Below are 44,151 nucleotides of genomic sequence, written 5' to 3' on the forward strand. Positions count from 1 at the left end.
TCGACACGATCTGTAATTGAGAGTTTTTTTCTTAGATAATGAGGTAAAAAGGATTCGATAACAGTTTCATTAGACTTAGCTTGAATTACTAAATTCTCAATTAAGTGCTGTAACTCTCTTGTATTTCCTGGCCAGTCATACGAGAGTAAAGTTTTAAAAAGTGTAGGTGAGAGTACAATGTTTTGTTTTAAATACTTTTTTTGATAAGTTGATAGGAAGTGATTGATGAAAAATAATATATCTTCAGCTCTTTCTCTTAATGGGGGAATATAAATACTTGAATGTGCGATTCGATAGAACAAATCCAATCGCATTCTACCTTCAGAAGCAAGCAGTTCTGGATCCTCATTAGATGCACTAATAACACTACAAGTAATAGGAATTAATTTATTACTACCTACTCTTCTTACTGCCCTTTCTTGTAAAATACGCATAAGTTTAGGTTGAAGAGTTATCGGCAATGAATTTATTTCATCTAAAAACAAAGTTCCATTCTTTGCATATTCAAATAATCCTTCTTGTTCAACCGCACCAGTAAAGGCTCCCTTAACTGAACCAAATAGAGTACTCTCTAGCAAATTTTCAGGAATTGCCGCACAGTTTACAGCTACAAATGGATTGTTCGCACGTGGACTGAAATTGTGCATACTTTGAGCAAATAACTCTTTTCCTGTTCCAGTTTCACCGACAATTAGAGCATCAGTATTGTAAAGTGAAATGTTTTGTGCCTCTTCAATTGCCTTCTTTAAAACATGACTCTCGCCCTTAATATTTTCAAATGTATATAGAGTTCCATTTGTATTTCCTATCACCTGAAAATCCTTTGAAACGAGACTACGTTTTAATTCAATTGTTTCTAGAAGTTTGTTTTTTAAACTGGTTTCAGTATGGCTTATCGAAAATACTGCAATTGTTTGTCCGTCTTTTTGTATTGGAAAAGAACTATAGCCCACGTATTGTGGTCCATTATTTGTTTTAGAATGAGCTTTGTATTTTGCGTAAATGGGCTTACCCGTTTTGAAGATATGCGCATGTTCAGATTGTCTTCTATTGTACTTATAAACATCCCAAAGTTTGTTGTTTAAAACTACATTTTTTTTCATTTGTTCCATTTGTTCCTGAGCTTTATTGTAGTAGATGATACACCCATCACGATCACTAATTATTACTCCTTCATTAAGGTTTTCTAAGACTTCTTCTAAACAAAAAAGGCGATTAGTTTGATTATTTGAAAGGTCACCAATATCTTCGAATGTTAGAAATATAAAATTATACTCAAATGAGTAAGAGTCTAACTTTATTTTATAATGACGTCCATCAATTGAAATGATTGTATTATTCTCCAACTCGCTTTTATCTATCTGAAATACTTCACAAATAGAAATATTTTTTCGCAAATGTAATGAAATATTCGGATGGGTTTTCCACCATAGAATTTCAAACTGTTCGTTCATCACAATGACATTCGTACAAAGGTTATCCACTAGTCTTTTTAATTCTTCGATCAATGAAAAAGTCCCCCTTTGAAACTATTATGCTCATATATGCAAAATTTATCTGCTACATAGAATTGTAACATAAAACATTGATATTTCAGAAAAATAAGAATTTTATAGATTTATAGTTTTTTTTTGCAAAATTTATCTGCAGTTTTTAAAGAGAAATGTAATGAAAAAATTTAATTTAACTCTTATGAAAATAATTAAATTCGTTGAAAGTCCCATATCTTATTATTTAACCATTAGTGATTTGGTTTTATAAAAAAGAGTTGGCACACCTTTTGCTTATATTATTTGTATAACCTAAAAGGGGGCATTTATTTATGAAAACACCAGAAATTTTATACTCAGTAAAAGCACAAAGAGGAAATGTACTTCGTTGTAAAGGGTGGAGACAAGAAGTAATTTTAAGAATGCTTGAAAACAATATGGAAAATGCAGAAAAACCTGAGGAGTTAGTAATCTATGGAGGGATTGGGAAAGCAGCTCGAAATTGGGAATCGTACCATGCGATTGTTGATTCTCTTAAAAACTTGGAAGATGATGAAACTTTAGTCGTTCAATCAGGTATGCCGGTTGCTATTTTCAAAACACACAAATATGCTCCAACTGTTGTTATGGCAACTACAAATATCATGAAAGCTGATTGGCCAACGTTTTATGATTTACAAGATAAAAACCTGACGATGTATGCTAATTACACTGCAGCACCTTGGGAATATATCGGAACACAAGGTGTAATTCAAGGCACATTTGAAACACTTTCTGCAATTGCTCGTTTACACTACAACGATTCATTAGTAGGGAAAATTTTACTGACTGCAGGTGCAGGGGGCATGGGCGGAAATCAAACACGTGCTATGACGATGCACGGGGGTGTCGCGATTTTATGCGATTCAAATATTGAAATTATTAATCGCCGTATTGAAAAAGGATTTATAGATGTAGTTGTTGAATCGTTCGATAAAGCCGTCTCACTAGCAAAGGAGAAAGCAGAAAAGGGAGAAGCAATAGGTATTGCAGTAGTTGGAAACGCTGCAGATATTTTTGAAGAAGCTTTAGAGAAGAATTTCTTGCCAGACATTACTACTTCTATGACTCCTGCGCATGATCCATTTGCATATTTACCTGCGAATTATACAGTAGAAGAGGCTGAGGCATTACGTAAATCAGATCGCGATAAATACCTAGTAGAAGCTCGTAAAACTATGGTTCGTGAACTTAATGCACTTATAAAGTTCTTAGATTTGGGCGTAAATTCATTTGAATATGGCACGAGCATTCGTAAAGAATGTATTGATGCGGGAATGGATGCAAAAGAAGCAAAACGTTTACCTGGATTTGTTGCAGAATACATCCGTCCATTATTCTGTGAAGGACGTGGGCCATTCCGATGGATTTGTATGTCAGGTGAAGCTGAAGATTTACGTAAAATTGATGATATGATTTTAGAAAAATTTAGTGATGATTTATTAGTCACACGTTGGATTAAGTTAGCAAAAGAACATATTCCAATTGAAGCATTACCAGCTCGTATTTGTTATATGGGATTTGGCCAACGCAAAAAATTTGCACTAGAAGTAAATGACATGATCCGTAAAGGGGAATTGAGCGGACCAGTTGCATTTTCTCGCGACAATTTAGACTCTGGATCAATTGTAAATCCAACATTTGAGTCTGAAAATATGAAAGATGGTGGAGATTTAATTTCGGACTGGCCAGTATTAAATGGCTTATTGAATGCAGTTGGAATGTGTGACTTAATCGCCCTACAGGCTAATTATTCTATGGGTGAAGCTGTTCATACTGGAGTAACAATGATTGCTGATGGTACTGAAGAAGCGGATATGCGCCTTGAAGTTGCTATGACAGTCGATTCGGGTATTGGAGTAATACGCCATGCACAAGCAGGTTATGAAACTGCTAAAGAAGTAGCAAATGGGAAAGGTAAATTAACAAATGAAAGTATTCAAGTTCCATTATGGTGGGAGCCAACAGCTACATTTGGACCAAAAGATGTAAAAAAAACTAGTGTGCTGAAGTAATAAATTTTTGTGGGTCTAATCAAAAATGTTAGGCCCTTTTTAAATGAATTGAGGTGGAAAAATGCAAAAAATAGGGCAAATAGGAAATGACCAAGTTGAAAACAGGAAGTATTCAGCGACAACTATTTTAAAGTTCTTCTTATGCAGTATATTAGGCATATTTATGTTTTTCTTACCGCTTACGATTAATGGAAAAAACTCTATCCCACTAGATCACTTAGTTGGGTGGATTCGAACAACTTTTAGTTCCATTATTGTTTACTACATTTTAGTAATAGTAATTCTGGGTGCTCTTTATCCATTTTATAAAAAAACATGGAATTCTTCATGGATTGAAGCTTCTATTTCTTTCTTAAAAGTATTTGGTGCGATTGCAGCAGTTCTAGTTGTTTTTAATATTGGGCCAGCTTGGTTGATGGCTGAGGATATGGGACCATATTGGTACAACGCACTACTTACTCCAATAGGTGTTCTTGTCCCGATAGGCGCTGTTTTTTTAGCACTTCTAGTAGGATATGGTCTATTAGAATTCATTGGTATTCTAATGCAGCCTATTATGCGACCATTTTGGAAAACCCCTGGACGATCTGCTGTAGATGCTGTTGCTTCATTCGTTGGTAGTTATTCCATAGGTTTATTAATAACAAACCGTATCTTTAAGGAAGGAAAATATACGGCAAAGGAAGCAGCAATTATAGCTACAGGATTTTCAACGGTATCCGCAACTTTTATGATTGTTGTAGCTAATACACTGGATTTGATGTCTATATGGAATTTGTATTTTTGGACGACATTTTTTGTAACATTTCTTGTGACAGCAATTACAGTACGTATTTGGCCGATACGTAACATGAGTAATAACTATTATAAAAATAAGCCAGGTGATCCTGAACAAATTGTTACAAAAAATAGATTGAAGCATGCTTGGAATGAAGGTTTAACTACCGCAGAGCATGCAAAAAGTATTTGGAAAAACATAATAGAGAACGTAAAGGATGGAATAGTAATGGCAATGGGGATACTGCCAACTATTATGTCTATTGGATTAATAGGCTTGCTTCTAGTGAATAATACGCCAATTTTTGATTACCTAGCATATATCTTTTATCCACTAACTTATTTATTACAAATAGCAGAACCATTGTTAGCGGCAAAAGCTGCGGTTATTAATTTAATCGATATGTTTTTACCATCATTAGTTATTTTAGAAGCGCCATTAGAAACTAGGTTCATTATTGCAGTATTATCTATTTCGGCTATTTTGTTCTTTTCAGCGCTAATACCTTGTATTTTATCAACTGAGATTCCTATAAACGTTGGTCAAATGATAGTTATTTGGTTCATTAGAACAGTGTTGACGTTAATAATTGCAACGCCAATTGTATATTTGCTTTTGTAGAAAGGAGTAATTGATTTGACTAAGATTAGACCACAGTTAATTATTGAAAATCCTGCACAAGTAGTAAGCTGTGTAGGTGACAAAATGTCAGATATTTGTCCGTTAACTAATGTTGCAATTGTCATAAAAGATGAAGTAATTATTGAAATATGCTCCCAAAAAGAAGTAAATAATCGCTATGTTCGAGACAATCGCAATGTTATTGATGCCACTGGAAAAGTTGTAGCACCAGGCTTTGTTGATTCACATACACATTTGGTTTTTTATGGTAGCAGGGTGGAAGAATATGCAGCTAAACTTTTTGGTAATGTTGAAGAAAATGTAAAGAAATTAGAAATGAAAACCGGCCCTAATCGAACAATTGAACTGACTCGTGATCAACCTGCAAGTGAATTGTTAAACCAATCCAAAAAAAGAATGTATTCAATGCTCAAGCATGGTACAACAACAGTTGAAAGTAAAAGTGGATATGGTTTAACGATTGAAAGCGAGTTAAAGATTCTTGAAGTGGGCCGTAAATTGCAAGATGAGACACCAATAGATGTAATAAATACATTTTTAGGTGCACATGGTTTCCCAGAGGGCATGACAAAAGAACAATACTTAAAAGTTATTATTGAAGAAATGATTCCGCAAGTTGGAGAACAGAATCTAGCTGAATTTTGCGATGTATGGTGTGATGAAGGCTATTTTACTGCAGAAGAGTCTAGACAAATTTTAGAAGCGGGATTAGCAGCCGGAATGCTTCCTAAAATTCATGCTGATGCGTACTCCTATATCGGGGGTTCAGATTTAGCGGCTGATATGAAAATGGTATCAATTGATCACTTAAACTATACTCCAGATCATGTTATGAAAAGATTAGCAGATAGAAAAGTAGTGGGAGTCGTTATGCCTGCGCTTGATTTTGCAGTTGCTCACAAAAAGCCTTTTAATGCTAGACAGATGTTGGATTCTGGCATGATTGTAGCTCTTGCAACGGATATGTGTCCTGCATGTTATACAACGTCAATGCAATTTGTTATGCAATTGGCCTGCAGGCTTTATCAATTTTCAGTTGAAGAAGCGATTAAAGCTGCTACTTGGGGCGGAGCAAAGGCATTAAATTTAGAAGATCGAGGAACAATAGCTGTTGGCAACCTTGCAGATCTTCAAATATGGGATGTACCAAATTATAAGCATGTTGCCTATGAACTTGGTTCGAATTTAGTAGATACAGTGATTAAACGTGGGGAAGTAGTTTATGAGGAAAAAGCCAAAATTTTAGAGAATGTTGAATTATAGAGGAGGAATAAAAATGAAAGTGGAATTGCATTCGAAAGCTGCTTCACAAGTAAATGAACAACGCTTACTAAAATTATTTTTAGATCTTGCAAAAATCAATGGCCCTAGCACAAAAGAGAAACTTGTTGCTGATTATTTAGCAAATGAACTTCCTAAACTTGGATTTACAATTGAATTTGATGAAGCTCATAACAACTTTAACGGTGAAGTTGGGAACTTAGTAGCTTGGAAAGAAGGAACGGATTCTACTATTCCACCATTGTTCTTTTCAACGCATATGGATACCGTTTTACCAACGAAAAACCTTAAACCAATTATAAAAGATGGTGTCATTTATTCTGATGGCACAACTATTTTAGGAGCAGATGATCGCGCAGCACTCGCTTCTTATATCGAAGCTATCCGAGCTGTTATTGAGAGTGAGGTTCCTCATGGCCCTATTGAATTGTTGTTAACTGTAAATGAACAACCAGGTTTAGTAGGTGCTCGTTTTATGGATTATAGCAAGGTTAAAAGTAAAGTAGGTTATATTTTTGATAGTAGTGGGGATGTTGGTCAAACCATTTTAAAAGGACCTTTTAGTAGTCGCATTTATTTAAAGGTAAAAGGAAATGCGGCGCATATTGCTCTAAATGCCGAAGAAGGTAATAGTGCTTTTGTAATCGCAGCGGCTGGTTTACTAAAAATGAAGTTAGGTAAAGTAGATGAAGAGACCTTAGCAAATATTGGTCTGATAGAAGGCGGAGAATTAACATCTATTATTCCGGGTACTGTCACACTAGCTGGAGAAGTAAGAAGTTTTTCAAAAGAAAAGTTAAATGCGCAACTTCGACATATGGAACAGATGATGAAAGAAGCAGCAAAAGAACTGGGGGGAGTAGTAGAAATCACTCTAGAAAAGAAATACAGCGGTTTTGATATTCCTAAAGAACATATTCTCGTTCAAAATGTTACAGATGCATCTCGACAAATTAACATTCAGCCGTATTTAACGAATACGTTAGGAGGAGCAGATACAAATGTACTTAATGAAAATGGCTTAACATGTATTACTTTAGGTAACGGGTTTCAGAATATTCATTCATATAGAGAATGTATTAGTATAGAAAATCTAATTAATACAGGAAGATTAACAGCTTCATTAATAGAGCAATGGTATGAGAATAATAAATAATTTGTAGTGTTATTTTAGAATAAGAAAGCGATTTCTTAAATAAGGTGGGAGGGGAAATATGTTAGATAATCCGGTGTTGATATCTGTTATTATTCTAACGGTACTAAGCTTATTAAGGGTGCATGTTATCTTTGCGTTATTGATTGCTGCGATAGTAGCAGGTTTAGTTGTTGGTCTACCGCTTAATGAAACAATGACCATTTTTATAGATGGTATGGGAGCGCAATCTGGGACAGCATTAAGTTATATCTTATTAGGGATTTTTGCAGCGATGATTGCTCATTCTGGTATACCAGATGTCTTAATTAATAGATTATTAACTATTAAGAAACCTAGTAAGTACATTTTTATTTTTGGATTAGCTTTAACCGCCTGTTTGTCCGGAACATTAATACCTGTTCATATTGCTTTTATTCCCATATTAGTTCCGCCGCTTTTATACTTTTTCAATAAATTGAAAATTGATCGTCGAGCATTAGCCTCAGCTCTGACTTTTGGTTTGAAAATGCCTTATATGTGTATCCCAGTAGCATACGGTTTGATATTCCAGGGTATTATTGCAACGGAAATGACTAAGAACGGTATGGCAATAAATCAGACTAGTGTTCCATTAGCAATGATTATACCAGCTATTGGCATGTGGGTTGGTTTGTTTATAGCGATATTCATTACTTATCGAAAGCCACGAAATTATGCACAAACAAATGAAGATATTGAATTTTTAAAAGAAGCAAAAGATGAACATCCGAAACGGAAATTTGAGCTTAGAGATGGAATAACAATTTTTGCTGTAATTGTTGCATTAGCAATTCAATTAACGTTTAGTTCATTGGTGTTAGGGGCATTATCTGGAATTATTGTAATGTTTGTAGGTCGAATTGTAACGATAAAAGAGGGCGAAGATGTAGTGCAAGGTGGCGTCAAATTAATGGGGGTGATAGCCTTTATCATGCTTATAGCTTCTGGATATGCCACTATTTTAAAAGAAACGAATGCAATTAGCGAATTAGTAAATGCCGTAAATGGTGTGACAGGAGATAGTAAATTAATTACAGCAATTCTATTGTTATTTATTGGTTTACTTGTAACAATGGGAATAGGTACATCATTTGGAACTGTACCGATTCTTGCAGTTGTATTTGTTCCTTTATGTATCTCAATAGGCTTTAGTCCTTTAGCTACTGCTGCCATTATTGGTACGGCAGGTGCATTAGGAGATGCGGGGTCCCCAGCATCAGATAGTACTCTTGGACCAACATCAGGATTAAATGCAGATGGACAACATGATCATATATGGGATACATGCGTACCAACATTTATTCATTACAACATTCCGTTATTTATCTTCGGAATTATTGCAGCAATGGTTTTATAAAAATCAGAATATTCAATTTATGAGGTGGTTTTGAAATGGGAGAAACAACAGTAAAATTAAAAACGATTGAACTGGATGGTAATTCGCTTACTAGACATGATATTCAGCGAATTGTGGATGGTGAAGCGACCGTTTCTATTTCAGATAATAGTTGGAAAAGAGTTCGGGAAAGTCGGAAGCGTATTGAAAAAAGATTAGCTGAAGGTGAGACAATCTATGGTGTAAATACAGGGTTTGGAAAGTTAAGTGATGTGAAGATAGAGGATGAGGATATTGAGTTATTACAATTGAACTTACTGCGTGCTGATGCGGTAGGAGTAGGTCAGCTACTATCTAAAGAAATTGTTCGTGCAATGATGATATTACGTACAAATGCTCTAGCTAAGGGGTTCTCCGGAATTTGTGAAGATACTTTGCAACTATTAGTGGATTTGATTAATAATAAAATTCATCCTGTGGTGCCGTCACAAGGGTCAGTAGGAGCAAGTGGAGACCTAGCTCCCTTAGCGCATATTGCTCTCGTATTAATAGGTGAAGGCAAAGCCGAATTTGAAGGTGAGATTATTACTGGTGGAGAAGCTTTAGAAAAAGTAGGTTTGCAACCGGTGAGATTAAAAGCAAAAGAAGGATTGGCCTTAATAAATGGAACACAGGCAATGACAGGAATTGGTGTGATAACCTTAAATGAGGCAGAGCGAATCGGTTATGCAGCAGATATGGCCGCATGTTTAACAATGGAAGCTCTACAAGGAATTATCTCAGCATTTGATCCAGAATTACTAGCAGTTAGACCACATAAAGAACTTGAATTTGTAGCAAGTCGAATGCGCGGGTGGTTAGAAGGGAGTAAACGAGTTACTAAGCAAGGTGAGGTTCGAATGCAAGATGCCTATTCTATTCGTTGTATTCCACAAGTACACGGCGCATCTTGGCAGACATTTAATTATGTAGAAGAACGTCTATTAACAGAAATGAATGCAACTACCGATAACCCTATCGTGTTGGAAAATGGAGAAGTCATTTCTGGCGGACATTTCCATGGTCAACCAATTGCTCTAGCAATGGATTTTCTAAAAGTTAGTGTATCTGAATGGGCAAATATTTCAGAGCGGCGTACAGAACGGCTAGTTAACCCATCATTAAGTGGGTTATCGCCATTCTTGGCTACTGACCCAGGGTTAGAATGTGGCCTAATGGTATTACAATATGTTGCTGCTTCAATAGTTTCTGAAAACAAAGTACTAGCCCATCCAGCTAGTGTAGATTCTATTCCAACCTCTGGTAACCAAGAAGATCACGTGAGTATGGGAACAACAGCTGCAAGACAAGTACATCAAATTGTGCATAATGTAGCAAGGGTCATAGCAATAGAGCTAATTGCAGCCTCACAAGCAATTTATTTAGAGAAAATAGAGGATCAATTAGCTCCAGGAACAAGAGCTTACTTAGAGAAAGTGAGAGAAATTTGTCCACCACTTACTGCAGATAAAGCAATAAGTGAAGAAACAGAAGCACTTGCGAAATTTTTACTTCAAAGTAATGATTTACTTTAATTAATGAGTGATAGGATGAGATACTCTCATCCTATTCTTTTTAAAAAAAATAAAGAGAAAAGGGTGGAATCATGAGTAAGATACAAGAACAAAGTACAGCAATTCAACAAGTAATGAATGATGTTATTTCCTGGAGACAGTATTTACATGAAAACCCGGAATTATCTTTCAACGAATATGAAACATCAGCTTTTATATTTAAAACTTTATCAACTTTTCCAAATCTCGAACTTTCTAAACCTACTAAAACAAGTATCGTCGCGCGCCTAATAGGAAACGAACCTGGAAAAGTGATTGCATTTAGAGCTGATATGGATGCACTACCTATTCAAGAGGAAGTGGATCTTCCATATGCTTCAAAAGTTCCTGATGTAATGCATGCTTGTGGACATGATGCACATACGGCCATCCTACTCGGAGTAGCAAAAATACTATCAAAGCAACAGCATAAAATTAAAGGTGAGATTCGTTTCATTTTTCAGCATGCTGAGGAAGTGTTACCTGGTGGTGCGAGTGAGATGGTAGCAGCAAATGTAATGGATGGTGTTGATGGAATTTTGGGCTTACACGTTTTTAGCATGCTACCAACTGGGAAAATTGGATTTTGCCCAGGTTATTTTACAGCGAATTCTGATACATTTGAAATTGATGTTATCGGCAAAGGAGGTCATTCCTCACAGCCGGAAGATTCCATTAATCCGATTTTAATAGGTTCACAAATTGTAAATAGTTTACATCAGATTATCCCTCAAAAAATTGCTGCAAAAGAACAAGCAGTTTTAGCAGTAACAGAATTTAATGGAGGAGCAGCGAAGAATATTATTCCAGAAAGGATTGTAATCGGTGGTGGGGTTCGAACTTACTCTCGAAGCGTCCGAGAGGAAATAGCAAGACAGATTGAGGTGAATGTCAAAAATATCGTAGCGTCCCATGAAGCAGATTATAATTTGGAATTTACCTATGGATATGACTCTGTATATAATGATGAGCAAATTATTGCTACTATTGAAGAAGTAGTGAAGAAAGAAATGGGCGCAGAATATATACTTCATGTACCGCCTTTTATGGGGGGAGAGGATTTCTCTGCTTACTTATCAAAAGCACCAGGAGTATTTCTTGGAATTGGAGCTGGTTTTGAAGATGAAACTTTGAATTACCCACATCATCATCCAAAGTTTCAAATAAATGAAGATGCCTTAGAGATAGGTGTTAAAGTTTTTGTTCATACGGCTAAGAAATTAAATATGTAACTTTTAATATCCTAATCATAAAAGGAGGACATTAATGTTATCAGATCCAGTAATCGCTAGTATGTTTATATTGGGATTAATAGCTTTAGGTGAAGTAATATCAATTATCACAAAGGCAAGAGTACCAATGCTTTTTGTGGCTATGGTTGGGTATTTGGTTTTACTTTGGACAGGGATTTTTCCAAAAGATTTAATAATTAATTCTTCTTTTTTAACCGTAGGAGCAGTCTTGGGTACTGCACCAATATTAGTGCATATGGGCACATTAATACCGTTGAAAATGATAAAGTCACAGTGGCAAGCTGTAATTATCGCTATCATTGGAATGATTATTGCGAGTTCGTTAATTCTAGGGATAGTCACATTTATATTCGACTATGGAACAGCAGTCGCAGGAGTTGGACCATTAAATGGAGGCATAATGGCAGTATTAATAACATCGGAGGGGTTAAAAGAATTAGGGTTTGTTAGTCTTTTAACGATACCAGCATTAATATTGGCATTTCAATCATTAATAGGCATGCCGATTGCCTCGTTATTACTACGAAAACATGCTTTGAAAATACGTGGGAAAATTGAAAATGGAACTTTTGTATCGACCAATAGTGAAAAATTTGATGAAGAAAACGAAATGAAATTAGTCATTCCTAAAAAGTATCTTTCTAACTTAGTGTTATTATTTATGTTGTTTGTTGGTGGTGCATTAGCAGTTGCCCTTGCTAAAATGACAGGAATCCCTTACAGCTTATGGGCATTGTCTATAGGTATTATAGGTAGACTTGTTAAGATTTTCCCTGATCGAATTATGGAGCGTTCAAACAGTTTTACAGTTGGTATGGCAGGGATAATTGTAATGGTTATTGCTATGAGCAATGATATTACGTTTAGTATGTTTATAGATTACTTGCCAGCAGTAGCAACTATTTTAATAATTGGCGTGATAGGAATAATTGTTGGTGGATTTATAGGGGCAAAAATTTTTAAATGGGATCCTAACAAAGCTATTCCAGTCGCCTTAACATCGACATTCGGTTTTCCAGGGGATTATATTATCTGTGAAGAAGTAGGACGGAGTATTGGAAGAAACGAAGAAGAACAAGAACAAATATTCAATGAGGTATTAACACCAATGTTAGTTGGAGGATTCACCACAGTTACAATCGGCTCTGTAGTTATATCTTCTATACTAATTAACACCCTTTAAATTCCGAATATTCAATTAAATTTAATTATTTATTAAATTACAAATAGTAGACCAATGCCATACATCTGGCATTGATCTACTATTTTTTATTGTTTTATAATTAAATAGCAGGTTATATAAATTACAATCTTTTAGCGAATTCTAATATTAATAAATAAACAATGTAGTACTTTCTATTTAAGATGATAAATGATTTTTTATGATTAACACGATATTAATGAATATTTTAAAGAATTTCCTTACCTAATCTAATATAATTCCATGTAATCCAAAATAATTCCTCTTTTTTAAAACTTTTTTACATATATATTTAATGGTCAGAATTTTAAAATTATAAAAAGGGGAGTGGTTGAAATGGAGGACATTCGAGAAAATGATAGTCTTTTTTCAGTTACAATCACTTCTGAATCACCTTGCTCTACAATATACTCATCTTTTAACGTGAAAGCAACGGTCGTGACCAAATTTATAGTAGCTGTTGTGTCTATTTCCGTTATTTTATTTTTCTCAGCAATTATTCCTTTAACGATACGTCAACTAATTATTATTTGGTTCCAACGTGTTGTTTTAACACTAATTTTAGTAACACCTATTGCATTTTTACTATTTTAAAAGGAGCGTGTCATGATGGAAAACGTTATGCAGAATATTAAAGCACCAACTGGTAGTGAATTAACTTGTAAAGGCTGGACGCAAGAGGCGGCTATGCGTATGTTAATGAATAATTTAGATCCAGAGGTTGCTGAAAATCCTGATGAACTTGTTGTTTACGGGGGAATAGGGAAAGCTGCTCGTAATTGGGAGAGCTACGCACAAATTATTGAGTCATTGAAAAAGCTAGAAAATGATGAAACTTTACTTGTGCAATCAGGGAAACCTGTCGCAGTTTTCCGCACATATGAGCATTCACCACGTGTATTAATCGCAAATTCAAACTTAGTTCCTGCGTGGGCAAATTGGGAGCACTTTTATGAATTAGAAGATAAAGACTTAATGATGTATGGACAAATGACAGCTGGAAGTTGGATCTATATTGGCGCACAAGGTATTTTGCAAGGCACATATTTAAGCTTTGTGGAAGCGGGCAAAAAAGTATTTGGCACAGCAGATTTAAAAGGGAAATTAATCTTAACTGGTGGCATGGGTGGTATGAGTGGCGCTCAACCGCTAGCTGGTAAAATGGCTGGAGCAGTTATTTTAGTTGTTGAAGTCGATAAAAAACGTATTGAGCGTAAAATCAAGGAAGGGTATTGTGATTATTTAGCGGAAGATTTAGATGAAGCCTTGAAATTAGCTAAACAGCTTCAAGGCAAAAATGAACCTGCTTCAATAGGCCTTGTAGGTAACTGTGCGGATGTCTATCGTGAAATTTTTGACCGTGGGATTGTTCCGGATTTCGTAACGGATCAAACAAGTGCGCATGACCCATTAAATGGCTATATTCCGAACAATATGACACTTGATGAAGCACTTCAGTTACGCAAGAGTGATCCGAAAAAGTATGAGCAAAAGGCAAAGCAAGCGATGGCTGATCATGTGCAAGCCATGCTAGATTTCCAAACTGCAGGAGCAGAAGTATTTGATTACGGTAATAATATTCGCAAATACGCTCAAGAAATGGGTGTCGCAAATGCATTTGATTTCCCTGGTTTTGTTCCAGCATACATTCGTCCATTATTCTGCGTAGGAAAAGGACCATTCCGATGGGCTGCACTTTCAGGTGATCCAGAAGATATTTACAAAACAGATGCTCTTGCTAAAGAAATGTTTGCAGATGATGAAGGTCTTGTGAACTGGATTGATATGGCACAGAAAATGGTCAAATGGCAAGGTCTACCTGCACGTATTTGTTGGTTAGGATATGGAGACCGTCATCGTTTTGCTTTAAAAGTAAATGAAATGGTTGCATCTGGTGAGTTAAAAGCACCAATCGTATTCGGCCGTGATCATTTAGATTCAGGTTCAGTTGCATCACCAAACCGTGAAACTGAGGGTATGAAAGACGGTTCAGATGCAGTATCTGATTGGCCAATATTGAATGCTTTAGTCAATACTGCAGGAGGCGCGAGTTGGGTAAGTGTCCACCATGGTGGCGGAGTAGGAATGGGGTATTCACAACATGCAGGGCAAGTGCTTGTCGCAGACGGTACAGAAATGGCATCAGAAAAGATTAATAGAGTATTAATATCAGACCCTGGAATGGGCATTGTTCGTCATGCGGATGCAGGTTATGACATCGCTATCAAAACAGCACAAGAAAAGAATGTGCATATGCCAATGTTAAAAACAGAAGGGTGATCACATATGATTATACTGATTGAAAATGCAAATCAATTAATTACTTTACAGGGCACGAAGAAAAAAGCTCGCATAAAAGAAGAAATGAGCAATATACAAATCATTGAAAATGGTAGTGTATTAATAAGTGGAGATCGTATTATAGCAACAGGTACAAAAGCATCTATAAGAGCAGATTATCCAGAATTGGTATCACAAGCGAAAATAATTGATGCTACTGGTAAAGTGGTTATGCCAGGCTTAGTGGATGCACATACACATCTAGTCTTTGGTGGTACTCGAGAAAATGAATTCCAAATGCGTCTAAACGGTGCAACCTATATGGACATTATGAATGCCGGTGGTGGAATTCATGCTACGACGAAAAAAACACGAGAAGCAACATTTGAACATCTTTATGAAAAAACATATGAACATCTCAATAATTTTTTAAAACATGGTATCACAACTGTTGAGTCGAAAAGTGGCTATGGCTTAGATTGGACTACTGAGGAAAAGCAGCTCCAAGTCGCGAAAAAGCTTCAGGAAAATCATGTAGTAGATGTAGTGAGTACCTTCATGGGTGCTCATGCAGTTCCTGCTGAATATAAAAACAATCCAGATGCATTTGTAGACATTATTATCAATGACATGATTCCGAGAGTAGCGGAAGGCAATCTTGCCGAGTTTAATGATGTCTTTTGTGAAAAAGGTGTGTTCACTCCTGAGCAGTCACGCAGGATATTATTAGCTGGGAAAGAACATGGATTGATCCCTAAAATTCATGCAGATGAAATTGAGCCATATGAAGGCGCTGAGCTTGCTGCTGAAGTGGGAGCTATTTCAGCAGAGCATTTACTAGTGGCATCTGATAAAGGCATTCGTGATATGGCCGAAGCTGGTACGGTTGCGGTATTATTACCAGGGACTGCATTCTTTTTAAAAGCAGATTCCGCTAGAGGACGATTAATGATTGATGAAGGCGTTCCAGTAGCGATTTCAACTGATTTTAATCCAGGTTCTTCACCAACAATCTCTCTGCCATTTATCATGAATTTAGCATGTATGAATATGGGCATGACAATGGAGGAAGTATTAACAGCAACAACTATCAATGCAGCCTATGCGATTAATAGAGGGCATGAAATTGGCTCACTTGAAGCGAGCAAAAAAGCAGATGTACTCATCCTAGATGTTGAAAATTATCAGCAACTGCAGTACTTCTATGGTATGAATCATACACATACGGTCATTAAGAATGGTCGAGTTGTTGTTGAGAATGGCGTGTTATGTAGTGAATTACAAAACGTTACAGATTGAGCATAATATAATTATGGAAGAGCCTCTGATTGTTTACTTATCTAGGGTGAAATATTTATAATCAAACTATTAAAAGGTATTACATATTAATGATGTAGTACCTTTTTTATTGTATTTATATAGAAATATTTATGGTATTATATGTAATATTATAATCAAAATTTAGGTATAGGTGAATATATATGGTATACGTTCAGGTTTCTTCAAAAACATATAGGGATAATACAGGTAGGAGCATAAACTTTCCTACTCTTCTAGTTGAGTATAATGGAAAGACAATGTTTTTTGAGCAATTACACAGATATCAAATAAAGAATCATAGTAAAAGCAGAAGTTGGCATAAGAAGTTAGTACAAGCTGTAATGAATGCTAATCCAGATTATTGGGGGTGGTGCTAATGATGTATGTTTAAGGCAGGCACAAAAGGACGCGCCGCCTGTCGGCGCTTCGCCCTTGCCCTTGGGGACGGGAACGGCGTTACGGGCAGATGCAGCGAATTAATATTTTCGGAAGTAGGGAAGAAAAATGATTGAATTAAGAAAAATTACCCACGATAATTTTGAGGCAGTGTTGAAGTTAAGCATAACAGACGAGCAGAAAGGAAATGTGGATTCCAGCATATATTGTTTGGCTAAAGCCTATGTAAAGATACTCAACGACGAAAAACCTCCTATGATCTTCGCTATATGCAACAATGATGAAGTTATAGGATATGTCGATATTGGATTTTTCGAACTGGCGGAAAGTGCATTTTTATGTGAAAAATATGGAGATAAATCTACTTATGGACTTAATCGCTTTATGATTGATAAAAAGCATCAAGGCAAAGGATTTGGCAAACAAGCAATGATGAAAGTTATTGATTACATAAAGTCGTTTCCACAAGGAAAAGCCGATGCAGTTGCTACATCATATTGGATGGTAAACGAAGCCGCCCGGAAGTTGTTTGCGTCTGTCGGTTTCGTTGAAACAGGAGCGATATGGGACGGACAAACAGGGGGTAATTGGAATGCAGAAAGAAAAGATATAGAGTATGCAGAAGTAGGTGCCAGACTCGGATTATAAAGCTAACAATTTGAATAGTGCATCGTACAGTATAAGACCAACTATGCGAAGTCAAACGTCCGTTTGAGAATATTAAAGCCCATCTTTTAAGAGATGGGCTCATTCTGTCTGATTAATATGTTCTAACGGTTACAGGTATAAACTCTTTTATGTACTGTTCCATTTCAATCAATGAATCTGTAAATATCATCGCCTTTTGATCAGCTTCTGATAAAAAGTCACTTGTTACCAGACGTTAGTGTTGCAGCACTAATGTCTTTTTTTATGCACTCTTATTACTGCAAGTATATAACTACGCTAGATCATTTGGCAAGTTCAGGTGGCATTGTTGTAGCACTACATACTATATACATTACAAATTCAATAAACGTTCCCAAACGCAAGTTTGGTAATACACGAAAAAGCGACAAACGTTGTTAAATCAACATTTGTCGCTTTTTTAGTGGAACATTATTTATACATACTTTTATGCACGTTTCTACAAAGCTAGTCGCAGCAACAAGTTGAGCGTGTTTTGGTGCTGGCTGCGTTCATTATGATGTTGCATAGAATCGTGCATATTTTTAACGTTTCTTAACGTTCAAAATTTCCAAAATACAGGCTGTACCCCTATACAAATAAAAAGTTTGATTATAAAGTTTGATTATATATAATCAAACCCAAAACCTCTAAATATAAGGTCTAATTTTATTTTATTATATTATTTACCCTATATTAGATATTAATCAGAGGTTTTTTCTATGGTTTAATAGAGAAGTATATATTTTTAAAAAAATAATGAATCGGAAATGAGTCGACCGGCGTCTATAGGGTGGTTGCTTGAAAGGAGGGCGTGGATTGGCTAAACAATTGGAAGAAATTATTGAAGAGTATGGCGATTACTTACTACGTGTTGCTTACTTATATGTGAAAGATTTAACGATTGCTGAAGATATCGTGCAAGATGTTTTTATAGCATTTTATAAAAAGCAAAGTCAATTTAAAGGTAATGCATCTTTAAAAACATATTTAGTGAAAATAACAGTCAATCGCTGTCATGATTATTTACGAAGTTGGAAGCGAAAACGTCTGATTTTAATGGATAAAATGACTGGGAAGGGTGATAGTAGAACACCAGAATATCTCGTTTTAGAAGCAGCGGACCGAATGCGAGTGACAGAGGCTCTAATGCAGCTACCGATATTGTACCGAGAAGTTATCATTTTATATTATTATCAAGAAATAAATACGGTGAAAATAGCTGAAATATTAGATTGTCCAGAGGCAACGATTCGTACAAGATTGCAGCGGGCACGTAAGTTATTACATAAGCAATTAGCAGGTTATGAATGGGAGGGGTGGCAACATGAATCGTTTAAAGGATGATCTAGATCGTGAGCTTCAGCAACAAATTTTCTTAAAAAATGATGTGAAAAGAAGAATGCTTGAACAGGCGGAAAATCCAACTAAAAAATTGCACTCTAATTGGCGGTATCCCGTTGTACTCGTAGCTTGTACATCTGTTCTAATTCTTTTTGCAATACTACTATTCCAAGATGTTGGTGGATATGAAAAAGTCGTTACAGGCGCAGAAGCAGATTCAGGCTTACAGCTGGATTGGCTAATCGAATTACTGCCTTTTGTCATTTTTGGGGTTATTATTTTGAGTATGGTTAAATTCTTTCAACCATTTGAGTTACCAGTTTGTGAGAACTGTCATGAAGAGTGGAGTTGGCGAGTTTCGATTAAAAAGATGTTCATCCTCAATCGAGCAATGAGTTGTCCCAGTTGTGGGGAAAATCAATATCAGACAAGGAAATCAAGAATTCGTATGAGTCAATTAGTCTTGTTATCCAACGTAGTCTTATTGATCAATGCATTTTTTGATTTCTATTGGTGGGAAATTGTTTTAATGTATGTTGCTATTATCGCTACTGCTTTTATGTTACTGCCATATAATTTGAAGCTTCAAAACGATGAGGATATAAATTTATGGTGACTGTATTTGAATAGAAAAACAGCTAAGAAGATGATCACTTAGCTGTTTTGAATAATAGATAATAATTAGTTCAGTTGGGTTTGATTTAATTCACTTTGAATGTATTGTTTTTCTTTTGAAAGTTCTTCTCCACGTATAATATATTCTTGGCGCATATCTACGAACTTTTGTTGAATTTCCATAAATTCAGTTTGCATACGTTCAATTGCTTTATGCATGTCCATAATCATTGGCGAAATTTTTTCTTTTTCTTCATCTAATACGATATATTCATCGTTATTTAAGAAAACTTCGATTTTAAATTGTTCATTTTCAATAGAAAGATTGAAGAACATTTCAAATAGGAAATGTTTGAAGTGTTTTTGATAAGCCTTTTTAATAGGGCTACTTTCAGGTAGCTCTTGGAATAATTTTCCGATTGTTTCACCTTCAAAAATTTCATCGAAATCAATTAAGCCATGTTTTTTAAAAAAACGAGTTACTTCAATATTATATTTTGATTGGACAACACGTAGGTCGGCATCTAAGTATTTGATTTGATCTTCATTTTTTAACATACGTTTACGTAATTCACTATGTTTCATTGTATTGACCTCCATTCGTCATTTTTATATCATATCAAAGATTTGTGATTAGTGATAGAAAGTTGATTGCGAAGGGGGGGAGATGTTATTCGTTCATCATAAGAGTAAGAAAAAAAGGCACTCGATATCCCGAGTGCCTTTCTATATATATTAGACTTATTTTGCTCCGCTTAATTCTACTAAGATTTTAGCTTGTGATTTATCGTTTGTTAAAGCTTCAAAGCCTTTTTCTACGATATCATCCAATTGGATACGGTCTGTGATAATACCTTGTGGTTTTAATTGACCAGTACCCATTAAGTCTACTGTTTGTTGGAATGATGTTGGTGTGTAAGCAATACTTGAAGTGATTTTCACACCTGTATTTGTTAAATGGATTGGATTCCATTCAATAGGGCGAGCAAAGATAGAGACGATTACCATTGTACCACGAGCTTTAGTTGCATCAATTGCTTGTTTAAATGTAGGTGCAACACCAGCTACTTCAAATGATACATCGACACCATCTGGTACGATAGCGTGAATAGCTTCAACACCATTTACTTCACCAGAGTTAATAACATGAGTAGCACCAAGTTCTTTTGCTTTTGCTAGGCGAGTTTCAGATAAATCTAGCACGATAATTTTACTAGCACCCGCTGCTTTTGCTGCGATAGCAGTTAATAATCCAATTGGACCTGCACCGAAAATAGCTACTGTATCACCGAAGCGTAAATTACCCTCTTTAACAGCTTGTACTGCTACAGCAGTAGGTTCAACAAGAGCACCATCTTCAAGTGTCATTGTTTCTGGAAGTAAGTAAACATTGTTTTCAGGAGCGTTTGCAAATGTTGTAAATCCACCATCACCATGTAAACCGATAAAGCTAAAGCCATCGTAAGCATCTACATCTTCAGGTTTGTTACCATGAGTAATTGTTGGGTTAATCGCTACACGATCACCAACTTTAAATTTAGTTACATTAGGACCAACTTTTTCAATAACGCCAGCGAATTCATGACCCATAATTAGAGGAGCTATTTCACCAGTTAAACCGTCTTTTTCTTTTGTTGGAACAAATACAGGGCCTTCTTGATACTCATGCAAATCACTACCACAAATACCAGCCCATGCTACACGAACTGTTACCTCATTATCTTTAAGAGCTTTTAATTCTCTTTCCTCAATGCGAATATCTTTTTCTCCATACCATACTGCAGCTTTCATAATATATTGACCTCCAGTAGAATTGATGTCTTTGAGTTACACCCCCATTCTAGCACTCTAAAAAAATGGTACAACTAATAACCCTTGGAAAAAGCTAGAATGGACTAAAGTTAGAACAAATTGTACATAAAGAAGTCTATTGAAAATATATTGAATACTAAAAAACTCTTAGTTGCTTCGCATTAAATCGGGAATATAGTAACGCTACACCTTTACTGAAAACACGAACATATACTCACGAACTACTAATAATCTGTTCTTTTAAAAATATATTCAATTCTTTTTAAACTTATAAGCTTTTCCGGTTTCATTAAATTCAGAGTAATGGTGAGTTACACAAAGAGGTTCACCTTTTTAATAAATATTAAAAACTGAATAAATTTAAACTCACTAAAATAAAGGTTTTTTGGAATATTTGTCTAATTTATATTGGTTCGGTCAAAAAAATATGGGTAAGTGTTGTAATTTCGAAAGCGGGGTATGTAAATGGTGGATAAGAAGACAAGAGATCTTTATTTTTTTGTTTCACTTATGTTTGAAAAAAAGCGTTTGATCGTGACGGGTATATTGTTAATGATCATCGCAACTTTTATTGATTTATTATCTCCTTTAGTTATGAAGCAAATAATTGACTCAGCAATTCCTGAAAAGAATTTCAAAGCATTGTTTATTTTTATAGTGATTTTAACCATATTACCTATTCTTTCAACTATTTTAAGAACTGTAAGAATGATAATAAACGTTAAAATTGGTGGCAATGTAACCGAAAAGTTAAGAACAATGGCGTTTGAGAAGGCATTTACACTATCATCTATAAACTTAAACCAGTTGAAACTTGGAGATATAGTTGACCGCGTAACGCGCACTTCGGGTATGATAGGTGAAGTTTATATAGCAAATGAATTATTGAATGGTATTACAAGCCTATTCATGTTTATAGGAATGACTGTATTTATGCTAACAATTAGTTGGAAATTAACATTAATCGCATTTTTAGTTATTCCGCTTGTATTCATCATAACTTATATGTTAGGGAGAATATCTGAAACTAAAACAAAGCGTTATATGAAATATACAAATAATGAAATGACTTTTTTTACGGAACTAATCAGTGGCATAAAAAACGTCCAAATCTTCTCCCAACAACAAAGTGAAATGAAAAAAGTAAAGAGTTTGTTGAAAAAACATAGCGAACTGCATTTAAATACGAGTATTTATCGAAGATCATATTCAGATATATTCAATCAATTGGTAAAGTCCTTGGCATTAGGAATAGTATTTGCTGTAGGAGCTTGGGATATTAGCAATAATCAATTAACTATTGGATCACTTGTCGCTTTTACAGTATATGTACCTCAGCTATACACTTTAGTAAATGAAATGCAAACTGCTTATATAGGTACTACTAATGTTAGGCCAATTATAAAGCAATTAAATAACTTTTTAGATACTCATGAACCAATTATTGAAATCCCAAATGCAATTCCTCTAAAAAATGTCAGGGGTGAAATAGAGTTTCGAAATGTGTCGTTTACATATGAAAACAATCGCGCAGGTTTAGAAAATGTCTCTTTTAAAGTACAGCCTGGAGAAACCATAGGAATAGTTGGAGGTTCAGGAGGAGGTAAAACTACAATATTAGAATTATTAATGCGTTTTTATGACCCAACTAAAGGGGCAGTATGTATTGATGGGGTTGATATTTCAAAATACAATCTTATTGATTTTAGAAATGCTATAGGATTAGTAACACAAGATCCTTTTCTTTGGAACAGAACAATAAAAGAAAATCTAATTTATGGAGTTCCTCAAGCGACTGAAGAACAAATATTACACGCGATCAAAGTAGCTCAACTAGAAGAATTTATAGACAGTTTACCAGAAGGATTTGAAACAGTGGTTGGAGAGCGTGGTGTTCGTATCTCGGGAGGAGAAAAACAACGATTAGCTATTGCTAGAGCTATTTTAAAAGATTCACCCATAATCCTTTTAGATGAACCGACATCTGCATTAGATGCAAATACTGAGTTTTTATTACAATCTAAAATGGAAGAAGTATTTAAAGGTAAAACCATCATTTTAGTAGCACACAGACTAGCTACAATACGAAAAGCTTCTAAGATTTTAGTGTTAGATAATGGCGAAATAATTGAGTTTGGTACACCTTTAGAACTGTTAAATAATAAAGGAGCTTATTATGACTTATTATCAAAACAAGTTTCAACAAATTAACTCCTAAGGTAAAACTATAATTAAATTAATTCGATTTATGGAATCCCATATAGTACTTGTTCGATTAATAAAACAGTAACAATTGATTTTTTTAATATCTACTATTGATGTCTGTGAGCAATTTCTTCATTAAACTAATACGTAGTCATAATATATAAAATAATATTCCTTTTAATAAAAAGGAGAAATGGGGTTTAATGTGAAACCAGTTATCGGTATTTCTTCAAGCCTAAATGAACAATTACTTACACTTCCAACTGATAATATTCATGCTATTTCAAAATATGGTGGTTTACCTATTGTCCTTCCTAATTATAAGGAAACTGAAGCTGATTTAATTGTAGAAATGATTGATGGGTTACTGTTAACGGGTGGAGGAGATATTGATCCAATACTTTTTGGAGAAGAGCCGCATCAAAAGCTTGGATCTATAACGCCCGAGCGAGACGCATTTGAAGTTGCTATCGTCAAGGAAATGTTACTCCAGAATAAACCGGTTTTCGGAATTTGTAGGGGTGCTCAAATTCTAAATATAGCTGTAGGTGGTGACATGTTTCAGGACATTTATACTCAAACCGAAGAAAATCTTTTACAACATCAACAGCATGCACCTCGTTGGCATGCGTCCCATTTTGTACACGTAGAGGAAAATACGCTGTTAAAGTCAATTGCTCAAAAGGGGAAATTTAAAGTAAATAGTTTCCATCATCAAGCAAATAGAAAAATAGCCGGTGAATTTGTAGTATCAGCGGTAGCAAGTGATGGCGTTATTGAAGCTTTTGAAAGCAAAAATCATCACTTTGTCATGGGCGTACAATGGCATCCAGAGTGTTTGTTGTTAAATAATGATGAAATATCAGCAGAAATAATGAAGGCATTTATCAATGCTTGTAAAAAATAATATGTACAAAGCGACTGTATTTAAACAGTCGTTTTTGTTTGAAAAATATCTCATTTGGATAAGCTAAATGCTTGCGATTACAGTGTTGATCTTTTTATACAGATAAATACGCTAAAGTGAATTATTTTAGATTCATGAATCCTTTTTTTATGGGAAAACTATCGTAAGTCCAAAAAAGGAGGTATCTTAGCTTGAGTCAACGGCTTCGATTAATGCTTTTCTTAAGTACATTTTTCTTTGTTATTTCAACCAATGTTTCAGCTGCAGAAGAACCAACGAGAGAGCAAATTCTAGAACAACGCATGGAATTCTATATAAAATATTCAAATGACACATTGCCGTGGTATTACTTAGCTGCTGTTGACCAATTTGAACGAAATATTGAACAAGTACGTAATGACATACCTAAAAGAGAAGGCATACTTGCCATTCAGTTTGCAGATGACTTTTGGACAGGGATACTGAATCCTAAAAAGGATGATACAAACTTAAAGTCCATTGGTTTCTTTAATGGGAATGGTGTTGATGGAAACAATGATGGTATTGCAGATCGTCAAAATGATGATGATGTCATGTACACACTTGCTGAGTACTTAAGTGTACATGGAACTGATGAAAAAGGTTTTAAACATGCTTTAAAGGAATATTATAAGGTTGATGATACGGTAAACCAAATCATTACGAATGCAAAAATTTATGAGAAATTTAAAACGTTGAATTTAGATAAGCGAGCATTCCCACTTTCCATTAATCATGATTACAGTTATAGGAGTACTTGGGGAGCCTCGAGGGGTTGGGGCGGACGTAGGATGCATGAAGGAACTGATTTGTTTGCCTCATATGGTGTTCCAGTGAAATCTGCTACATATGGTCTCGTTGAGGTCATGGGCTGGAACGAGTTTGGAGGCTGGAGAATCGGCATACGCGATAATAATAATACTTATCATTATTATGCCCATTTATCCAGTTATGAAAAAGGGATAAAATTGGGAGACATCGTTGAGCCAGGAACAGTAGTTGGTTATGTAGGAAGTTCCGGATATGGTAAGAAAGGAACTTCAGGAAAATTCCCTCCGCATTTACACTACGGCATGTATAAATACAACGGAAGAAATGAATGGGCATTTGATCCGTTTCCTTCACTAAGACTTTGGGAGCAAGTAGAAAAAGGTACGAAAAAAATATAGAAAAAAAGAAAGTACTGAATTATGGAATAAGTAACTCCATAATCCGGTACTTTTTTATTTGTTAAATAAATTCTAGAACTAAAAGCTTTTAAAATTAAATGGAAAAAACAATCTATACATAATTTTGGAAATGAATTATAGTATTAAATAATCTCTATATTATGGGTTATTTTACAAATTGAAAGAAAGGTGATTTTCATGAGTCAAGATTGTTTTATCTGTAGTAATCATAAAGGTGAGTTTCTGACTGCTGGGACTACTATCTATGAAGATGATTTTATTTATGTAGGACATATTGATAAAGGATCTAGCCCAACGTATCTTGGTCATATTATGATTGATTTAAAAAGACATGCTCCAGAACTTGGGGATATGACTGCTGAAGAAGCGAAAGCATTTGGTTTAATGATGGCTAGAGTTAGTAGAGCTTTAACTGAAGTTGAAGGAGCAGAACATGTCTATTCAATGGTTTCTGGCAACTCAGTTTCACATCTACATATGCATATCGTTCCGCGTTATCCGAACACACCTAGAAAATATTGGAGTCCAATGGAGTTAAACGAATGGGCAGAAGCTCCAAAAGGTATAGGTAATGAAATAACTGAAGTTTGTTTACGTATTAAAGAATACTTAGAGGTAACGCCTTATGATTAACCAGGATAATTCAGAAATAAACTGGGTCGGTAGTCAAAAAAACTATGTTGACGAAGCAAGTATTGAAAAGATAAACGATATTGTAATTGGAAGATTCGGTGGAAATTCATCTGCAGGTCAATATAAAAACGAAGATGGTTGCTTAATTTGGATAAGTGATGATATGGACTGGGAATTTGTTATGATATTGGATGCCCATAATTCAGCTGAGAGCACAGAGCTAATTATAAAACAGTTCGAGCAAGAAAAGTTGCGAATTCAAAATGTCTTAAATTTAACTGTTAGTATCGCTTTGAAGAAGATGGATGCACTTATTTTAGACATATTTCAACAACCTAATTTCTTATCAGATTGTCGCAAAGTACGAGGGGAAACAGCCTGCCTCATTGTTATTCGAAAAGACAAATTTCTATGGTGGTTCTCTGTTGGTGATTGCATCGTACATTTGTTTAATGAAGAACTTCTTGAAATGGGAGAAAGTCAGTTAAATCAACGCAGTTTTTATGAATGGATAGGGCAAGTGAATACATTTGAATTGGATGTCCCATGTTACAGCTTGGGTAAAAAAGAAATGAGACGAGGCGTCAATCATCTATTTCTAACAACTGATGGATTAACCGATTGCCCGGGTGTAGATTTTCAAGATCCACTAATAATTAACAAGCAATTTGAAAATACATCAATTGAAGCAGGTGTATGGAAGTTATTAAAAGAAATAGAACAACACCAAGTTAGGGATAGTACAACTATTATTACTTGGAAAATTGATGTTCACAAGCAGGCTAGTTTACCAAGCAATATGAAAAGGTAGAACCAGTTATCATTAGAAATAATCTATAAACGTAAGAAGTTATATAATCTAAAGAGTTCAGTATAGGAAATCCCAAAATAGAGCTGTTTCTACTGCTTAGTAGAAACTACTCTATTTTTAATTGTCCATAAAATGAAATTAAAATCTAATCTTCATTTCTATATTCTATAATATCCCCGGGCTGGCAGTCCAAAGCTTTACAAATACCTTCTAAAGTTGAGAATCTGATTGCTTTTGCCTTACCATTTTTAAGAATAGAAAGATTTGCCATCGTTATTCCGACTCTCTCCGAAAGTTCAGTTACACTCATCTTCCTTTTTGCTAACAACACATCTATATTGATTATAATCGACATTAAATCACCTCAAACGGTCAAATCATTCTCTGATTTTATCTCTATTGCACTTTTAAGTAGTTCCTGAAGAACTGCCGTAAATAATGAAATAACAATTGTTGCAAAAATAATTACAAATCCTATAAGTGCGATTCCTGGGTGTAAAGCATTCTGTGAAACAAGGAAGATTATACCGATTACATACAAGGCAATTATTGTGAATGCACAAGTTTTAATATTTCCTAAAGAACTAACAGCTAGATGTGAAAAAGCATTTTCACATTCAATGTAGTCTAAAAGCTTTAACGCTTGATACAAAGCTAGAAAAAAAGGAATAGCAGTGATGTACAAACCTAATAGAACAGGGAATCTAAGATATGAAAATTCTGGATTCATCTCTGCTGCACTTCTTGCCAAGTCAGGTAACAAAAATAAGCACAGCGCAAGGATTGTTAACCCAATAGTACATATTGTTACCTTTAAACCAAGTTTTGTTGCTTTTTTCATAAAGCACCTCACTCTTTATTGTTATTTATATAATATGTAGTTATTTATCGATTATCAATGTTATTTTACTAAATATCAATAAAATAATAAAGTATTCCGAATCGTAAGAAAAATTAATTTTACTAATTAACCGCATAATTGTATCATTCTAAACGATACGTTAATCATGAAATTAGTTGTATATAATCAATATTTACAAATCGAGACTATATGCATATTTGCGTTACGAATAATTAGTTAATTTAGTGTAAAAAATATAAAAATATGTGATTATATTAACATATTACATTGCCAATTATTAGAATTAGTGATATATTTTTTAAGGATAATAGGCAACTGGAAAATTGAGATTGCAATAGATATGGGTCTAAAGTGATGTTGTTATGGTGACCAAGTTGCTAAAAAAATGCTAGATTAGTCTCTATTCTAGTTTTTTATTTTGCCTATTTCGTTAAGGGATAGGTTTTTTCGTTATTATAGAAATATAAAAATATAAGAGGAGGGAATTACTTATTATGCGTTATTTTAAAAACTTTTCTTTAAAGAACAAGTTACTATTAACAGTTTCGATTATTGTTTTAACTCTTTTCACTGTTATAACGATACAAAGTATTACGCAATTACATACTCAGTTAGAAAAAAATCTCGAACAGGAATTAAAAAGTGTAGGATTGTTGACATCAAAAAATCTTGCTCCTAATAAAGTGGAAAGCTTACTTACCATTAAGGGAAATGATGATCCACAGTTTAAAGAAATTCAAAGCAACTTGGATGATATAAAGGATAAACAAGGTGTTATGTATTGGAGCTATATATGGAAGATGGAGCCTGAAGGTGTTACTACTATCGGCTATACTGAAAATTTAGAAGAAGTGTATAATGCCGGTGAATTGTTTACTGATATTGCTCCAATTCATTTGAAAACTGCAAAGCTTGCAATTAAAAATGATCAACCTGAGGTAACGGAAATTTTCGAAGATTCGTTTGGTACATGGAGAACTGTTTTTAGTCCATTGAAAGACGGAAATGGAAAGACGATTGCAGTAATAGGTATCGATTATTCTGCGGATTATATTCAGACGATTATTACTAAAAGTGTAACAAAACAAATAATCACGGCAATCATCGGACTTGTCATTTTATTATTTGTATTATATTTCACTATTGATCGCCTACTTAAACCATTAAACAAAGCAGTTACTGTTGCAGATAAAGTAGCGAATGGTGACTTAAAAAATGTAGAACTTGAGACTACAAATGATGAAGTTGGGAAACTGTCTCAGTCTATAAAAACGATGGTTTCAAATTTACAGCACGTCATATTGAATATCAAAAATACGTCAAATCAAGTTGCATCATCTGCAACGCAACTAACTGCTAATGCAACAGAATCATACAAAAACTCTAGTAATGTTTCTAACGAGATGGAGAGAATGGCTCGAAATGCTGAAACGGCATTGATAATGACAGAAGAAACAGCCACAGCGATGGAAGAATCAGCTGAAGGGATACAACGAATTGCAGAATCGGCATATACCGTTTCGGAATCTTCTAACCTAACTTCAGATGCAGCTAAGCAAGGAAATGAAGTCATTCAACAAGTAATTGGTCAAATGAATTTAATTAATGAATCTGTTAATCAAATGGATGAAACAATTAAAGGTTTGAATAGTAACTCTACTAAAATCAGCGGAATAGTTAACTTTATAACTGATATAGCCGATCAAACAAACTTATTAGCATTAAACGCTGCTATTGAAGCGGCTAGAGCAGGTGAGCACGGTAAAGGATTTGCGGTAGTTGCTGGTGAGGTTAAGAAATTAGCGGAACAATCATCTCACTTTGCGGGAGAAATTTATAAGATTATTAATGAGATTCAAGTAGATTCGAATGCATCCGTAACAGTAATGGAAAAAGGAAAAGAAAATGTAAAAGTTGGATTGGATTATACGACGCAAGCAGGAGCAATATTTAAGGAAATACTCAATTCTGCAAAGCATGTAGCAGAACAAATTCAGGAAATATCTGCAGCATCGCAACAAATATCTGCTTCGTCGGAAGAAGTGGCAGCGACAGTCAATAATTTGAAAGTATCATCACAACAATCGGCTGAATTTTCTTTAAGTGTTTCCAAGTTAACGGATGAGCAACTATTAGCTATGCAGGAAGTACGGGAAGCATCTGCCTCATTAGGACAAACAGCTGAGGAATTGCAAGCACTTATTACTAAATTTGAATTAGAGGGTGACAAATAAATGATGGACTTAAAACTTACAGGTAAAAATGTTCTAGTTACAGGTTCAAGCATGGGTATAGGGCGAGCAATCGCACTAGCCTTTGCTGAACAAGGTGCAAATGTATTAATCAACTATGTCGGAGACGATCATATCGCAGAGACAGTTCGTTTGCAGGCAGAGGAAAACGGTGCAAAAGCATTAAAATACAATGCGGACGTATCAGATTCTAGCCAAGTAAGCGATATGTTTCAATACATGGATACTCAACTAGGTGAAATTGATATTCTTGTTAACAATGCAGGGATTGCGCAAAATGCTCCCATTACAGAGATGACAGATGAGCAATGGGACAAGATGATAAAAGTTCATCTCTACGGTAACTTTTACAATTGTCGTGAAGCAGCTAAGAGAATGAAGGTAAAAAATAAAGGTAAAATTATTAATATTTCTTCTGATTTAGGAAGTTTAGGCTGTGAAGAATATACACATTATTCAGCAGCAAAAGGCGGCATTAATGCTTTTACGAAATCATTGGCAAGAGAACTAGCGCCAAATATTACAGTCAATGCTGTAGCTCCTGGTGGAACACATACAGATATTCTACTAGCCTTCGGTGACAATTATATCGAAGAGGAATCAGCAAAATATCCGTTAAAGAGATTAGCGCAACCAGAAGAAATCGCCAAAAGTGTCTTATTTTTAGCTTCAGAAAATGCAGATTTTTATACGGGGCAAATACTGGGGCCAAATGGTGGCGGTGTCATGAACGGATAATGAACTAGTTGAGGAGTATTGGAATTGATGAATATTGTCGTATTTTGTTTATATTTAGTTTTTATTTATTATATTGGTTTTAAAGGCTACAAACGTGTCAAAACAGCAGAAGATTTAATTGTAGCAAGCTGGAGCATGCCATTATCTGTTGTAACAGGTAGTTTAATAGCTGCATTATTAGCAGCACCATTCTTCTTTGCAGCGGTTGGTTCAGGATATACAAGTGGTGGCTTTGAAGGATCTGCAACAATGGGTGGTTTAGGAACATGTATGATTTTAGGAGCTTTAATCTGGACTAAACCTCTTAGAAGATTAAGAGGATGGACATTAGCAGATTACTACGGGTTAAGATATGGTAGCAAAAAATTAGGTGCGTACACTGGTATAGTAATGGCCGTAGCATTTGGTGTTTTCAATGCAGGTGCCTTAACTGTAGGGGGTACTTATATTATTCAAACCCTTTTACAAATTGATTTCTTACCAGCAGCTTTATTGTTTGTTTCTTTAACAGCTCTATATTCTGTAATTGGTGGTTTATGGGCTGTAGCCTATACAGAAATCGTTCAGGGCGCATTAGCAATTGCAGGTATTTTAGGAATAACTGTATTTATCATATTCTACTACCCTGATATTACATTCAACCCTGAATGGTGGAATGTTAATGAATTGTTTAATAGAGGCGGAGTTGAATTTTGGACTCTCTATTTAGTATTGGCACTTGGTGATATCCCAGCGGTAGACTTAGGGCAACGAGTTGCAGCGGCAAAAAGTCCACGTGTAGCTCAGCTAAGTATGATTATTGCAGGTTCCGTTATTATTGCTATTAGCTGGATTCCGGGCATGTTAGGAGAAGCATTTAAAACAATTTATCCAAACAGTTCTAATCCTGAAACCCTGATGTTAGCATTTGCACAAGGTTATTTCCCTCCACTGTTATCAGCAATATTCTTAACAGCAATGGCAGCGATGGGGATGTCAACAGTAGCGGCATGTTACGTAGCAACATCAGGTATTATTACAAAGAACGTTTATTTAGATTTCATTAATAAAAATCCAGACCCAAAGAAATTATTAGTTTTCTCAAGAATTATGATTCTAGTAAGTGCGGTATTAGGTTTAGTACTAGCTATTAGTGCACAAAAAGTAATTGATTTAGCATATCTAGCTTGGGATATTGTGTTTGTAACGATATTCTGGCCAATTGTCTTAGGACCATTCTGGAAACGTGTGAGTACGCCTGCCGTATGGGCTAGTATTTCTATTGGTCTTATATATTATATTGTTACTTCACTTACTCATGTACCTGGACCAAAAATTGAATCGGATGGCTTTATTGGTTTATTGAATGAGCTATGGTTCATGCCTGGTTTCTCTGGGGTAGTGATTTCTGGTATTACCATTGTCGTCATCAGTCTCATAATCCCGCCTACACAACACGTTCTTGATATGCACAAAATCGAGAAAGATAAATCACTTGATGAAGTAGGGAGTAAAGAAGAATTATAAGGTTTTAATTCAACAAATAACTAAAGATCAGAGTCGATAGCAGGGCATGTATATGAGCATGTCCTGTCTATAATTAATTTGTTGAATTCAAATAAAGAAGTTTAATTTACAATAAAGTCGATTAAAAAATAATATAGTTGTTAAAGAAGATGGTGTGAAATTGGATTTTCATACTATCTTTTTGATTTCTCTGTATAATAAAAGAAAAAGTATTTCGATATTCGTAGTGTAAGAAGTACAGTTTAAAGAGGGTGTATTCCATGAAAAAAACAATATTAAAATCGATTATAGTTTTATCATATATATATTGTTTAGGGTATATTTTATTTGACTTTCCTAATGATACCTTTGTATTGCGTACTATTACTGGTGTAATGTCGTTTATTTTTTCTTATAGTCTATTGTTGAAAATTCTTGATAATAAAAAAGAGAAAAAACTAGCAAATAGTGAAAAATAATCGAGGATAACTATTTTTCTAGAAATAAGTAAAAAAAGACCTTTGTTAGCATCTAAACTGTAATGCTAATCACAGGTCTAATACATTTATTTTTAGCATTTCACCCAGCTAAGTCCAGTCGTACCTTCACCGGCATGTACGCCAACACATGCACTAAGTGGTAGGACTAGCACTTTAAGCTCGGGGAATTCTTGTAATAGTCCATCTCTCCAGGTTTGAGCATCCTTGTCATTGTTACAATTGATGACGGCGACTTCTTTGATATCTGCGTTCTTTATATCATTCCGAAGTAAATCAGTCACATACTTTTTCGCTCTCTTATCAGCTCGAACCTTTTCTTTCATAACCACTTTCCCGTTATCAAATGAAATAACCACTTTAATATTTAATAGATTACTTAAGAATGCTTTAGTACCAGATACACGACCGCTTTTATGCAGTTGATCTAAGCTAGATGGAATGAAAGATAGCTCAGCATTTTCTGTCATTTTTTCAATATGAGCAACAACTTCCTCTATGTCGTGCCCCTTATCAACCAGTGCAATTCCGTCTTTAATCATTTTACCCATTGGATATGAGCCAATCTTCGAATCAATTGAGTAAACTTGAAAATTTGCCAATTGTGCAGCAGTTTGTGAACTTTGGTAAGTTCCAGATAAATCGCTAGAAGTATGCACGGCCACCGCACAGTCATAGCCTTCAGCCTTTAATTTTTTGTAAAGCTCGACCATTTCGCCAATAGCTGGCTGCGATGTTTTTGGATGTACTTTAGCAGAACGGAGTTTGTCATAAAATTCATCATGTGTCATATCGACTGTTTCTCTGAAAGCGCCTTCAGAGAAAACTATATTTAATGGCAAAACATGAACATTATACTTTTTTATGAAAGTCTCGTTTAGCAGTGCAGCTGTATCAGTAACCCAAGCAATCTTCTTAGTCATTATAATATTTTCCCCTTTAGATGTAATGTAGTGGCGTGTACGTTCGCAAGAAAAGGTGGAACAAACCATCTATTAACGTTAATGTACAACAGGTTAGGAATAAGTTGATAGTGATAATTGTCATATAGAGTCGAAATTTCGGGAATTGAGACATAATTTGAACATAAATTGCTTGATGGGAAAATAATTTATTAATAAAAATTATATTCGTATATGGATAGGGTGTGACTAATAATGTGTCTTAGTGTAGCTTTGTGAATGAGATTGGTTATTTTGAAAAAATTTTGAGTGAAGATATCTTTTCTCTATAGATTTCTTAGAGTTTAGGTGATTTTTTTGTTGGATAATTATGTTAATGTAAATATTGAGATTATGAAGAAACATACTTACACTAACTAACGTAGCAATTTAGTTTAATAATATAGGATGTTTTGAGGAGGGGATGGTATGAAAGTTAGAAACTCAGTAAAGGCAATTATTTTGGATGGGGAAAAAATATTATTAACTAAAAATCAAGATGATGATGGTTATTTTTTCTTTGTCCTGGCGGGGGTCAAGATCACGGTGAAACATTTCATACCACTTTAAAAAGAGAGTGTAATGAAGAAATTGGATTCAATATTGATATCCAAGAGTTATTACATATCAGGGAGTATATAGGAAAAAACCATGAATATGCTGAAATTGATTTTGATGTTCATCAAGTAGAATATTATTTTTTGTGTCAAATAAATAGCACTGAAAAGCCAATAGAGCCAACAAATCCTGATAGCCATCAGGTAGGTATTGAGTGGGTTCGTATTGAGGATTTATTAAATTACAGGTTATACCCAAAGGAGTTGAAAAAATATATAATCGGATATTTATATGCTGAAAATTCCCCAGTTTATCTTGGTGATATAAATTAACTTTTTTACTAACAGAGGCTTTAGTAGAAGATCATTGAGCTGTTGGGATGGACGTTAGAGTAATTAAGTAACGGGGCAGTTCGTGTGTTTGGAATAGGATTATGATTTTTGTAATAAGTTAAATAAAAGAACACTTACATTTATAGGGGGATAAAATGGAGGAAACAAATAGTAAATCGATTGCATCACTCGCTTTGGGTATTTTATCCATATTTATACCTTTTGTTGGCTTAATCCTCGGCATTATTGGAATTATTTTGTCATCTAAAAGTATGAAAGAGATTGACCAAACAAGTGAAAAAGGAAAAGGGCTCGCTATTTCAGGTAAGATTTGTAGTATCGTAGGCATCTGTGTTCAGATTCTTTTAGTTTTACTTATCGTTTTATCAATTGCATCATTTTCTTTTTTTACTAATTCAGGAAGTAATTAAGAAATTATAATGTTTTTTTCTTCAAGTAACGAGGGCTTTATCTCAATATGGGGTGAAGCCTTTTTCTTATTCAAGTACTTGGTCAGGTTATTTGGACAATAGAGAAAAAGGAAGAGAGTGAAAAAATAAATAATATATACTAGTTATTATTGGGTAGTTAGTAAAATTTCAGATGAGCTATCCATCCAAAAGTTTATTCTAGAAAGGATGTTGAATATTCTATTTTTAAATTATATTAATTTGTTTTAAGAGTGAGTTTTATTACTGTAATTAAGTTTTATGGCTGTATTTTTTTAATGCAAAAAAGCCGAAAAATGTAAGCGGTAAATAAAGACTCACATATTTTCGGCTGATTAATATTATTCTTAATTAGGTAATTACCTCATGTGTTTATCGTTTAAATTTCAACTAAGTCAAGCTTGGATGTAACTTTCCAGCAAGATGTTTCGCAATAATGGGGTCGGTTCACCTACACTGTAAAGTTGCAAATAATGCATAGCTCGGGTGCAAGCAGTGTAGAATGCTCTGCGAAGACTCTCATCGCCGTATACTTGCTCTGATGCGTTATAAATGATAACAGCGTCGAATTCGATTCCTTTGGCCAAATACGACGGTATGACAACAACTCCTTGTTCATATTCAATCGAGCCGTTCTTCACGAGCTTAATATCATCGATGTGGGACAGGGCTTCGTATGCACTCTTACTTTCCTTAGCGGATTTACATATTATAGCAATACTGTTATAACGAAGACTTCTTAAATTTGCGACTTTAGATGCGATGCAGCGGTGCAGTTCAGCGTGATCGAGCAATTGTGTTAGCACGGGTCGATCGCCGTCGCGTTCGAAAGGAATAATTCGTTCACCGTTAGGTACTAGTCTCCGTGTAAATTCGATTATCGGTTTTGTGGATCGATAGCTGCGTGTCATGTTGATCACTTCCGTTTCATCCTGACCGTATAAGCTCATAAGTGTGTTAAAATCATCCATTTCGCTTGCATGGGCGAATATCGCCTGATTAAAGTCACCTAGCACAGTCATTCTTGCCGAAGGAAATAAACGCTTTAGAAACTCGAATTGAAACGGTGAATAATCCTGGGCCTCATCAACAAGTACGTGCTTTATCGAGCCGTTCGTCTGAAAGCCTTGAATCATCTCTTTCATAAATAAGAACGGAGTAGCATCTTCATAAGATAATTTGCCATCATCTAGCATTTCCGACGTCGCTTGACAAATCTCCACCCACTCCGCGGGTGTTTCCTCTTCTATCCACTTTTTGATCTGCAGGGGTTCAGCAAAAAGCTGCTTATATATCCCTTTAATGTCGATGAAACCAAATGTTCGAACTCGTTTACGTAACGGCTTTAAGTTCTGTTGAACAATCAATCGAGCAAGTACTTCAGGCTCAATCTCATAATCGGCAATAGATTCTCCTGTAAAGCCTCGTTTTTTTGCTAAGTAGGTATGGGCCTTGTGGTATTCCTCGTCACTAAGTAGCTCGATTTTTTCCTGTACCCATGGCTTAGTCAGTTCAGCCTTTTGAGTTGCGTTGATTTTCTTAACTAGCCAATCCTGTAACTTTTCAAGTCTATTATGGAAGCGGAGTGAAGTGTCGTTACTATAAAACCTTTCTGCTATTTGCCCCGCAGTAACAATCGGTTCTCCTCTGAAAATCATGTCCTTGAATTTCATTCCAGAGAACTCTAACGATTTCATATATAATTCGATCGCATTGAAAAAAAGAGGGGATGCTTTGAATCGAATGCTTGCAACCCTTGCCTTGTATGAAGGGGTATTCGTAGCAGTTAAAACATATTCCAATTGCTCGAAGGGATTTTCAACTTGAAATTCTTTACTTAGCCGATGGTATAAGTATTCCTGGAATGTAACCTGCTGCATATTCTCTTCTCCAAGTTCTGGCAGCACATTAGACACATAACTGTTAAACATCGAATTAGGTGAAAATAGAATTATTTGATCGGCATTCATACTATCTCGATTTTTGTAGAGCAAAAAAGCAATCCGTTGCAGGGCGGCCGATGTCTTGCCACTGCCAGCTGCACCGTGTACAATAAGCAGTTTCCCACAATCATGACGAATGATTCGATTTTGCTCCTGTTGAATCGTAGCTACTATATTGTGCATATGTTTATCTGTGCCTTTGCCCAGTACCTGTTGTAAAATCTCGTCTCCAATGGTAAGACTCGTATCGAACATGGATTGAAGAACACCGTCACGGATAAGATATTGCCCCTTTTTCTCCAAAATGCCTTTGATTTCACCCTCAAGTGTTGCATACTTAGCCGGTCCAGTCTGGTACTCATAGTAGATACTTGAGATAGGTGCCCTCCAGTCATAGATAAGAAATTCTTCGCCACTCGCATCTGTAAGTGTGGAAATTCCAATATAGATTTGTTCTTGAGCAGATTCTCCTTCTTCAATGAAATCGATTCGGCCGAAGTAGGGAACATCTTGCATACGTTGAAGTGTAGACAATTGCTTAGATACATGTCTATCGGTGCTTTGACTTACAGTTAGAGCTTGAGCCTCTTGTCTCAAGCCGATGATGGTCTCAAGATAATCGTCAAAAGTATCAAGATTCACCTTGACTTCATCAAAGAAGTGTTTGCGTATATTAACCAGTTCGTTTTGACGCCGAGAAGTTTCTTCCTCTAATTTGCAGATGCGCTCCGTTATTGTCTCTATTACACTGTCCACACGTTTTTGCTCCTGCTTAAATTCTGAATTCATAGCAACCACTCCTTAAAAAAATTGGGATTGACAAACGAAAAAGTATGTTGTATAATTTAAAATAGGGATATAATGCTCACAATCATTATTAGCATATATCTCTATAAATTTACCATAGGTTCTCATTTTTTTCAATGTATTTGACATGATTTCTTTGCGTGCCGATTCTAAATGGCTAATTGCCATAACATACACTAATTAAATGTAAGAAGCACACACCCTCTAGATAAGAGGGTGTTTTTTTGACCACAATTTTAATACAAAGTATATAAATCATAAATAATATCTAGTTCTTTTTGTTGTACTATTGATTCAATAACTTCTGTAATGTCGTGTGATAGTCTTACATTTAAATTTGGATTAATTGCAACCGTGATATCAATTAGTAACAGACTTCCGTTCTAATGGTCTTTTGTTCAACTTAGATATCAAAAAGTCATTTATTCAAATTGCTTTGAATAAATTAGATATCGTTAATACAATTAGAGGAGGAATATCAAGTTCCTACATTTGTAACGCAATCGTTGGAGGAGATACGATTTTGGTCACGGATAATGAAAGAACACGCTTTCTTTTTAAGTCTTGGATTTACAGCTGATCAGACAGAACTTATTCAAGAAGCACAGAATTTTATTACAGTTTTTGAACGGATTGAAGAACAAATTAGTAGTTATAATGAAAATACAGATCCGGAAGTAATTAGGCAGTTAAACATTCAAGTGTACCAATCTACCTCTTATATTTGGGCTTATAAGCGAAAGGTACTAGGATTAATTTTAAGTTGCAAAATAATATCTAACAACATTCCATTATTAGTAGACCATACTAGTCGTGAAGCATATTATTTTGCGAAGCGATTAAAAGAATTAAATGAAGGTATACTGATACCGTTACCTGAAGCCATAATTAAAGAAAATGTATTCTTCCTGAAAATTATGGCAGACCATTCAAAATTCATTGGCCACCTGCTAGACCCTTCTGAAAGAAAATTAGTGGACCAGGCACGTGAGTTCAGTCATGATTTCGATCAACTTCTTTTCCAGGCACAAGATTTAGATCATATGCGCCCTCAATCAGAAACAACACCGCTCTTAGATCAGTTTCTTGACCAAAATCGAGTATCTGTCGTGGCGTTACGTGATTTCAAGAAAACAGCAAGAGATTTAATAGAAGCGTGTAGAATAAAAAGCAATATTCCTGCTCTTCTTGCTGACCACGTATACCGTGAAGCAGATCATTTTCTACACATTATTGATGCATTCGATGCGCATCTTACAGCGCAAAAATCTTAACTACTCTGTATGAATAGAACTCTATGAGAGCCAGGAAGTTCAATATTAATTAAGAGGCATCCACTAATCGACTTACTGGAGTGCCTCTTTTAATTATGTCAATATATAGACAACTTAGGGAACACTGAAAAATGATAGGGCCAATACTGAAATGCGATGTTGACCCTTTAAATGAATTGAAGTGTTAAAGCCTTTCTTCAACAACTGGAAGGCTTAGCAGAAGATCGTTGAGCTGTCCAGACAGCTCTTTTTTTAAAAGCTAAATGGGCAGTTTAGTAGAATAAGAAGGGTTGCTTCTTACTTTATAGAATACATATACAATGTACTATTTTAGGAGGTAAATAGATGATTTTTGAAATAACCAATCAAGTTCGTGTAACTGATTTTAAAGAAGGACATAAGTGGTATGAAGCACTACTAAACAAAAAAGCTGATTTCATACCACACGACGGATTCGCTGAATGGGAAATAATTCCTGGTTGCTGGTTGCAAGTTGCTGAAGGAACACCATCAGAAGAAAGTGGACCTTTACGTTTAGGGGTAACTGATATAATAGCTGAAAGAGATAGACTAGTAAATGAGTTGAAAATTGACGAATTTGAGATTTACTCCCGTGAAGAAGTTTCTGCAAAATGGGGAACTTTCACTGACCCTTGGGGAAATCGACTTGGACTATTTGAGTATTTGGATAAGAAAGAAGAAAATGACCGTATAAAAACAATTTTAGGAGTTTAAATATTATTAACGGGGGCTTTAGTAGAATATCTTGGAGCTGTTCAGGCAGCTCTTTTTTTATTTAACTAAAGGGGCAGTTTAGTTCAACAATAACCGTGTGGGTACCTTGGTAGTTAGCATGTAGACTGGCACTAAGGGGGATATAGATTGGTTTTATCAGATGACATTTACGGAGAATTCGAGGTAGACAAAGTATTAGAAGAATTAATATTAAGTAAACCAGTGCAAAGATTAAAGGGGGTTCATCACGGGGCAGTTTACTTGTATGGCTGGTATATCAGCTGGTGTAAGTGATTCTTCAGATTCAATTGGGGAGTGCAATTTAATCCATTAATAAATAGTTACTTCTGTAACACCATATTCGCTTGCAAGCTGATTGACGGGTGTACCAGCACGAAAGTTATACGATTGATTCTTTGAATTCTTGGTTGTAACGTTTTTGTTTCATTACGGACACGTCCTCTCTTAATTTTTAGGTTAAGGACTTAACTTCAATGTGTCCATAAATCTATACTAAATCCAAGGTGAGATAATTTTTTATTGGATATTTATGTTTATTACTATAAGAATTAAAAATTGAGTTGAATTTAGATGATGTGGAAGATGGAGATCTTGTTTATGTGGATGATGAAAGAGATGAAGTAGAAGAAAAGGTATGTCGTGTGATTGCTATGTGGAATTCGTAATTGGAGACAAAAAGGATAATTTATAAAAAGGAGGGAATTTTGTGAATCCTGATGTAAAATTTCTTAAAAGTAGGGAATTTTTAGCTTTAATTGTATGTTTTATTATCATGTTTTTACTATTAACTTTTATTATTCAAGGATTTACTTTATTTATGAAGATTCTAATATCTCTTTTCAACACCTTGCTATTTTTCATAATAAATAGATTTATTTTCAAGAATAGTTATAAAAGTTAAAATATGGTATTGTCTCCGTTTTGTTTATAATCGCTATGATTTTACTGGTCATTGGCATGAAGAAATATCACTTTCGTACATTACTAATAGTTGTAATAATATATGCAATTTTACCGAAACTTCTCATTACGATATACCAAGAAACTTTAGCAAGTGGCATCATGGCAATTTCATACGATGGGAATGGCAAGTGCGATTTTGAGAATGTGGAAGAAGACTTATTAAATGGGGAATGTAATCTTGTATTACATAATAGAAGCAATGAAGCTGTTTCATTCGATTTAGAATTTTTAGATTCCTTTTCCATGGAAGATGAAGTGCGTATGGAGTCACTTATGAATTTAGCTGGTCCATATAGTATTACGATAGAAGCAAAACGTGAAAAGTCTATTAACTTGAAGGAACTACTCGATTTATCAGATGTTCCAAAACATATTGATGGCGGTACATCGTTTAATATTCATATTAAATTAATTGACGGGGAGACTACACGCACTTTATAGAAGACGTTTTTCTTTACTAAATAGTTACCTATTAAAGGCAAGCAAGGCTTTATCCGAATTGAACTACAAAATGCAAGTGGTTTTCCTAAAGACACAAGCCATTTTGGTGGCTATGATGCTGAGTGCATCGTTGAAATTAAGAGTAGAAATTATTATGTTTTAGGTGAACTGTGGTTTACAACTGGTGATGTATATGAGTTTTATAAGCAATTAGATAAGTACTATCGTAAAATAAAAGGGACAGCTGTTTTTTGGAATTACAAAACCTCTCTGAAATTAGAGGTTGTATTCATTTATGAGATAAAGGGGTTAAAAATGTATAGTCCAAAATGGAGTAAAGTAAAAAAACAATTAAAAAGTTTTACGTGCGACTCATTAAAAGACCGAATCGATTTTCATATTATTAACTACCGAAAAGCCCATGATCAATTAGGTAGAGCAGTTATTACAGTGGATAAAAAAGAAATTTTTAGTATGTGTACAATCATAGCTGAAAGAGAAATGAATAGAAAAGAATGGAATATTAGAGAAGAGCAAAATGTTAAATACGATATTTATGATCATAAACATAACTTAGAAATGGGATTACAAGCTCATGAAATGATTAAAGAAGAGGGGATCTTGGCGCAGTATGACTTTTTTGATGCAGTAGAAGAATACCTTAGTTCCCCAATAGATACTTCTATAAAATCTACTGACATTATTATAAAAGTTCTATCCTTAATAGATAGACGAGTAGGAAAAAGAACATTAAAAAAACTCAATGAATCTTTTGAAACTGAACATGAGGGTATTAGATATTTTTTAAAATTAAGGTGTGATGCTGAGGGGATAAGATTTAGTTAATAAATCTCGGTATTTCCATATAAGTGCGCGATTCTTGAAGAAGCGTCTCATTTCTTATTCAACTAACCACGGGGCTTTAGTAGAATATCTTGGAGCTGTTCAGGCAGCTCTTTTTTATTTAACTAACTGGGCAGGTTAGATAAATAAGGTGTTTATTTTATCATTTAACAATAGAGTTACATGGACGAAGAAAAAGAAGTAATACAGTTTAATATTAATTATATAGAATAGTTACAGTTAATATATAAGAGAAATCGAATCAATAGGGACTCAAAAAAGTAGGTTTGGAAGAAGGAAGATTTTTGCGAAACAAATTACCGTGGTATTTAAATAAAGGATCGTTATATTTTTTCTGTATAATAACTCCTCCAATCGGTTATATAATTCTCGTTAGTAATTTAAAGAAATTTAAGTATGAGGAAAGAATTAGTTACCTTACGATTGCAACGATTATGATGTCTATATGGGTATTGAAATTTTTACGGTTTTAATAGGAAAATCTGTATTAAAAATAATAAAAAGGAAAGATAAATAGCTGTAGCTTTGTAAAAAAAGATTGATTATTTATTATATAGATTGATAATTTGTAAAGTTTGATTAAATCAACCCACCTCTATTGATTTCCAAGATGTGAGTTGATTTTTTTGTTGGATATTTATGTTAATATCAATATAAAGATTGTGTAGAATTTTACTTAAACTAACAGGGCAGAATAGTTTAACAAGAATTACGTAATTCGGAGGGGATACACATGGAGAAATATGAGGTAAAACAAATAAATAATCTGTTAAATTTTGATTTTGATAGTTTAGTAAAGCAAAGTAAAGAAGACGGTTTTCGTTTTGTAGAAAGATTAGTAAATGACTATAGAAATGGCAGTAATACTTTTAACCATTTTGGAGAAGGTTTATTTGGCGTGTTTAATCAAGAAGGTGTCCTTGTTGCTATTGGTGGATTAAATAAAGATCCATTTTCGAATGAACAGTCTATTGGTAGGCTGAGAAGGTTTTATGTTAGTAAAGCGTATAGGAGAAATGGTATAGGAAGCCTTTTGGTAAAAAGGATAATTGACGAAGCAAAAAAATATTATAAAATTATAGTGCTTCATACAGATACGGAACAAGCTGATAAATTTTATTCTTCTATAGGATTTTCAAAGGAAACTCTTTATCCAAATTCAAGCCACTTTATGGAGTTTAAAAGCTAAAGTGTTACCAAATTAACGTGGGCTTTACTTCAATAAGGAGTAGAGCCTTTTTCTTATTGAACTAACGGGGCAGGTTAGTTCAAGAGAGAGTGCTGTTTGATCTTTGTTCAATAATTGGGCCATTGTAATGGAAATTAGCCAATTCCAGACTTAAATCCAAAATTACAAATAAAGTTAAAAAAAATTGATAAAACAAAAACTTTTTTTCTTTTTAAAACGTTTAATAAATACTAACTATTAAATTTATTATGAAAGTAGTTGATATTTTATAGTGTTATAGATATTTGTTTAATATAGGTAGGAATAGAATTACAATTTAATCCTATTTTTAACTTTATTGTTTACAATATGAAACATCCGTAATATAAGTAAGAGGACTCTTTATTAAATTTTAAAAATTTTAAAATTAAGGTGGAATTTCAATGAATTATTTAAGTATAACAAAAAATCTGTTAATCGTTACTACAGTTTCTGTAGCACACTGTTAAATGGAGTAAGTGATGTAAGTTTTTTAGGAAAACCTGCAAAAGAAATTGAATATAAGGGATCACATCTTGTTACATATAAGCTGGAAACTATGAATTAAAGTTTGAATTCCTTAGTATATACAATGATACAAATGATAAAAATCCAAAAGTAGTTAGTTACAATGTTTATAAGTATTAATTTTTAATCAAGTGGAATGTAGCTGTGTAATAAAGTTATTAAAGTTATGAATGATTTTAATATTATTTATTTTTGGGATAGTTTTAACGGTTTGGGGTATTTATCGTATGAGAACAGATGATGGCTTATTTGGAAA

At 34.6% G+C, this 44,151-nt stretch carries 36 protein-coding genes and 4 pseudogenes (1 of these 40 cut by a window edge); 33 read left to right on the plus strand and 7 right to left on the minus strand.

Features of this window, described 5'->3' with window-relative positions; genetic code table 11:
* Positions 1-1,508, minus strand: partial view of a sigma-54 interaction domain-containing protein gene (locus BK137_RS19345; RefSeq protein WP_051448663.1) — the 5' portion only. The gene continues 181 nt to the left of window position 1, outside the view; 1,508 of the gene's 1,689 nt are visible here — the first part of the coding sequence; its start codon is at positions 1,506-1,508; its stop codon lies beyond the left edge, outside the window.
* A 314-nt stretch (positions 1,509-1,822) separates the two neighbouring features.
* Here BK137_RS19345 and BK137_RS19350 point away from each other — a divergent pair, with 314 nt between their 5' ends.
* The 14 genes and pseudogenes from BK137_RS19350 (at position 1,823) to BK137_RS19420 (ending at position 19,423) form a co-directional block, all read left to right on the plus strand.
* The gene (locus BK137_RS19350; protein ID WP_038182817.1) at positions 1,823-3,544 is read left to right on the plus strand and encodes a urocanate hydratase; all 1,722 of its coding nucleotides are present in this window, start codon (positions 1,823-1,825) and stop codon (positions 3,542-3,544) included.
* A 61-nt stretch (positions 3,545-3,605) separates the two neighbouring features.
* The gene (locus tag BK137_RS19355) at positions 3,606-4,943 is read left to right on the plus strand and encodes a YjiH family protein (RefSeq protein WP_038182808.1); all 1,338 of its coding nucleotides are present in this window, start codon (positions 3,606-3,608) and stop codon (positions 4,941-4,943) included.
* 15 nt (positions 4,944-4,958) lie between these two features.
* A complete protein-coding gene (gene hutI, locus BK137_RS19360; RefSeq protein WP_038182807.1) occupies positions 4,959-6,227 on the plus strand; it encodes an imidazolonepropionase in 1,269 nt (422 codons plus the stop codon).
* Between the two features lie 13 nt (positions 6,228-6,240).
* Complete coding sequence (locus tag BK137_RS19365; RefSeq protein ID WP_051448662.1) at positions 6,241-7,401, plus strand: M20/M25/M40 family metallo-hydrolase; 1,161 nt, start codon at positions 6,241-6,243, stop codon at positions 7,399-7,401.
* A 58-nt stretch (positions 7,402-7,459) separates the two neighbouring features.
* Complete coding sequence (locus BK137_RS19370; protein ID WP_038182806.1) at positions 7,460-8,776, plus strand: Na+/H+ antiporter family protein; 1,317 nt, start codon at positions 7,460-7,462, stop codon at positions 8,774-8,776.
* A 35-nt stretch (positions 8,777-8,811) separates the two neighbouring features.
* Positions 8,812-10,329, plus strand: coding sequence for a histidine ammonia-lyase (hutH, locus tag BK137_RS19375; protein WP_038182805.1), 1,518 nt, complete (start codon positions 8,812-8,814; stop codon positions 10,327-10,329).
* A 71-nt stretch (positions 10,330-10,400) separates the two neighbouring features.
* A complete protein-coding gene (locus tag BK137_RS19380) occupies positions 10,401-11,579 on the plus strand; it encodes an amidohydrolase (RefSeq protein WP_051448661.1) in 1,179 nt (392 codons plus the stop codon).
* Between the two features lie 34 nt (positions 11,580-11,613).
* Positions 11,614-12,783, plus strand: coding sequence for a hypothetical protein (locus BK137_RS19385; protein WP_038182802.1), 1,170 nt, complete (start codon positions 11,614-11,616; stop codon positions 12,781-12,783).
* Positions 12,784-13,227: 444 nt separating this feature from the next.
* Positions 13,228-13,395 (plus strand): annotated as a pseudogene (locus tag BK137_RS19390) (YjiH family protein); the annotation flags it as partial.
* Between the two features lie 15 nt (positions 13,396-13,410).
* Positions 13,411-15,081: a urocanate hydratase gene (gene hutU / locus BK137_RS19395; RefSeq protein WP_038182797.1), complete on the plus strand. Its 1,671-nt coding sequence runs from the start codon at positions 13,411-13,413 to the stop codon at positions 15,079-15,081.
* 6 nt (positions 15,082-15,087) lie between these two features.
* Positions 15,088-16,380, plus strand: a complete 1,293-nt coding sequence (hutI, locus tag BK137_RS19400; RefSeq protein WP_038182794.1) for an imidazolonepropionase — start codon at positions 15,088-15,090, stop codon at positions 16,378-16,380.
* A gap of 525 nt (positions 16,381-16,905) precedes the next feature.
* On the plus strand, positions 16,906-17,445 hold the full coding sequence (locus BK137_RS19410) for a GNAT family N-acetyltransferase (RefSeq protein WP_038182790.1): 540 nt from the start codon (positions 16,906-16,908) through the stop codon (positions 17,443-17,445).
* Between the two features lie 837 nt (positions 17,446-18,282).
* Complete coding sequence (locus BK137_RS19415; protein WP_038182788.1) at positions 18,283-18,810, plus strand: sigma-70 family RNA polymerase sigma factor; 528 nt, start codon at positions 18,283-18,285, stop codon at positions 18,808-18,810.
* Positions 18,791-19,423, plus strand: a complete 633-nt coding sequence (locus BK137_RS19420; protein WP_038182786.1) for a TIGR04104 family putative zinc finger protein — start codon at positions 18,791-18,793, stop codon at positions 19,421-19,423. Before BK137_RS19415 ends, BK137_RS19420 begins: the two co-directional genes overlap by 20 nt.
* Positions 19,424-19,488: 65 nt before the next feature.
* On the opposite strand, the gene BK137_RS19425 is transcribed toward BK137_RS19420, so the two are convergent.
* Complete coding sequence (locus BK137_RS19425) at positions 19,489-20,007, minus strand: hypothetical protein (RefSeq protein WP_038182784.1); 519 nt, start codon at positions 20,005-20,007, stop codon at positions 19,489-19,491.
* Positions 20,008-20,163: 156 nt separating this feature from the next.
* Complete coding sequence (locus BK137_RS19430) at positions 20,164-21,213, minus strand: 2,3-butanediol dehydrogenase (RefSeq protein WP_038182783.1); 1,050 nt, start codon at positions 21,211-21,213, stop codon at positions 20,164-20,166.
* Positions 21,214-21,702: 489 nt separating this feature from the next.
* Between BK137_RS19430 and BK137_RS19435 the strand changes: the two genes are divergently transcribed.
* From BK137_RS19435 to BK137_RS19455, 5 genes are all read left to right on the plus strand, one after another.
* Entirely contained in the window at positions 21,703-23,445 is a 1,743-nt protein-coding gene (locus tag BK137_RS19435; protein ID WP_162148708.1) for an ABC transporter ATP-binding protein, read from the plus strand.
* A 199-nt stretch (positions 23,446-23,644) separates the two neighbouring features.
* Positions 23,645-24,346 (plus strand): gamma-glutamyl-gamma-aminobutyrate hydrolase family protein, encoded by a 702-nt coding sequence (locus BK137_RS19440; protein WP_038183237.1) that lies wholly within the window; start codon positions 23,645-23,647, stop codon positions 24,344-24,346.
* A 191-nt stretch (positions 24,347-24,537) separates the two neighbouring features.
* Complete coding sequence (locus tag BK137_RS19445) at positions 24,538-25,533, plus strand: M23 family metallopeptidase (RefSeq protein WP_412104681.1); 996 nt, start codon at positions 24,538-24,540, stop codon at positions 25,531-25,533.
* 198 nt (positions 25,534-25,731) lie between these two features.
* A complete protein-coding gene (locus BK137_RS19450) occupies positions 25,732-26,187 on the plus strand; it encodes an HIT family protein (RefSeq protein ID WP_038182781.1) in 456 nt (151 codons plus the stop codon).
* Positions 26,180-26,998: a PP2C family serine/threonine-protein phosphatase gene (locus BK137_RS19455; RefSeq protein ID WP_038182780.1), complete on the plus strand. Its 819-nt coding sequence runs from the start codon at positions 26,180-26,182 to the stop codon at positions 26,996-26,998. The genes BK137_RS19450 and BK137_RS19455 overlap by 8 nt, the downstream gene beginning before the upstream one ends.
* 145 nt (positions 26,999-27,143) lie before the next feature.
* Here the strand turns inward: BK137_RS19455 and BK137_RS19460 are convergent, their stop codons facing one another.
* Both BK137_RS19460 and BK137_RS19465 read right to left on the minus strand, forming a co-directional pair.
* A complete protein-coding gene (locus tag BK137_RS19460) occupies positions 27,144-27,353 on the minus strand; it encodes a helix-turn-helix domain-containing protein (protein ID WP_038182779.1) in 210 nt (69 codons plus the stop codon).
* Between the two features lie 9 nt (positions 27,354-27,362).
* A complete protein-coding gene (locus BK137_RS19465; protein ID WP_038182778.1) occupies positions 27,363-27,839 on the minus strand; it encodes a DUF2975 domain-containing protein in 477 nt (158 codons plus the stop codon).
* A gap of 515 nt (positions 27,840-28,354) precedes the next feature.
* Between BK137_RS19465 and BK137_RS19470 the strand changes: the two genes are divergently transcribed.
* From BK137_RS19470 to BK137_RS19485, 4 genes are all read left to right on the plus strand, one after another.
* Positions 28,355-30,094, plus strand: a complete 1,740-nt coding sequence (locus BK137_RS19470) for a methyl-accepting chemotaxis protein (RefSeq protein WP_038182773.1) — start codon at positions 28,355-28,357, stop codon at positions 30,092-30,094.
* Positions 30,095-30,850, plus strand: a complete 756-nt coding sequence (locus tag BK137_RS19475) for an SDR family NAD(P)-dependent oxidoreductase (RefSeq protein ID WP_235175704.1) — start codon at positions 30,095-30,097, stop codon at positions 30,848-30,850.
* A 27-nt stretch (positions 30,851-30,877) separates the two neighbouring features.
* Positions 30,878-32,356, plus strand: a complete 1,479-nt coding sequence (locus BK137_RS19480) for a sodium:solute symporter family protein (RefSeq protein WP_235175712.1) — start codon at positions 30,878-30,880, stop codon at positions 32,354-32,356.
* A 260-nt stretch (positions 32,357-32,616) separates the two neighbouring features.
* The gene (locus BK137_RS19485; protein WP_038182771.1) at positions 32,617-32,814 is read left to right on the plus strand and encodes a hypothetical protein; all 198 of its coding nucleotides are present in this window, start codon (positions 32,617-32,619) and stop codon (positions 32,812-32,814) included.
* A gap of 92 nt (positions 32,815-32,906) precedes the next feature.
* Here the strand turns inward: BK137_RS19485 and BK137_RS19490 are convergent, their stop codons facing one another.
* A complete protein-coding gene (locus BK137_RS19490) occupies positions 32,907-33,755 on the minus strand; it encodes a DegV family protein (protein WP_038182768.1) in 849 nt (282 codons plus the stop codon).
* A gap of 447 nt (positions 33,756-34,202) precedes the next feature.
* Between BK137_RS19490 and BK137_RS23015 the strand changes: the two genes are divergently transcribed.
* From BK137_RS23015 to BK137_RS19500, 3 genes and pseudogenes are all read left to right on the plus strand, one after another.
* The gene (locus BK137_RS23015; RefSeq protein ID WP_412104680.1) at positions 34,203-34,343 is read left to right on the plus strand and encodes an NUDIX hydrolase; all 141 of its coding nucleotides are present in this window, start codon (positions 34,203-34,205) and stop codon (positions 34,341-34,343) included.
* An 11-nt stretch (positions 34,344-34,354) separates the two neighbouring features.
* Positions 34,355-34,663: pseudogene (locus BK137_RS19495) on the plus strand (NUDIX hydrolase); the annotation flags it as partial.
* 155 nt (positions 34,664-34,818) lie between these two features.
* Complete coding sequence (locus BK137_RS19500; protein ID WP_038182766.1) at positions 34,819-35,094, plus strand: DUF4190 domain-containing protein; 276 nt, start codon at positions 34,819-34,821, stop codon at positions 35,092-35,094.
* A gap of 413 nt (positions 35,095-35,507) precedes the next feature.
* Here the strand turns inward: BK137_RS19500 and helD are convergent, their stop codons facing one another.
* On the minus strand, positions 35,508-37,844 hold the full coding sequence (gene helD, locus BK137_RS19505) for an RNA polymerase recycling motor HelD (protein ID WP_038182764.1): 2,337 nt from the start codon (positions 37,842-37,844) through the stop codon (positions 35,508-35,510).
* 524 nt (positions 37,845-38,368) lie between these two features.
* On the opposite strand from helD, the gene BK137_RS19510 reads away from it, so the two are divergent.
* The 7 genes and pseudogenes from BK137_RS19510 to BK137_RS19540 all read left to right on the plus strand — a co-directional run bounded on the left by BK137_RS19510 (position 38,369) and on the right by BK137_RS19540 (position 43,349).
* Positions 38,369-39,136, plus strand: coding sequence for a DUF2935 domain-containing protein (locus tag BK137_RS19510; RefSeq protein WP_268746462.1), 768 nt, complete (start codon positions 38,369-38,371; stop codon positions 39,134-39,136).
* A 345-nt stretch (positions 39,137-39,481) separates the two neighbouring features.
* Positions 39,482-39,871 carry a VOC family protein gene (locus BK137_RS19515; RefSeq protein WP_038182759.1) on the plus strand — a complete coding sequence of 130 codons (390 nt, stop codon included), beginning with the start codon at positions 39,482-39,484 and terminating at the stop codon, positions 39,869-39,871.
* A 147-nt stretch (positions 39,872-40,018) separates the two neighbouring features.
* Positions 40,019-40,135 (plus strand): annotated as a pseudogene (locus BK137_RS22435) (HD domain-containing protein); the annotation flags it as partial.
* 714 nt (positions 40,136-40,849) lie between these two features.
* Positions 40,850-41,296: a hypothetical protein gene (locus BK137_RS19525; RefSeq protein WP_235175703.1), complete on the plus strand. Its 447-nt coding sequence runs from the start codon at positions 40,850-40,852 to the stop codon at positions 41,294-41,296.
* 51 nt (positions 41,297-41,347) lie between these two features.
* Positions 41,348-41,578, plus strand: a pseudogene (locus BK137_RS23020) (WapI family immunity protein); the annotation flags it as partial.
* 33 nt (positions 41,579-41,611) lie between these two features.
* The gene (locus tag BK137_RS19530; RefSeq protein WP_038182755.1) at positions 41,612-42,142 is read left to right on the plus strand and encodes an SF0329 family protein; all 531 of its coding nucleotides are present in this window, start codon (positions 41,612-41,614) and stop codon (positions 42,140-42,142) included.
* Between the two features lie 751 nt (positions 42,143-42,893).
* Positions 42,894-43,349: a GNAT family N-acetyltransferase gene (locus BK137_RS19540; RefSeq protein ID WP_038182754.1), complete on the plus strand. Its 456-nt coding sequence runs from the start codon at positions 42,894-42,896 to the stop codon at positions 43,347-43,349.
* Positions 43,350-44,151 lie beyond the last annotated feature (802 nt).

The organism is Viridibacillus arenosi, assembly GCF_001955655.1.
Taxonomy (GTDB): Bacteria; Bacillota; Bacilli; order Bacillales_A; family Planococcaceae; genus Viridibacillus; species Viridibacillus arenosi.

What these genes read in the sequence shown, in the direction of transcription:
- BK137_RS19350 (WP_038182817.1), top strand. Translation starts at nt 1,823, where the DNA reads ATGAAAACACCAGAAATTTTATACTCAGTAAAAGCACAAAGAGGAAAT.
- BK137_RS19355 (WP_038182808.1), top strand. Translation starts at nt 3,606, where the DNA reads ATGCAAAAAATAGGGCAAATAGGAAATGACCAAGTTGAAAACAGGAAG.
- BK137_RS19365 (WP_051448662.1), top strand. Translation starts at nt 6,241, where the DNA reads ATGAAAGTGGAATTGCATTCGAAAGCTGCTTCACAAGTAAATGAACAA.
- BK137_RS19370 (WP_038182806.1), top strand. Translation starts at nt 7,460, where the DNA reads ATGTTAGATAATCCGGTGTTGATATCTGTTATTATTCTAACGGTACTA.
- hutH (WP_038182805.1), top strand. Translation starts at nt 8,812, where the DNA reads ATGGGAGAAACAACAGTAAAATTAAAAACGATTGAACTGGATGGTAAT.
- BK137_RS19380 (WP_051448661.1), top strand. Translation starts at nt 10,401, where the DNA reads ATGAGTAAGATACAAGAACAAAGTACAGCAATTCAACAAGTAATGAAT.
- BK137_RS19385 (WP_038182802.1), top strand. Translation starts at nt 11,614, where the DNA reads ATGTTATCAGATCCAGTAATCGCTAGTATGTTTATATTGGGATTAATA.
- hutU (WP_038182797.1), top strand. Translation starts at nt 13,411, where the DNA reads ATGGAAAACGTTATGCAGAATATTAAAGCACCAACTGGTAGTGAATTA.
- hutI (WP_038182794.1), top strand. Translation starts at nt 15,088, where the DNA reads ATGATTATACTGATTGAAAATGCAAATCAATTAATTACTTTACAGGGC.
- BK137_RS19410 (WP_038182790.1), top strand. Translation starts at nt 16,906, where the DNA reads ATGATTGAATTAAGAAAAATTACCCACGATAATTTTGAGGCAGTGTTG.
- BK137_RS19420 (WP_038182786.1), top strand. Translation starts at nt 18,791, where the DNA reads ATGAATCGTTTAAAGGATGATCTAGATCGTGAGCTTCAGCAACAAATT.
- BK137_RS19425 (WP_038182784.1), bottom strand. Translation starts at nt 20,007, where the DNA reads ATGAAACATAGTGAATTACGTAAACGTATGTTAAAAAATGAAGATCAA.
- BK137_RS19430 (WP_038182783.1), bottom strand. Translation starts at nt 21,213, where the DNA reads ATGAAAGCTGCAGTATGGTATGGAGAAAAAGATATTCGCATTGAGGAA.
- BK137_RS19450 (WP_038182781.1), top strand. Translation starts at nt 25,732, where the DNA reads ATGAGTCAAGATTGTTTTATCTGTAGTAATCATAAAGGTGAGTTTCTG.
- BK137_RS19455 (WP_038182780.1), top strand. Translation starts at nt 26,180, where the DNA reads ATGATTAACCAGGATAATTCAGAAATAAACTGGGTCGGTAGTCAAAAA.
- BK137_RS19460 (WP_038182779.1), bottom strand. Translation starts at nt 27,353, where the DNA reads ATGTCGATTATAATCAATATAGATGTGTTGTTAGCAAAAAGGAAGATG.
- BK137_RS19465 (WP_038182778.1), bottom strand. Translation starts at nt 27,839, where the DNA reads ATGAAAAAAGCAACAAAACTTGGTTTAAAGGTAACAATATGTACTATT.
- BK137_RS19470 (WP_038182773.1), top strand. Translation starts at nt 28,355, where the DNA reads ATGCGTTATTTTAAAAACTTTTCTTTAAAGAACAAGTTACTATTAACA.
- BK137_RS19475 (WP_235175704.1), top strand. Translation starts at nt 30,095, where the DNA reads ATGATGGACTTAAAACTTACAGGTAAAAATGTTCTAGTTACAGGTTCA.
- BK137_RS19480 (WP_235175712.1), top strand. Translation starts at nt 30,878, where the DNA reads ATGAATATTGTCGTATTTTGTTTATATTTAGTTTTTATTTATTATATT.
- BK137_RS19485 (WP_038182771.1), top strand. Translation starts at nt 32,617, where the DNA reads ATGAAAAAAACAATATTAAAATCGATTATAGTTTTATCATATATATAT.
- BK137_RS19490 (WP_038182768.1), bottom strand. Translation starts at nt 33,755, where the DNA reads ATGACTAAGAAGATTGCTTGGGTTACTGATACAGCTGCACTGCTAAAC.
- BK137_RS23015 (WP_412104680.1), top strand. Translation starts at nt 34,203, where the DNA reads ATGAAAGTTAGAAACTCAGTAAAGGCAATTATTTTGGATGGGGAAAAA.
- BK137_RS19500 (WP_038182766.1), top strand. Translation starts at nt 34,819, where the DNA reads ATGGAGGAAACAAATAGTAAATCGATTGCATCACTCGCTTTGGGTATT.
- helD (WP_038182764.1), bottom strand. Translation starts at nt 37,844, where the DNA reads ATGAATTCAGAATTTAAGCAGGAGCAAAAACGTGTGGACAGTGTAATA.
- BK137_RS19515 (WP_038182759.1), top strand. Translation starts at nt 39,482, where the DNA reads ATGATTTTTGAAATAACCAATCAAGTTCGTGTAACTGATTTTAAAGAA.
- BK137_RS19525 (WP_235175703.1), top strand. Translation starts at nt 40,850, where the DNA reads ATGAAGAAATATCACTTTCGTACATTACTAATAGTTGTAATAATATAT.
- BK137_RS19530 (WP_038182755.1), top strand. Translation starts at nt 41,612, where the DNA reads ATGTATAGTCCAAAATGGAGTAAAGTAAAAAAACAATTAAAAAGTTTT.
- BK137_RS19540 (WP_038182754.1), top strand. Translation starts at nt 42,894, where the DNA reads ATGGAGAAATATGAGGTAAAACAAATAAATAATCTGTTAAATTTTGAT.